We start from the raw sequence: 49,680 nt of genomic DNA, 5'->3' as shown, positions 1-49,680 counted from the left end.
TCTCCTTAGTCGGTAAGGCAGATTGTCTCGCACACTGCCGTGTGCGGCAGTACCTTAGACTGCTTTGCACAGCGCCCTATCTGGGCGCACCTCCACATTCTGTGTGATACCGGTAAGGGTCGCGCCGTATTTGCGGAAGCGCTTCCAGCACTTGTAGAGAAATTCGCCGCTGTAATTGTTGATGCTGCGTCCGCTGCCGCTCCCGTTGGCGAAAAACAGATAGATCTCGTCGATGTAGACATGGGTGTATTTCCCCGCCTTGCGGTTTTGAATGACGCGGTTATAGATAGCGTCCAGCATCACCAGCAGACCCACTGATTTCAGATTTTCGCCCAAATCCTGAATGTCAAAGCAGAGGATACGGCTTTTTGTATTGATATTGGTCTGGTGGGAAAAAACATTCAGACTGCCCACCGTGAACAGCTCCAGCGCCAGCGCGATCCGGTGCGCCTCCGGGTTGACCTGCTTCATCAGGTCGTCATAGAGGTCCTTCAGCGTGGGCGGCTCACCTTGATAGTTTTTCAGATATTCCCGGTAGATGTTGCCTACGCTGCGGTCAATGATGGACTTCTCCTGCGGCTCGATCTTATCCGAGCCCATGAGCTGCTCATACAGCGACATGATAAACTCGGACTTCATTACCAACGGCTCCCTGCCGTCGCCATACCCCTCGGACAAGTCCAGCGCGTTGATGTGGCAGCCATTTGGGTCAGAGGCGGAGATGGTAATGACCTCGCCGCCCAATGCCCTCACCAACTCGCCATATTCACGCTCCGGGTCCACGATGATAATATCATGGTCGGTGGAGAGCGCCAGCGCGGAGACCTCCTGCTTGGCCGCCATCGACTTGCCTGAGCCGGACACACCGGTAATAAAGCCGTTGCCGTTGAGCAGGTTTCCGCGGTTGCAGATGATAAGGTTGTGGGAAACAGCATTGACACCGTAGTAGATGCCGCCAGCGTCTTGAATTTCCTGTGATTTGAACGGCATGAGAACGGCGGTACATTCCGTGGTCAGGGTGCGGGTGGCATCAATGCGCTTGAGGCCGAGGGGCAGCACCGTGTTCAGCGCGTCCTCCTGCTGGTAGCGCAGAATGTTAAACTGACAGCCCCGCGCCCGCCCGATGGCTTGCAGAGCCTCGGTGTCCTGATCGAGCTGTTCGAGGTTATCTGCCAGGTGCGTCAGCGTCACCAAAGCCAGCATCATACGCTGGTCGCGGCTCATGAGGTCGTCCATGAATTCCTTCGTTTCGCTCCGCATCTGTTCCAAGTCATAGGGGATATTGGCGGTGAAATTGTTACTCTGATTTTGCCGCTGCTGCCATCTGGTAATATCCGATTCCACCGACATGATCCGCTTGCGGATGTCGCTCACTGCTACATCCATTGCCACAGGAATAATGTCGATGGAGAGCATCATGTTTCGGGGATAGTCCGTCAGTTCGGTGATCATGCTGTCAGAAATAAAGCTGGCGTATTCCCGCAAAAATAGGGTGCGGCCAACATGGTTGCCCAGCTCATAGTGATTTTTCTGAAAGGAGATACAGTCCGGGGCAATACTGTCCCGAAAGTCATGACACTTTCGCATGGCATCCTCCAAGTCGAAGCGGAAAAACCGCTCTTCGCCGGGGCGGTAAAAATCGTGCAGAAGCCGCAGCCGGTCATTGACCGTAATCTCGCGGACGCTCGACGCCATGCGGGACAGGCCGGTGGTGAGATCGGTACTGACTCGAGAGAAGAATGTCCGCGCCTCTTCAATATTTTTCTTCTCTACGGAAATTGTGATGTACTTCTCTTGGATCAAGTTGTTGCTCTCCGCCGCCTTATCCAGCAGCAAATCATTGTACTCGCCCCGGTACTGATCCTGCCCATCGCCCTTCATAGGCATGAGCAGCGTCCGCCCAAAGTCCTTTTGATTGAGCTGTCGGTTGAACAGCGTGATCTTCGCTGTAGCTCCAATGGGGAGCGAATTGAGAAAGGAGCAGTAGGTCATAAAGAGTTCCCGTTGTTTTTCCGGAGACGCCACAGCATAATTGACATCAAAAAAGCGCCAAGTCTTGGAAAACTTGCCGCTCACTTGAAATATACCGTCTTTGTAAATACGCTTAATGGGAATAGATTTTTGTACGCTGCGGGGAACGGAAAAGGCATCCCGCTCCGCGCTGCGCTGATGCTTGAAAAAGATCAATGTTTCTTCACCTCGCGTTTCATCGCTTCTTCATAGTAGTTTTCTGACTTCCAAACGCGCTTGCCCGCCATGATGACCTCGGATTTCAGCCACGCCCATAAAAACCGTTCTAGCGTGAGGCCGTTATACTGAAAGAATCCGGCGGCAGCCACAGGAGCCGCGCCGACGATGCACACCCAGCTCACCGTTTCACGATCCAGCACTCGGCTCAAGCTGAAATACAGCGTCACAGCAACGCCCACCGCCAAAACGGAACATACAAACTGCCGCATGGACAGTCCGAAAAAGAGCGTCTCGCGGTAGGCTCGAATTTCTTTGTTGATTTTGATTTCCATTGAATTCCTCCGTGTTGTTTTGTTATGTACGATGTGGTACGATAAAGAAAAAATGAAAGGAAACTTCTTCCCTATGGCATATAGTGAACAGCTATGGCAGGATGCAAAAAAGAAGTGTCGTCTGACTGATGAAGATATTGCCCGCGCCAAGCGGCTGGGTCTGAATCCTCGCAGCCTGATTAAGAACATTCCCAGCAAGAGCGAACCGTGGAAAGCACCGGTCAGCGAATGGCTGCGGGAAATGGAAGAAAAGCGGGAACGGAAGTCCGCCCAACGGCAGGCCCGGAAAGCAAGAGATCACTCATAACCCCAGCATTTCCTTGGCGATATGGTCGGCAGACTTTACCAAGCTCACCAGTACCAGCAGGTTGAATATGACTTCGCCCAAATAGCTCCACACCTGTGTCACCACGGACGCGCTGCTATCCACCACCGGCGTACCGCTGGAGGAAAAAGCCGAAAAGATGATGCAGGCCAGAACGATTACCGCCCCTTCCATGCACACGCCTACATAGCTCCGCAGAAACGCCTTGCCGAAATGGGAAGTCCCCTCTCCGGCAAAGGATGCCAGTGCCACCGGGGACAGCGCGGCGTACATATAGATCTTAAAAAAGCGCCCATAGACGGTGAGGATCATAATGAAGGCCAGCACCGTAATAAATAGACTTCCCAGTAGCGTCACCAGCCAAAGGAGGATGCTCGCCAAAAAGCCCACATATCCAATGGCGTCCGCAATCTCCTGCGGCAACGCCACGGATGCGCCAGTCAAGCCGCCGATGCTGCCCGCCGCCGTTGCCACAATGCCGCTGCACACATCAAATACATCTACCAGCAAATCCATGCCGTAGGTGATACCCAGCTTTGCCAGCACAAAGTAGATAAAGTGCCGCAGCAAATGCTCCGGCCTTTGAAAGTCCCGAAAGCCGGAGGCACTGCGAAAGATACCGATGGCAAAGAACAGCACCAGCAGCCCGTAGCCGATGGCCTGCATCCCGCCGTTGATGGTCACAATGGTCTGCCAGATGGTGCCGCCCTTGAAGGTCTGGGGCGATTCCGTCAGCAGCGACCACATTTCCGTCATTTTACTATTCCAAACGCCAAAGGCGTTGGTCAGATTTTCTACGATCCAGTTGTTATCCAAGTCTCACCACCTCCATAATTGTAATGACATTGTATTGACATTTCTTCTTTTCAGTATATACTAAGGTTGAGGTGAATGCTATGAACACGATCAATGTCACATCTGCACCCAAGACCGCAACCTTTCAAATGCGGATCAATCCCGAGGTGAAGCAGCGCGTGGAGGACATCTATGCCCGTCAGGGCCTTTCCTTTACCGACGCAGTCAACATCTTCATTCAGCAGTCCCTGAACATGGAGGGCCTGCCGTTTCTGGCTTCGCCTGAGAACGCGGAATATATGAAGGCAAAAGCCTTGCGCCGCCTGCTGGATGAAGCGGAAAAAGGCTGGGCGTCTGCGGAAAAGGATGGCTGGGTCTCCGAGGAAGATGCTTACCGCACCCTTGGGGTGACGTAATGAAGCTAAGATATACGCCGGAGGCGCTACGCGACATCCAGGAGATCAAACGGTATATCAAAAGCGAGCTTCATAACCCCACCGCTGCAAACCGGATCACAAAAGCCATCCTCGACGGCTGCGCCCAACTCAAGCAGTTTCCTGAAATGGGCGTTTCCATTGGGGCAAAGACCGGCTATGAAACCGATCTGCGGATGCTGGTGGTGGAAAGCTATATCGCCCTCTACCGCATTGAAACGGAAGTCGTTTCTGTTGGCCGTATCATCAACGCCTGCCAGGACTATATCCGCATTTTGTTGGGAGAAGTCACACCATAACGAATGAAACCGCACCCTCTGTTTTCCATAGACAGAGGGTGCGGTTTTTCTATCAGATCGCGCCGATGGCGGTCAGAATTTCCTTTGCAAAGGCGATCATTAAGCCACCAAACAGGCAGAGGAAGCCCTGCGTTCTCTGGCTGGCATCGTGGGACTGGATCGACATACCCACCTGCACGATGCCCCAGCCGAGAATGATCACGCCCAGCGCCTTGATGATGCTAAAAATAAAATCGGAAAGGTTATTCACAATATCCAGCGGATCGCTGCCCGCCGCCATCGCGGGCGTGACGCAGCAAAGGCAGAGGGCAGCAGCCCCAGCCGCCGTCCAATAGCATTTTTTCACCTTACTCAGTCTTGTCGGGTTTGAAATCTTTTTCTTTCTCAGATAATTCATGTTCAGGTTCCTCCATATCAATAAATTCGTAATCGTCCAAAGACCGGAACGCATAGGGCAGGTCAGGCAGCGCATAATCCGGCGCGCCCTGCGGCTTGTGGATATAAGGCTTTGCCTTACCGTCTGTTGTCAGCTTAATGTTTGGGTGGCGCTTGATGTTGTACTTTTTGTCCAGTACAGGATCTTCCCCTCGTATAAACAAGATCGCTTTATGGGTGTCCAATTTTCGTACCTCGTCAATGGTCATCAGGTCGCGTCCCGTCTGTTGGAAGTTGGTAGAGCTGGAGCCGCTGCGTCCCTTCGTCTGCCCTCGTGTGCGTGTGGCGATGGTCTCCTTGCCCAGCAGCTTTACGATAAACTCCAACGAGGTCGGCTCGTTGCCGCCGCCGAGGAACAGCAGCGTGTCGCAGTTGCCGATGATGCTCTCCCATTCCTTTTCGTACAGCGCCTTGATCTGCTGAATGTTCTGCACGATGATGTTCAGCCCGATATTGTAGCTGCGGCAGGTAGTCAGAATCTTCGGATAGCTCTCCGGCTGGGCCACATTCGCCCATTCGTCCTGAATGACACGCACCGGCACAGGCAGACGCCCGTTGTGCTTCTCGTCCGCCCTGCGGTAAAGTGCCTGAAAGCATTGGGTGTAGAGCATTCCCACAAGGTAGTTCATGCTGCTGTCATCAACAGGGATCACACAGAAGATGGCTTTTTTCTTCTCGCCCAAACTGCCAAAGTCCATCTCATCCACCATTGTCATTCTGGCATACTGCGGGATATTGAAGGTGGCCAGCCGCACGGCGGCGCTTACCAAAATGGATTTTGCAGTCTTGCCCGCCGCCTGCTTGAAAGCCTTATATTGCTTCACCGCCACATGATTGGGCTGTTCTTCTTCCAATGCCCGAAAGAGCATATCCAGCGGGCTGCGGTATTGATCGTCCTCCTCCCGCACCTCGGCAAAGTTCATCATGTAGATCAGCATTTCAAAATTCTGTTCCTCCGGGGGCGCTTCGCTGACGAGGTAGAGCATAAGGGCTGAGTCCAGCGCGATCTCCGCCTTCTCCCAGAAGGGATCGTTGCTGGAAGCGTTGCGGGGCGTGGTATTTTTGATGAGGTTATCAATGAGGGTCAGCACATCCTTTTCACTGTGAATATACGAAAAGGGGTTGTATCCGTCAGACTGGCTAGGGTCGATTAGGTTGAACACCCGGACTTCATAGCCCTGCGCTGCCAACAAAGTGCCTGCCGCGCGCAGCAGCTCGCCCTTGGGATCTGTGATAAGATAGGAGCAATTTGCACTATAAATATTAGGTTTGCAGAAAAAGCGGGTCTTGCCGGAACCGGAACCGCCCACTACCAGAACATTCATGTTGCGCTGGGTGATATAGCCGTCCATGCCCAGCCGGACGCGCTGGGTCAGAATGATGTTGGCGTCCTTATGCCGGTGATCCATATACTTCCGGTTCAGTTCCTTGGGGCTGCCCCATTTAGCGCTGCCGTATTCCTCGCCCGGTCGTCGGTTCTCCCGGCTGGAGTAGTAAAGTGCAATGCCGCAGCCGTAGAACAACAGGCTCCCCAGCATACATTTCAGTGTGTAGGGCGTCCAGCCTATGGAAAAGGGGCGCTCCAGCACTTGGCTGAAACGCCCTATCCATTGAAAGAGGTTCATACCGTCCTCGTAGGCATAGGCGGCGATTGCCGCCAGCCAGAGGACCAACGGGGAAAGCGCCGCCCACACAGGGGCAGCGCTGCGAAAGTCATTCTGCCGCAAGGCTTAGTACCCCGTCTTGGGCAGCTTCACCGTTGTTTTGGTGTAGACGGTAGTGAGCCAGCGGGACACCGCCTGAATCCACTGCCCATTGTAAAGGCCACCCACATCCGCCACATTCACAACGCTGGCATTGTTGGCAAGACCGCTGCGGGCAGTGGCGTAGATATAAGGCGTTTCTACCTGTGCAAAGCCCGCCTTTACATTTCCGAACACGAACATGACTCCGGTAACACGCTCATTGGCGGCAAGGCCGAGGACAGCGGGGCGGGCGTCCAATACGTAAACCTTGCTTGTACTTAGGTTGTCCGCCAAAGCGCGGTAGTCCCCGGAGAGGTTGGTCTTATAGACCACCTTGTAGGAAAGCGGCTGATTGTAGCTGCCGGTAACGATTTTGCTCAGCGTCACCTGCGCGGGAAGCTGATCGCGCCAATAGAAGGAGTCGAGGGCAACGTTGGAGCTGTTCTTGATCTGTGAGAACACGTAGCGGATCGGCTGACCGGGGACAGCCTGCACAGGGCCGGTTTTCTTAATGGATACGCCGGTGGAAACGCTGGTATTCTGCACTTCAAAGGTGACGATCTGTCCGTTGAATTCCAGATAGGCGGTCATCACTGTGGGGTTAATGGAGTAATTCGCAGGCGCTTTGATCTCGCGGACGGTATAGCGGGACAACGGCAGCGTCTTGGAAACGGCGCGTCCGTTGCGGTCGGACTTGATGGTGTCCACCACATTACCCGCCTTGTCGTAGATCTCAAACACCGCGCCCTCCAGCAGTGTACCGGCAGGCAGGCCATTGGTCGCGTTATCGTCTGCGGATTTCTTGATGATCTGGATCTGGCCGCACTCCGCAGTATTGCTCCACTCGATTTCTGTGGTGGAGCCGTAACGGACATAGATCGTTTTCAGTTCAGGATCAAGCACATAGCCGGGGGCGGCTTTGATCTCACGCAGATAATAGCGGCCATCGGCCAGTCCCTCGTCGGCGTAGATATAGCCATCCTGATCGGTCGCATACTCCCCGATGGGATTGTGATTGCTGTCGTAAAGCAGAAACACCGCGCCGTAAATCCCCTTGCCCGTGGCCTTATCCACCTTGTGGAGCAGGATTCTGGAAGACTTGTGATTGGTAATCTCCAATGTGGCCGTCTGACCGTCCTTGACCTCAATACGGTGGGGCGTGGTATCCAGCAGGTAGCCGGACGCAGCTTCCAGCTCCGTCACAGTGTACCAGCCGCTTTCGGCTTTGGGGAGATAGATGACACCGTCGCTGTCCGTTGTGTAGGTGCCGATGATCTCACCATTCATCTTGCGGATCTCGAACTTGACACCAGAAATACGCTTGCCACTGTCTTTGTCGCTCTTGATGATCTGCAACCCGCCTACAGGCGTGTTGTAAAAATAAAGCGTCTGCGTGTCGTTGGGATTGACCACGACAGTCTGCGTGCGGCTGTTCTCGTCAATGGTGTAACCGGGGATCGTTTCAATCTCTGTGACCACCACGGTGCCGGAAATACCGGAAATGGTGATTTTACCCGCCTTATCCGTCCGGTACAGGCCGGTGGAGGACAGCGTGCCGCCCTCGGCATCTACATACGAGCCATCTGCGTAGGTGATCTTAAACTCGACACCTTCCAGCGGCTCCTTTGTAACGGAGTCCTGCTTTACGATGATGAGATTGCCCTTGGGGGCGTTGCAGAACTCCACCGTGACAACTTCATTGGACTTGACCTTGACTGTCTGAGGCGTATCATCCAACAAATAGCCGTCCTTTGCGCGAGTCTCCTTAATAATGAGTGTTGTGCCGGGAGCAATGTCCGTAATGGTGAACGTGCCTGCGCTGTCCGTCACGAACTTGCCGTTGGCGTTGCCGATGAGATTGCCGTCGGAATCCGTGACAAGGAACTCTACATCAGAGATGGGAGCGTTCGTCACAGCATCGACCTTTTTCACCAAAACACCGCCCTTGGGCTGGTTGCGGAACTCCAGCGTCATCACGGAATTGCGCTTGATTTTAATACTCTGCGGGGTATCGTCGAGGATGTAGCCATCCTTGGCACGCACTTCTTTTGCGATGACCGTCATGCCGGGTGTCAGGCCATCAATACGGATAGTACCTGCGCTGTCGGTCACGTAGCGGCCATTCGTCGTACCGATCACACTTCCGTCCGAGTCAGTCACAAGGAACTCAACATCGGAGATGGGTGCACCGGTCACGGCGTCCTTTTTGACGATGAGGAGGGAACCCATCTTATCATTGCCGAAGGTTACGGTGATCACGTCCTGATCCTTGCCGGAGAGATAAACGGTTTCCGTGGCGTCGGTGATCACATACCCATCCGGCGCGGAGATCTCCTCGCAGACATAAGTGCCTGCCTTGAGGCCGGTTGCAACGATGGTGCCATTGCTGGATGTTTTGTACTCGCCAACCACAGTGCCGCCTGTACCGGAGGTGCCGCCGAGGTAGCGGATGCGGAACCATGCACCCTCCAACGGCTGACCACTCTCGCTGTCCACCTTGCGGATGATGATTGCGGAAAGAGGCGTGTTCTCAAAGGTTAGGATTTTGCTCTCACCACCGGAGATGAAGCATTCCTGCGTGGCAGCCTCCTTGATGGCATACCCGGACGCCGGTTCCAATTCAGTTACTTTGTACCAGCCATCCTTGATCTCAGGGAGAATGATTTTTCCGCTTGCGTCAGAAAAGTAGGTGCCGAGGTCATTGAGCTCGCCGGTGTCGGTATGGTTGCTGGCATACCAGATCTGGAACTTGGCTCCCTTGACGGAATCGCCGGTAACGCTGTCTACCTTGCGGATCTCCAGACTGGGCTTGAGCGCGTTAAAGAAGGTGACGGTAGAGGTTTCGCCGGGCTTCAATGCCACTTCCTGCGGGATGGGGCAGAGAATGACATGGTTGGGAACATTGATCTCCGTTACTTTGAATGTGCCAACAGGAACAGAGTCGAGAAAAATCCGCCCGTGGTTATCGGTCGTGGCGCTGGTGGAAAAGCTGCCGTCGATCTGCTCGATGCGGTAGGTCACGCCCTCGATGGGCTCACCATTGGCGATGTTCTTCTTGACAATTTCAAGACCGGGCTTTTCATAGTCAACGAAAGTGACCTCGGAGGTTTTGCCGGGGCGCAGCGCCACGGTCTGCTCGGTATTGGTTACGATGTACGGCTCGGGAACGGATTCCTCACGCACAACATAGACACCGGCAGGAATGGCCAAGAGCGTTGCGGAACCGTCCGTCCCAGTCGTAACGGAGGTGGAATAGCTGCCGGTAACGGACTTAATGGAAAACACCGTGCCGGCAATCGGTTTGCCGCTCATGGCGTCGCGCTTGGTGATCTTCATATCGGGCTTTTCGTAGTTGATCGCCGCAACGGTGTATTCGCGGTCACCCTCAGTTACATCTACGTACACGCTCTTCGGCGTAGGATCGACGCAATAGCCGTCCGGTGCGGAGGTCTCGACAAAGCTCCAAAGGCCGGTGGCGGCATCCTCAACATAGATCTCACCCTGCACATTGGTGATGTCGCTGCCGACGATCTGGCCGTTAAAGTAGATGCTAAAGCGTGCTCCAGCGAGACCGGTTGTGGTTCCACCGGCAGTCTTTTTCAGCACGATCTTGCCTGTGCCACCCGTAGGCTGCTCGGGCTGGTCGGGCGCAGGCTCGCCCGTTACGAGCTTGCGCGGGCCGTAGTAGTTAAAAAACGACTGATTTTTGCGGTTGCTGGAGATCGCGTACACCGCTCATCTTACGTTCTCATCCTCCACGATGGTTGCGGCAATGCCCTGCGCAGCGTACTCCTCAATCTGACGATGGAACTCGGCATCCTCAGCTGCTTTTTTTGCAAGAAGAGAGTCGATAAGACTCAGATACAGCTCGTAGGTGTCGGCGTTGGCGTAGCCGCCCGCATCGCCGTCTCCGCCGGGCTCGCCTTTATAGCTTTGATTCTCCCAAACGTAGGTCTGTACCGCCATAAAAAGCTGGCCGACGTTGGATTCCTTGCAGTCGTTGAGGTAGGTCATCATCCACTTGACATTCTCAACGGTCGCGGCGTCCATTTCACTGAGGCCGCTGTTCGTGACAGCCGACTGCAATACGGCATCTGCGTCCGCGCCGGTACCGGACGTCCAGGTGAAGGAATTCAGGTACGAAGGCGTTGCGTAATGATAGCCGAGGCCGCTATCCATGCAGTACACGAGCTTACCGTCCACAAGCGGAGGACGGTAGCTGTACGGGGTCCCGTTGGCGAGCAGGCGCGTGCTCCAATATGCCTGATTGGTGGTAATTTTGAGGCCGGAACCCGTGTTCGACGCAGCGAAAGCCGCAGTCGGCAGCAAGCTCAAGATCGTCACCAACGTCAAAAGCAGTGACAACAGGCGTTTTTTCATAGGTTTCATAGGGTTCTCCTTTCTAAACAATGTGTAACAAAAAGAGCAGACCTTACCGATCTGCTCTTGCGTGAGAGTTGATGATTTACTTACTTGCGGGCGTATCCACCCAAGTGACTTCACAGCCGTCCAGCAGGAAGACCTGCACGCAGTACCAGCAGTCAAGGCCGTTTTGGTTAATGCCCCGCGCCAGTCCGACGCCGATCTCGCCGTAGCGGGAGCTTGTCATGTTGTCCGCGTGAGACTTGGAATTGGACCACAGATTGACCACCGCTTCGGAGAGCGTTTTACGCTGTTGCTCGAGGTACAACTCCGATATACTGTGAATATTTTCTCCAGTGTATTTGCTGTCGGTGACGGTGTTGCTCTTGCGCCCATCCGGACGGGCGTGAGAGTAGACGCCGCTCGCGGCGATCTCATCCGCGCGGACCTGTGCCGCCTGCATGAGCTTGTCGTTGACACGCAGCACAGCAACGCCATTTTCGCACCGCAGCGCATTGGTGCGGTCGATGATGTCCTGCTTTGCAGCGGCAACATCTGTCTGCGCAGGCTGCTCCACGGGCTTTGCCTCCGCAGACGTTACCGGCGCTTCGCCGGTGTACGGCTTTTTCGATTCGACCTGTACACATTTGGTGTTGCTGTCCCAGCAGACATTGAAGCCGACCTGTTCGCCAATGTCCCGCAGCTTCACATAGTTGTTTCCTTTGATACGATAGGCTTCCATCTGTACTTCCCGTCCATCGACAAATATACGGTGGGTGCTGCGCTCTGCCATGATCCCGGCGGCATAGGCCGTGGTGGTGACGCCAGCCAACAGCAGGCAGGTGAGAAAACCAGCTGCAAAACTTCCTCGCTTCATGGTGTGTACCTCCAAATCCTTTGATGGGTTCATGGTATCGCGGAAGCTGCCGTGTGTCAAAAAATCCGCCCTGATTTTTCAGAGCGGATTTTTAGTTACACTTCGCTGAGCAAAAAGTCCAGCGCCTTTACGATCTTGATACCGTCCACGTCGCTGATAAGGTCGCAGTCCATGGCAATCACGATCTTCTCGTAATTGTCCTGCACAGCTTGCAGCGGTGCAAGCTCCCGTGCGCGGGTTTCGGGGGCGTTCATGTTGTCGGTGACTTGGATATATCTTTTCTCGTTCATCTTCGTTGCGATGAAGTCGATCTCCTTTTCACCAACCTTGCCGATGGCCACCTCATAACCGCGCCGCAGCAGTTCAAAATAAACGATGTTTTCCAGAATGTGTCCCACATCGCCGCCCCGGTTTCCTAACAGATAGGTGCGGAGGCCGGGATCGACGATATAGTATTTGCCCAGCGTCCGCAGATAGTCCTTTCCCTTGATGTCAAACCGCTTGACCTCATAAAAGATATAGGACTCCAACAGTGCATCAATGTAGGCAGAGATGGTCTGCACCGCAGGCTTGGTCTTTCTGCCATCGTCCAACAGGCCCTCGCTGACAAGGGTGCGCCCAATGGATGCAGCCGAGGTGTTGTTGCCGATGTTGTCAGCCAGAAACAGGATAATTTTGCGGAGCAGCAGCGCGTCGGTGACGGCCCGCTGTTCTTTCCGCTTGCCGCGTTCCAGAATATCTCGCACAACAACAGCGGAATAAATGCCGTCCAGCAGCATATTGGCGCGCTCTTGATCCAGCTCCGCCTCGGCCAGTGCGGGCATACCGCCAAACTGTGCGTAGGCTTCAAACAGGTCTCGCAGCTCATACGCTTCGCCGTCTTTTCCCTTGGCGCGCTGTTTCATAGTGCCGTTGGGGGCTTTGTACTCCTCCAGCAAATAGCCGTGGAAGTCCAAAAACTCGCGGAATGACAGCGGCAGCATTTTGATCTCCACATAGCGTCCGGACAGATACGTGGACAGTTCGGAGGAAAGCAGGTAGGCGTTGGAGCCGGTCACATAAATGTCGCAATCCAGATCCACACGGAAGGAATTCACGGCATCCTGCCAGTCCCGAACCTTCTGCACCTCATCTAAAAACAGGTAGAGCCGCTTTTCCTTGGGTGCACGCTCCATCACATACTGATAAAGGCTCTTACTGTCCATGTCTGCAAACTGCATGGACTCAAAGTTCATCGAGAGTATTTGTTCCTCCATGACGCCCTGTTCCCGCAGATGTGCCATCATCAATTTCAGCAGGCTGGATTTGCCGCAGCGCCGGATTCCGGTCACGACCTTGATGACCTCCATATCCTGAACGGAAATGAGCTTATCAAGGTACTGCGATCTGTTTTTTAACTCCATGATTCTGTCACCGCCTTTTGAAGCCATTATATCACCCCCTTTGCGTCAAGTAAAGTTTTTAACATCAATGTGAATAACTTTTTTCTTGTCGGAATTATTCACATCAATACTACTTCTGTCGAGCCTGCACGCACCAGCGGTAATCCGGCTGATTCATCACGCAGGTGACAAGGGTGATGATGTTCTCCGTGCTGTCACTCAGGATACTGGTATCATCCACGCCGATCTTACTGACAGAATATACCTCATAGTTGCGTGTGCCGAGCTGGGTAGTCAGCTTGATGGTGTCGCCAATGTCAAGGGTGTGAATTTTGCCAAAGTGATTGTTGACGCCCCGATTATGGCCCGCAATCGCCACATTGCCTTCCCAAATGGAGGTACTGGCAAAATGTCCTGCGCCCTTGCGGAGCGCGTCTGCATCCGTCCCCTGATACACATTGACAGACAGGCCGAGGGTGGGGATTTTCAGTGTACCGAGGTAGCCGCCGCTGTAATAGAGGTCTTTTGTGACTGCCGTGTACTTAGACTGCGTGTAGGAGCCGGTATTTCCACCATCGGTGCTACCGGAAGTGGAGGGCGGCAGGACGGTCACGCCGCCTGTTCCGCTGATCGTTCCCGTGACTGAACCGCTCACAAGGTTTGGCGTCAGCAGATCCCCAGCGTTCAGCGTATAAGAGGTAGGCGAACCAAAAGCAGGTGGGATATAGGCAGCGTTTTTGCTGCGGTCGGTATTCGCAGGCTTGTCCATCGTGACATAAATGGTATCGTCCGAGGTGGGGCGTCCGAACAGTCCTGCGTCCGGGCCGTCAAAGTGATACTCCAATGCCGATGCAGGCATGGAAAAAGCCGCCAGCATACAGCAGGCGGCCAGCAGCGTGGTCAGATATTTTTTCATGCGGCGTACCCTCTTTTCTTATTGATGTAGTGGCGATAGCCCTTATAACCAGCGTAACCGCAGCCGCCCAGCACCGCAGCGCCCACGGGGATCAGCAGCCACAGCCAGTTAAAATCAACTCCGCTCTTTGCCGATGCCGCAGCGCTGACACTGGAAAAAACGGCAGTATAGACCACCGTATCACAGCTTGTGCGGGTGACGTCACCCTTATAATCCGCCGTGACGGTGTAGCCGGTGGCGTACTTGCTGGTGGCGGTGCCGGTGTAGCTTGCCACAGCGGTGTAGCGAATGGGAATGTCATAGCCGTCCGTGGGATCGACTGCCGCCTCCTGCCAGCTTACATCGGCAAGAGTCAGGGTGCGGCCATTTTCGTTCACAGACTTAGGAACAAGGGACACATCCGCGTCTGAGAGGTTGGGATAGGTGCGCTCCGCCGTCACCGTGCGGCTGCTGGTCCCGTAGCCCGCGGCCTCCACTTGAATGGTAGTGTGGTCAAGGGACAGGACGCCCTCATAGCCGTCCTCGGTCTTGACCTCCAGCTTCGGCTCCAGCATTTTCAGAATTTCTACCATGTCCTTGGTCTTGCTTTCCAGCGTGACCACCTCGATATGCTCCCGCGTGTCCGTTTCTGTCTGGTCATTTTCCAGCAAATCAAGGAGCGTATAGGTACGCCCTTCGCGCTCAAAGTCAGCGGTGGGGATCGTGGCGGGATCGTCCTTTGCGGTCAGGTAGTAGACCTTTTCTAATCGGTACACCCCGTTTTCCTCGCTGGCTCTGACCTCGGCGGGATAGGCGGAAATGCCGGGGAGTGTATCTGCGGCAGAGATCATTGTGGATACCGTATCGGCTTCTGTCATGGGCTCTGCGGCCATCGCCGCGACGCTCATGCTGCACAGCATCAGCGCCGCGCAGAAAGCAAATGCAAGTTTCTTTTTCACATTATACCTCTCTTTCTTAACGAACGGGCCGATTCTGTTCCGGCTGCTTGCGCTCCTGCGGAGAGATCTCACGCTGAATATCATTTTGCAGCTTACGAAAATACTTTTGCAGGCTGTCCACCACGCCGCGGCGATCCTGCACCTCCATACCGTCAAACACCTGCCCCACGCGGCTCACATCGGGCTGCGGGGCCTCCACGCCGAAATTGCGGCAGAGCATATAGCTGACGCTCTCGGCATCCATGGCGCAGTCCTCACGGGTATAGTAAGGATAGCGCCCGTGGTCGTGGATACCGGCGTGGACGATCTCGCGGGAGAGCGCCGCAAAGATCTTGCTGTCGATCAGGCGGCTGGATACCGTAATGCTCTGCGTTTTAGGATCATAAACGGCGTCCTGGTACATGGTGCTGCTGGTGACCACGGGAACGGGGGAGCTGTCCAGCAATCGGCGCAGGGCGGCGTCCATTTCCGGCGTATTGTCTTTCAGGCTCAGCGCCGGAACGCCGGCCTTGCCGTGGGTCTGGGAAATATCGAACACGCGCCCGATCTTATAGCCGTGATACTCTCTTCCGTCCTTCATATAGGTGTCCGACACGCGGATCTTCATGCCGTTCTCGTCACGGTTGACGCTGCGCCCCAGCCGATTCCACACCTCCAGACTGTTGATGTAGGTGATCTCCGGGTTCTGCGCCATCGCCAGCATCACGTTGGATGCGCTGTATCGCGGGTTGATGGCCTGCGTATCCAGATAATGCAGATATGCGCCTGGTTCGCTGGTGACGTGCATGACCGCATCGTCGGAAAGCTGCCCCAATTCCTCGCGCTCCGCTGTTTTCTTTGCCTTCCAGTCCTCGTCCCTCTGCTGCTTCTGCTGGATCAAATCGTCTAACTTTGCCATGTTCGTTTCTCCTTCTCAAAATCAATTTATTCCCGCGTGGGCATAGCCTTTTGAATGGCTTCCCGCACGGTGTCCTTGGTGGGGGCCGTGCCATCCCGTTCTGCCGCGGCTTGCAGTGCCATCAGGCGGCTGCGGACAGAGGGGCGGGCATCAGCTTTCTCCGCAGCCGGTTCCGTAGACACTCTCGCACCAGTCCCGCGCTTGATTGAGCTGTTCTCGGACGGAGCGCGGGCGTTCTCTTTTTTTGCGGCAGTATCCTCCTTCACCGGGGCAGGATAGCCCATGCGTTCAAAAATGCGGTTGATCTGCTTGGCATCCCTTGCCTTCGCCATGATCTCCACCGTACCGGTCTTTTCCACCTTATTGACGATGGGGTAAAACAGGACGCCGTAGCGTAGGTATCTCCGCCGATATGCACCAACTCTTGCGGTTCAAATCGCCGCAGGTAGGTCATCAAATCCATCTCGCGGGCAGCGGCGATCTGGTCTTTTGATAAGTAAGGCGTAATGTTCACCTCCTGGGGACATGAAAAAAGCGCAAGCATTTCTGCCTGCGCTTCCAATATGATTTATTTTTGAATGATTACGCTCTCTGCAAGTAAAACTCACTTTCCGCCACACGGATTACGAAATCATATTCCAGTCTGGTTGCCTTGGACATATTGATGTTGTACCGTTTACAGACTTGACGCAAGTGGGCAAAGTACTCTTTGTCCTCTTTTGTCAGTGGAGCTACCCAGCCGGTTTCAGCAGCGTGCTCCTCAATACGCTGGAGATATTCAAATCTTTTCTGATCCATCATCTACGCCCCCTTCAAGATAATCTGCAATAATGTCTGCTGCGGCATCCTCCCATATTACCAAACGAAACGGGTCATAAGACGCGACCTGCCTCGCTCCAAATGCTTCCGTATAATAAGCCAGAAGTTCACTTGTTTTTGCTTTGAATATCAGAACGCCGTCATAACCTGCGTTCAAGGAGATCTGTACCGCATAAGCAAACAAGGCCCTTGCAATTCCAATATATTTCTTTACCTTCTTTTCGGCATGAAGAAGATTTGCATTGCTGTGACTGGCATTCTCCAGATAGATAATTTCAACGGCCAAGCCATCCTCATCCATTTCGTATGACATCAGCCCCAACAGTTCATCATTGTCCGAACGGTGCAGAGAGACCTTATTGGGAAGCTGGCTCGCATAAGGCGTCGTCCAGTCGGTTTGCCAGCCTTTGGTTGTTGCCATATCCTGTTCAGTTGCAGCCTTTACGATTGCCGGAATCTTACCTCTTGAGGCGGCATCTAAAACGAACAAACTCAGCATGGTCATCCCACCTTTCACAATGTAGATTATCATAATCGAGCACAAAAAACAAGCACACCGCGTCAGTTTGTCGCAGATTGGCTTTCGCCATACGCCATCACAGCATTGACCAGCCGTTTAAATCTATCCTGATATTCAGGAGCAAAAAAAGGCCGTCAAAGATTTCCACGTGGGAATAGTAATACTTGCTGACTGCTTCAGTAACACCCTGCATATCCTGAATAGCTTCATTGGCAAAGGCTTTGATGTTGCGAATGTCCGCGGTACTCTCCCGCAGGCAGTCCAGCACATACTCGATGTGGGAGGAATCAAGCTTCAAAAAACGCTCCTTCACCAACGCCGTATAAAGCTGCTTTCCGCCGATGCGCATGAAGCTGCCCTGTGTGCAGAGAACCTCCAGCATGAGGTCCGCGATCTCGTCGATGTCGTCATAGGGATGCTGCCGGCGCAGGTGGTCATACTCGATATTCTCCCGAATCTCTTTTCGGTATCTCTCGATCAACTCCTCCGGCTGCGCGCCCGGATGGATAGATGGATCAGTATTACTCAACTCAGTATTATTCTTATCAGTCTTATTACACTCGGTTTTTCCGAGGTCTTGACTTCTGATTTTCCGAGATCCAGACTTCGGTTTTTCAGAACTCTTGACTTCGGTTTTTCCGAAGTCTAGATTTCGACAGATCGGAGGCTTTGGTTCCGGTGTATCCTCGCCTGATTCGTCCTCCATGCCCATGAAGCGGAGAACGTAGATCTTGGCCGGTCTGCCAAGCCCCCGCTTGACCCGCCTAATGAGTCCAACGCCTTTGGCGCCGTCCAGTTCCGCGAACAGCTTGACCGCCTTATCCATCTTGCAGCAGAGCTGTTCGCACGCCTCCTCCAGCGTAAAATAGATATACACATGGCCGTCATCGTCCATCCAGCCGTTTCTCATGGACAGGCTCATGCGGTCCAGCATGAGGCCGTACAGCAGCTTCGCGTCGGTGGAGAGCCGTCGAAAGTACGGCTCGGTGATCAGGAGCTTGGGGATGCGGAAAAAGGCGTATTGCTCGGCGTCCATGCCGAGATGGTATGCAAAGATTGCCTGCGGCATATCTGACACCTCCGTTCAGCCACAGATTTTTATATCTCAACGGCGATCCGCAGCACAGGAAAAGGGAACATTGATGCGTAATGCTCCCTTTTCGTTATCGGACCTGCCGGTGGATTCTTATTCAGTTTGACTTAACACATCACTGTCAGCCGTTTGTCAGATAATTGTGTTTCCCGCACGGGGCTTTCCCTTGATTTTGCCCTTATCAGCTCACGCGGTCAAGGGTAACAGCGTGTAAAGGAAGATAATTTTGGGCGGTTTTGATTTCTCAATAAATCCAGTGATTTCAATGCTTTGCGCCGATTTTGACAGTTGTTTATAACCGCTAATAACGGGTGAAATATTTGGGCGGTGCGAATTTAAGTTTGCTCACACCTTTTAGATGTTTTAAGGTCGCCGTAAAAGGCGACCTTTTTGTAATATTGGCAGCTTTTTTGATTGATGAAATGAGCGATGCTGTGGTATAATATCATAAAAGAGTTTTGATGCGAGGAACACCATGAAGAATAAAAAGCCTCCTTTTGAAATTACTAATGCGATTATCGGTTATGTTGCTGAGATTGCGGAATTGACAGGAAAGCTGTCATCCACTAACAAGCTTTCTGCCAACCCTACTTTGCGGCGCACCAATCGCATCCGAACAATTCATGGCTCACTATCCATCGAGCAGAACACGCTGACTTTGGAGCAGGTTACCGCTGTTCTCAACGGCAAGCAGGTTCTGGCTCCGCCTAAAGATATTGCAGAGGTCAAAAACGCTTATGAGATCTATGAGCGATTGGAGGAGCTTGATCCCTACTCTGTGGATGATCTGCTGACCGCCCATAGCATCATGACACGGGGTCTGGTGGATGAGTCTGGTGTGTTCCGTTCCAAGCCCGTTGGCGTTGTAGATCAGGAAGGGCATGTCTTGCATTTTGGCACTCTGCCGCAGTATGTCCCCGATTTGGTCATGGAGCTGCTGGACTGGGTTAAGAACAGCGATGTGCATATGCTGATCCGCAGCTGTGTGTTCCATTATGAGTTTGAACTGATCCATCCCTTTGCCGATGGTAATGGCCGTGTGGGCCGTCTGTGGCATACGCTGTTGCTTTCCAAATGGAACCCTGCCTTCGCATGGTTGCCAGTGGAATCGATGATTCATGCCCGCCAGCCGGAATACTATGCGGCAATCAACGCATCTAACGATGCCGGAGAGTCTACGGAATTTATTGAGTTCATGCTCTCATCCATCAAAGCATCGCTCATTGATGCGATCAATGCGAGTGATGAAATGAGCGATGGGCCGATGGATAAAGCAGCAATGCGCTGGAAGCAGATTGAGAAATTCCTGGAAACACATGAGTTTATTATGAACGCGGATGTGAGAAACCTGTGTGGCGTGTCAGCCGCAACGGCAAATCGCATTCTTGCGGGGTTGGTTACAAAGAGTAAACTTGTCAAATATCACATAAGTGGTCATTGGAGATATAAATTAGCGCCCTAAAAACTCCCTATATAAAACAACCTTTAAAGCGAGGATAGTATTATGGCAGATAAAGTTGGTGGCTTTATTTCAAAACTTCAATTCAATAATGGAGAAACTGTTGATATCAGCAAAAATGATATTGTTGTCTTTGTTGGCCCTAATAATGCTGGCAAAAGTCAATCTCTAAAAGATATTTATGCTTTAGCCCAAGGACCTGTACAAGGGACGGTAATTACGAGCATTGAGATAACGAAAAATACGCCAGAACTTATACCGCTTCTTGATACATTAGATACACCTAAATCCGAAAGTGATTACAAAGAATGCTTTATTAAGTCAGTTGGAGGTCATGGCCCTGATTGGGTAAATACCGTACTTGAAAAGTACCCCGATTTAGATGATCCAGTATATGCCGAAATAAAGGAGTTTGTCAGTAGTATGGGGATATAAGATTGACCTGATGAATGGCCGCTTACGTTAATTTTCTGCCCCGCTTACAATAACCACAGCGCTACCCTAACATGCTCGATGCCCGGAAAACCCTTGATTTTCAAGGCTTTCCGGGCATCGCTTACATTAGTTCCGGCGGGATACATAGCTCCTCGAGATGCCGAGCTTTTTGGCGACCTCGCGCTGTGTGCGGGGCATTCGGCCGCCGAGGCCGTAGCGCGAAGTGATGACCTCTTCCTCCCGCTCGGTCAGGCACTCATGCACGAGCTTTCGCACGCGCAGGCAGTCGTCGCGGTCCTGAATGTCCAAGTACATCGTGTCCTCGACGCCGACGACGTCCATGAGGTAGAGCGACTCGCCGTCGGCGGCGGAATCGAGCGAATCGTTGAGCGACACCTCGCCCTGTAACTTCTTCCGGCTGCGAAAGTACATCAAAATTTCATTCGCTATCCTCTCCCAACGGATACATAGATTGGTCAACAGGCGGCAAATCCGCCTCTCCATCCTCCGCAAAGAGGTACACATAGGCATTTTTGCCGTCCCAGACCACCTTTTTGACGATGGTGCGCAGCAGGCGGCGTTTTTCCTCCAGCGTGGCAGAATCCACCGCGCTGGCGAAGGATTCGATCATTTCCTGATGGAAAGCGAACTCCTGATGGAGCATCCGGCTCTGCTCGGTGAGGGCTTCCAGCTCGGAAAGTCTTGCCTGCTGAGTCTCGCTCTCCCGATGCAGTTCGTCGATCTGCTCCATGACGTACTTAGCAGAGGTGTCGCTGGCAACGGACAGGGACTCCACCAGCCGCTTGATGCGGTCTTCCGTTTCGGTGTGCTTTTCCCGGAGCAGCGCCAGCTCTGCGTCGTAGCCCTCCTTGCTGCCGCTGATGACCTTCTTTGTCTGCGCCAGCAGCCGGGTAAGGGTCTCCTTGTCGGCGTACAGCTTGCGGATCTCCTCGATGATCTTGGCGTCCAGCGTGTTGCCGTTGCAGTTTTTCATAGAGCAGACCGTGCCGTGGCTGCGCTCCTTGGTGGAGCACATGTAGGTGTAGATCAGCTCGCCCTCCGCATTCTTGCGGTTGGTCAGCTTCGGGCGCATATAGTCGCCGCATTCGCCGCAACGCAAAAGGCCGGACAAAAGCGCCACATTACTGCGCGGTTTGCGGTAACTCTTGGATTTGTTCACGTCCAGCATAGACTGTACTCGTACCCAGTTTGCGCCGGAGATAATGCCGGGATGCTTCCCCACTGCCACAATCCAATCTTCCATCGGGCGGATCTGAGTAGCCTTGCCAGGGCGTTGGAGCGTGCGGTTGTAGGCCATAATACCGTGCTCACCGTCAAACTCCCATTGCTCGGCAAAAAGGTCAACGTGGTTCTCCTTGAGATACTGATAAGCCGTATCGTCAGCAATCATATAAACCGGGTTTGTCAGAATACCCCGGATAGCAAAGCGTGTAAATTGCTTGCCTCGCTTTGTGACACAGCGGTGCTCCAACAAGTACTGGTCAGTTTTACTGAGGGAGCCACTTTCCGTGAACACAGAAAAAATTGTCTTGACCAGCTGAATCTCCTCCGGAATAGGTTTGAGCTTACAAGCTTTCTTAACCTTGCCATCTACTGTTACGCTGGACAAGCTTTCCGAAGCGTAGCCAGTTGGTGTCGTGCCGCCCAGCCAGCGTCCGGTCTTGGACAGCTCATGCATGTTGTCGCGGATACGCTCAGCTATGGTTTCTCGCTCCAGTTGGGAGAATACTGACGCGATATACATCATTGCACGCCCCATGGGAGAGGACGTGTCGAACTGTTCCCGGATGGAAATGAAGTCAATGTGGCGATCGCCCAGATCCTCGATGAGCTTCGCAAAGTCTCCAATATTGCGGCTAATCCGGTCGAGGCGATAGACGACAATGGCAGCGAACTCAATCTTCTGGGAATCCCTCATCATCTGCTTAAACTGCGGACGCTCCAGATTGCCGCCGGAAAAACCCTCATCCTCATATACAAGCGCATGCTCTGCCTCGTCTTCGCCAAAGTGCATTGCAATATACTGGCGGCACAGCTCAATCTGGTTCTCAATGCTTTCACCTTTCCCTGTAAATTTGGATTTGCGGGAATAGATGACGTATTGCTTCACCTGCGGCTTATCTGTTGTTTTCATAGCAACACCTCGATTACATTGTTAGGTTGTTAGATATATTGTAACGGATTGGAATCCATTTGAAAAGGTGTAAATGAGAAATTTTGGAAAGTTCTCTAAAGAACGTTATACCCCTTTATACCCTTTTGAAAAGGGTATAAAGGGGTATAACGCATTCTCACTGCCAGTTTCGTTTCAGGACTTCACTTTTGAGATACAGCGTGCTCTTCTCCGATGTTTTGATTGGATGCAGCTTCCCGCGTTTCGTCAGGTCAATGATATTCTGCCGGGAGCAGCCCAATATCTCCGCCGCCTCCGCTGCATTGATAACTCTGTGCGTGGCAAAGTTCCGGAAATCCTCAATAGTCAGCGGAACGCTTTTGCCGACCCGGTAGAGCATCGCATCCGAGACGGTCATGTTCACATCCCATGCAACGCCATATCCGCCTGTCTGCATCTGCACATGCTGAAAATAGTCCGGCTTCTTGAGAAGAATCTGAAATGCTCTTGTCTTTTCAAAATGCTTCTGCAAATCGCATTTCTTCACTACGCCATCTCGGAAAAATACCAGTAGACAATGATTCTCTAGTGGCAGTACATCTTCAATTCTCTTGGAGAAGCGCTTCGTAATTTCCTCTGGCAGTTCCTTGTCATCAATGGGAACAAGGTAGTAATCATCCTGTGCACATCGCCCCATTGCCAGCATCAGAAGCTCATACTCATCATATTCCTTCAGATGATTGTCGCGCAGAATCTCACCGATGTTCTGGCGGTCGATCGGAACGATCCGCTACTGAACCCAGATCTTGCTCCAATAGGAATCGACTGTGGTTTCCCCACGCTTCACAAAGGAGTCCAGCAACAGCGGCGTTTCCCATGCATCCGCATTTTCAGGCAGCTCAATATAGAACTGCTTTTCCTGCCCGTAATACAGGAGGTATGCCAGATCCTTCTGCTCCTGCACCAATTCATCTCGAATTGCATAAATCTTCATATACAAAGATCTGCTCGGTAGCTGCAACTACGGCGTGGATCGCAGCCGTATCACACTCGAGCAGGCTGGAATCGATGTCAGTCGGCAAACGGTTTATCATGTCATGAAGGAGAACGGCTAGCTCTATAAAAGGCACTTCTGCACCGTCTTACCAGGACTGCAGCAGAAGCTCAGGAATAAGAAAGCCTTTTGAAGCGAAGCTTCGGCCAGAGCATCCGATGGTGAATTTCCTTGCTACGCTCTAAAAGGAGAAGATCCGCCGAATCGCGGTGTACAAGCTGCCGTGATCTTAGGTCAAGACTATCATTTTTCTCTACGTTTTTGCCTATTGCAACCATATCAAAATCTATACGCGCAATCCACCGGGACTGCCGCCCATGCGGTTCCAAGAGCGAGCGGAGGCGCATCGGCCCGATGCCACTTAGCCAATTCTCACCGTCAGTAGTTCAGATTTTGGACGTTTCCCAACTGCACATTTCTTATTCTTATACTTTCTGCGCCATCCACTTCTTATGATAAAAGCGGTGGCAGGATATGGCGGCGCGCACAGCCCAATCCGCAATCGCAGCCCCCCAGACAGCAGCAAGTCCCCAGTCAAATAAATGAATTAGAGTGTATGCCAGCGGCAAGCGAACCACCCACATGCCAAGCAGAGAAATGACAAATGGCCAGCGGGTGTCACCAGCTCCGCGCAGCACTCCACCAAGAACAACGCCAATCGCCAGCAGTGGCTCTGCAAATGCCTCAATGCGCAACATCTGCGCCGCTAGCAGAATTGTTTCTGTGTCATCTGTAAAAAGATCAATAATCGGCACTGCAAACAAAAACATTGCTGTACTGGTGACAAGCATCACGATAATACCTAAACGATTACACCAACGTCCGTAGTGCAGGGCAAGGTCTTTTTCCTCCGCGCCCAGCGACTGTGCCACCAGCGTTGTTCCTGCCGTTGCAAAGCCATAGACTGGCAGATAACAAATCTTTTCCCCCGTATCCGCTAAAAGATTTGCCGACAGTGCCATTGTTCCGAGTCCGGTAATCATCGAGGTCGCTGCAATTTGGCCAAACGATATTGTCATGCGCTCCATTGCAGTCGGTACAGCCAGGCGAATTGCCCGCCGAATAATAAAACTGTCCGGAGAAAAGTCTTCCTTTAGGCTGATCTGATAAGGTGTTTGCCGTAAGAAAAGAATCAGAAGAAGGCCTATACCGGAGAACGCTATAGACATTGAAGTTGCCGCTGCAGCACCGCTGACACCCAGTCCGGCACGCTGCAGCAAAAAATTTTTGCCAAATAATTGTATTTCCTTTGAGGGATAAATCAGCAGGTAATTTCCACCCACATTGATAATATTTGTTAAAATATTGAATTTCATCGGTGTCTTGGTATCCCCGGCACAGCGCAGCAAGTTTGAACAGACGATGAGAGAAATATTAAACAGATATCCCATGCCGATAATACGCAAGTAACTTCTAGCAAGCGGCACAACTTCCTTTTCCGCATGCATCCAGACAGGAAGATTCGGCGCAATGAAAAGGGTGACAATCAACGTCAAAAAAATACCAGCCACGCCGATCGCCAGAATGGATTGGCGGATGATAACTTTTGCCTGCTCATAGTTTCCCTCTCCGATGGAATGTGCTGCCAGCACAGAGTATCCAATGCCGACTGCATTCATAAAGCCATTGATGAGCCAAATTGTCGACATAGTTATACTGACTGCTGCTGTTGCATTTACTCCGATGCTTCCAACCATAGCAGTATCCACGTAGTTAACAGCTGTCTGCAGCAGAAGCTCCACAATGGTCGGCCAGGATAGAAAAAGGACCTGCTTCCAGGCAGGAATGTTTCTGTCAAAGAAATTTTGCTGTTTCAGCATGCTGCTTTCCTTTCGCTATATAATAATGCAAAGGCTCACCGCTGACGTCTGCACGCGGTAAGCCTTGCATAACATTCATATCACTATTTTTTCATTTTGTCAACGCTTGAAAATGCGGCGAACCCGGTGGTTGATAAGGCTGAAGAAGTAGGTGCCGGAGTGCTTGGAATTGGCAAGCAGCTCTGTCAGCTCGACCTCCTCGCCGCCATCCTGACCAATCAGAAGCATCTGATCATTGACGCAGACATCGGGGATATCCGTTATATCGACAAAACCCTGGTCCATATTGAGTGACAGAATCGGTGCTTTTTGTCCCTTTATCATGACGAAGCCACCATTGCCAGGCAAATCATCCGGATAACCGTCTGAATAACCAAAGCTAGTCACAGCCACTTTCATATCACGGGATGCTGTGAGTGCAAGTCCGTAGTCAAAGCGTTCACCGGCCTTGACTTCATTAATCTGGGCAACAAAGCCGCGCCAGTACAGAACCTTCTCCAGCCCAAGCCGATTAAATTGATCCACTGACCAGTCATATCCAACCAGAAGAAGCAGGCTGCGTACCATGTTGTAATGATACTGTGGGAAGCGGACGGTTGCCGGAGTGTTCGCTGCGTGACAGTATTTCAGCGTAATGCCTGCCGCTTTGATCTGTGCAAGGCCGCTGTCAAATGTAGCCGCCTCCTGTTCGATGATGGCGGTGTCGATTTTTGCTGAATTAGAAAAATGAGTGTAGGCACCCTCAATATCAATCCCCGGCAGCCCATTGATGTCATTCAGCAAAGCCGCCAGTTCGTCACCCGGTTTCGCACCCATACGGCCTAGCCCGCTGTTGATCTTGATGTGTACTTTCGCCGTTGTTCCACGCTTTACTGCCTCTGCGGAAAGAGCGCGCGCATAGTCCGCATTGGAAAGCGTGGTGGTAATTTTATTTTCAACCACATAAGGGATATTGTTAAACGGGGTTCCGCCGAGCACTAGAATGTCACAGTTCACTCCGAAATTACGAATGCGTTCCGCCTCAATGGTATGCCCTACACAGAGCATATCAAACTGGCATTCACTTACCAAAAACTCTGCAATCTCTTCGAGTCCGTGCCCGCAGGTAGCTCCCTTGAGCACAGGCAGGAACTTAACATTTTCTCCTATGTGCGCACGTATTTTCTCCACATTGCGTTTGATTTTTTGAAGATCAACCACAACATAGGAATTGCCGGTGATGCCAGTCAGGTCTTCCATTACATAAACACTCCTTTATGGTTTCATTCATCTGTTAGTAGATAGAGGGGGAAAGGAAATCTTTCCCCCTCTCAGTCTGTCGAGGAACCCGGTCTGTACTCAGGAGCAGACTGGGTCTCGAACATATATGAGCGAAAAAACAGCAAAACGAAACGAGGACAACAGATTTCTCCATTTCCATGTGGCCAATTTTTTCAAGTTCATGGCAACAAACTTAAGCTTCACCCAGTTCGTCACCTGAGCCAAGCCTCTGTATTGCGTATAACGCATCGCGTGTTTTTCCTTGGCGTCCGCGAAGACCCGTTCAATGATTTCCTTTCGGCACTTGTAGAGCTGCGCGTACGCAGGCGTATATCTGGCATCGTCCGCCAATTCCTCATAGTCCTTCCAGATATGCCGCTGCACCGTTTTAACACAGTTCTTGGAATGCGTACACCGTTCTCTGGTCGGACAGGCGGCGCAGATATTCGGATCACTCTTGTATTCCCTATATCCATCACGGTTCGTCGTGCTGTATTTCAGCGGCTGGTATTCGGGACAGAGCATGCAGTCGTAGAATTCATCATAGACATACTTCCACCACTCATGTCCATTCTTCATGGTCTGCGGGAGCTTGTAGGCTGTGGAAAGGACTCTGCCATCGCCGAACACTTTCTTGCAAATATGAGGCGTTTTGTATGCGGCATCGGCCACAACGGCCTCTACCTGTGGGAAATTTTCCGTTACTTTGTCGTAAACTTCATCAAAGGCCACGCTGTCATGGACATTGCCGGGTGTCACGACTGTTTCCAGCACGAAACCGTTCTTGTCGCAGGCGGTATGCGCCTCATAGGCGAACTGTCGCTTATGCTCGCCCTTTACGAATAAGCCGCAGTCCGGATCTGTCGTGCTTTTGGTTACAGTACGAAAGCCTTGCTTCTTCCTACGGGCCAGCTTCTTCTTAGAGGTGTTGTCTTTGTGCTTCCTGGGAGAGGCCGGAGGATCGTTGTCATCATCAAAGGGCTTCTTGCCATGCGCTTCTCTATCCGCATTGACCTCTCCCATCAATTCTTTTGCATAGTGCCTAGCAGCTGCTGGGATCTGTTCCTTCATCTGCTTCTTCGTGTTGGCGTTGGCCTTGATGTGAGTACCGTCAATGAAGACGGCCTTGGGCGACAGATAGCCTGCCTTGGCTACCTCATCCAAAATCCACGCAAATACCCGATCCACGGTCTCTTCGGTGAACCGATGCCGGAAGTTATAGCTCACCGTGGAAAAATGCGGCGTTTCCACCTGCAAGGGATAACCGAGAAACCAGCGATAGCAATTGTTTGCGCTGACTTCTTCCGCTGTCCGCCGCAGCGAGGGAAGGCCGTACAGATGCTGGATCAGCACCATCTTGAACAACACCACCGGATCGATGCTGGGGCGCCCATTATCCTCACAATAGAGCGGCTCCACCATTTCATACAGACGTGTGAAGTCCACCGCTGCATCTATCTTTCGCAGCAAATGCTCCTTCGGCACCAGTTGGTCTATGACTACGAACTCTACCAGATCTCGATCCATTTTCCCGCGTTCCAGCATCTTTCATCACTCTTGCCCACTCTACCATATCTATCAGAAAAAGCCCAGCTCCAGCCGCTCTTTTTTGACAGACTGAGAGGGGGAAAGGAAATCTTTCCCCCTCTGTTTTTCAGCGCTTATCTTCCGTAAAACTCACAGTTGGGTACGCCATGATTCTCAACAACCGATTTCAGCCCAATTTTGCTGTCTTCTGTTGCGAATACAATTTCGGCCGCCTTTAGCTCAAATGCGCGCGCTTCTTCAATGTTATTCTGTGTCGCTTTCCTGACGCAGTCCTTATAATATTTTACCGCAATTGGTGCGGCCTTGGACATCTTCTTTGCGGTTGCAAGGCCTACAACCTCAACGAGTTCATCTGCTACAACCTTGCTTGCAAGCCCCAGTTCGTAACACTGCCGGCCAGTAAAGTCCTCATTTAAGAACATATAGTCCAGAACCTTGTTCCGCCCGATCCACATAGGCAGGCGCAGAGAGCTCATGCCCCAAGAGCCGACCGTACCATAGTAGATATCGCCATCGTGCATCCGAAAGCCTTCTCCAACAATACGGATATCAAAGGCGTTGAACATCGCCGTGGAGCCGCCGATGCACCGTCCCTTTGCCGCAACGAGCGTCGGTTTAGGGCAGCAGTCGATACGCTCAACCAAGCGGTTGCCAAGAACGGAAAAGCTTTCCGAAATCTCCTCTGCTTCGCCGTTAATGCCCTTTTTTACATCGCCGCCGTCCGCTCCATAGGAAAAATCAGGCCCATTCGCTTTTACCATGATAGCGCGAACAACATCATTCTGTTCAAATTCGTCCAAAGCGCGCATCATTTCAACCATCATGCGTTTGCTGACCGAGTTGAGCGGCGGGTGATCCAGCGTGATCACTCCCACGCGCTCTACGATCTCGGTTTTGATTGTCAAATAATCCATATCTGTCCTTTCTGTGGCTCTGCCGGCTCATTCCGCCAGAGCCGCCGCTTTATTTTTTGTTTCACTGAACAGCTTTTTCGTCAGTTTGCAGCGTTATTGCTCTTTTCGCTGGCGGAAGCCATGACAACGTCTGCCACCTTTGCAGTGTTTTCAGTCGGCGCATGCTTGGTGCAGAGGCTCACAACGATATATGTCACTGCGCCGGGGAGCACGGGGAAAATGCTGGAGAACGGAACTGTGATCACGCCGAAGATACTCAGCAAAGCTGTGATCATACCAACTGCCGCAGAAGCTGCCGCGCCCTTTGTCGTGCCGCGTTTCCAGATGATGCCGCCCAGCAGCGGGACCAGCGTACCGGAGAGCATAATGGTATAGCCGACCGAAAGAAGATCAATAACATTTGTAAACGCAAGCGCGCATACAACGGCTGCCACCGAAACAACAATATTGACGATGAGATTCAGGCGCTTCTGCTGCTTTTCCGTTGCATTCTTATTAATAAAGCCGCAGTACAGGTCATGAACAACAAGCGCATCCGTCGCCACCAGCGCACCACTGGCAGTCGACATGATCGCCGCCAAGATCGCACAAATCATTACAGCACAAACGATCGGGGAAACCTTGTTCATCAGCATGACAATGAACGCATTTCCGCCAGCATCAGGGAACTCTGCGCCGCTCCACATGCCGATATAGACCATCAGCCACCCAAAAAGGAACAGAGGAATGCAACTGAGCAGATGTCCCCAAAATGCCGTTGCTTCCGTCTTTGCGGACGCCGCGCGCTGAACAGAGGTCTGGTCGACCAGCACGGAAAGAACCATCGGGCCAACAAACATCATCCAGAGTTCCGGAGAAATGTTGAAGAGGTCAAACTTCTCCGCCGGATAGAACGCATGGATCTCCGCAATGCCGCCCTGTGTGAACATTGAGATACCTACGACCAGAACGCCGACAATGATTACGCCGACCTGAAATACCGCCGTTGCGTAGGAACCCCAAAGGCCTGCAAACATCGTGTAGACCAGCATAACTGCCGCTGTAATAACAAGTCCGATCGTCGGGTCAATGCCGAACGCCTGGAAAATGGCCTTTGCGGCAACCAGCTGACCGCCCATGGAAGCAGCGCAAGCAAAGGGGCCGATGCCGCTGTAAAGCAGGATGATGAAGTTGCTGTCATATCTTCTCTTAAAATAATCCGAAAAAGAAACCAGCTTATTGCGGTAAATAAAGCGGGTCATTACAAACGCGTGGACAAGGCAGGCAAGGCCGCACGCGATCGCATACCATGCACCGGCAACGCCCAGCTTTACCGCGTACTGCGTCGTGCCAATAACGACACCGGAGCCAATGCTGGCGCCTACCGCCGATGCGATAATAAACCAGATGCCGGACTGTCCGGATGCCGTGAGGAAGTCCTTCGTCGTACTGGCGTGCTTGCGCCCGCGCAGTCCGATGATTACGTTGATCGCCATAAAAACGATAAAGGTGACGATAATCAATGTGTACAAGCTCATCTCGATGTGATCCTCCTAATTTACAAAATATGTTTTCCTACACTCCTAACGGGGAATGCGCTCGAAATTCTTTGGTTCATCCCTCCCTTTCTGCGCTCTGTAAAAGCTTCTCTTTAAAGCTGCTCATAAAATGTTTTAGCGTTATTGTAGAGGATGTGTTCCTTCGCATCATCGCTGAACGGAAGCGCTTCGACCTGAGCAATCAGCTTCTCTACCGGCATGCTCTGCGTACCCCAATTGGAAGCAAAGCAAATGCGCTCTTTCAAAGATGTTTCTCCATAGTAGAGATATGGTTCATAACCGGAACCACGCATTGCGATCTTTTCAGGAGCATGCGTTTCAAAATTCAGATAAACATTTTCGTGGCGGATAGCAAGGCACAGGAAGTCCAGCACCCACGGCCAACCGCTGACGCCCGCCATAATTTTTAGTTCTGGGAAATCCCTTGCCACCTGATCGATATAACGGGGGTGTCCGATATCATACGGCACCGCCTTGGAAAGATTCAGGCTGGAATAGATATGGACCGGAATTCCCAACTCGCACGCCTTGCTGTAGAGCGGATAATTTTTCCTGTCCGCCGCATTGAGCTTTGTGCGGAACGCCGTTAAATACAGCGCATGCAGGCCGTATTCTTTCACGCACACCTCAAGCTCTCGAACAGCCTCCTCCCCCCTGTTGGGATCTACAAAAATAAAACCCTTGAATTTTTTGGGAAAAGCCTGTACGATCTCAGCCGTCTTGCGGTTGTCGTGATCGCCGTCGCAGGTGATTCCCCATTCCACGCCGACCTCGTCAAGATGCCGGACAAATTCCGCAGGTTTAACCGCGTGCTTCTCCGCCGCCTCGCGGATGATCCGCAAAAAACCGTCGCGGCCCTCGGACTCATAAATCGCATCAATTTCCTCCACCGTGAGTCCTACCTGTGCAGCAACTCCCGCCCCGTAGGTCTTTTTGTAGCCCCTGTAAAGCGGGTCCAAACACATGGCTCCCAGCATATTGGTCAGCGCTTCCGCCCCCATGGGCATATCCAGACACAAATCAATGACTTTTCTCATGTAAGCAACATCTCCTGCCTTTTCAAATTTTGTTGCAATTCAATATTGACTAATGTCAAAATACACGTTTTTTTGACATTAGTCAATATTCTATTATGACAAAATAATCATTTATCTTTTGTATAATCAGGAAAAAATTAAGGGCTGAAACGGTAATTTTATACCGTTTCGGCCCTTAATAGATCTTTTTACAATCCCAAATCCTCATTGATCAGGACAACTTCCATCTCCATCCGAAACATTTTCCCCAGTAAAACACTGACTCCGCGGCAAATACGTTCCGGACTGCTGCAATCATGGCAGCGGCCAGTCACAGCACATGGCGTTTTCATGTGCAGCCTTTTCGCATTTTGGGGTGCCGCAATATTCCGCGCCCTCCAAACAGCCTTTTCAAAATTTTCTGCAATCTTATTGCGTCCAATTACCAAATATACTTTTTTATGCCCGTACATCATTGACGCCACTCTGTTGCCAATGCCGTCAATACTGATCATTTCTCCCGTTTCTGCGAGGGCATTAACCGATGTGAGAAATACATCTGTGGACATCGCTTTGACCGGATCCACTTCACCCAACACATCGTCGTACATCTGCGATGGAAGGCACAGCGTATTATGCAATGCCAGGAGCTTTGGTAGATTCATTTCCGAAAGCGTTAATGAACCGCCAAACGATACACTCATCCCATTTATCTGTTGGTCCAGATAGTCTGCGGCGTCTTTTGCTGCTTCGAAAGATGATACCGCATAGCCTCGCTTCTTAAGCGCAGCTTTAACTCGATCAAAATTCATCATTCCGCCTCCTTTTTTGATTTCATCATAAATCCAATATTGACCCTTGTCAATATTGGATTTGCCCTTACGTCAAAAATCAAGGGCGTCCCGTCATTCAGCGGGACGCCCTTGTACCATCGGTTTTGCTGCCGGTTTTGCTGGGTATGTTATTTTAAGAGTTCTTTCAACAAATGCACATTCTGCAAACTAACGTTATACCTTTGCACCCTCAGCCAACTCAAATGAACGGTCAACGATGGCCGCAAACTGTTCCTTTGTCAAATCAAACGTCGGCATAATCGCCCGTTCGCCAAAATATGTCATATATTCTCGATCACTCAGCTCGATCATCCCGTAGAATGAGCCAACGATTAGTCCACGTGCAATGCTTTCAACCATGAGTGCGTGAATGTAAAACTCGTTCCCGTCAGTTGGCTTACCGAAATGCTCAAAAGCATCTTTACTGTCACCATAATACAAAGCGATTTGGTCTTTGGAATAGTCCTTACCGCGTGAAGCATATTCCGGAGCTGTAGCAATATACTCTGCAAACAATGGATCGCAGATTATATTCCTGCGGTACAGCAAATATTTCAGCATCAAACGAACCAGCGGCTCTTCACCGCGCGGCAGAACCTTTTCCGCAAGCTGCTCCGTCATAGAAAATCGTTCGTAATACAGCACGTGCATGATATCATCTTTGTTTTTGAAGTAGTAATAAATCAGCGAACGCGGGATATTCAAATACTCGGAAATATCTCTGATATTCGTCTTTTCATATCCGTTCTTTCTGACAAGAAGCGCCATCGTTTCTACGATACTCTTCCGCATTTCTGCGCTCTTTTTATAAACAGCCATCAACTACACCTATTTGTTGCAATATTTTTGTTATTATACCACTCTTTTTCCCCTGCGTCAACCAAAGCAATATTGACGCGAGTCAATATCTATGCTACTGTTAATTAACGGAAATCAATTTTTCTGTGTTTTGAGAGAAATGCCATTTTGGTAAATACATAAAATAAGGAGCGAATAATCATGGAAAAGAACGAAAAAGCATTTGAATCATTTCTTCAGGTATGTACGGTAGTCAAAGATGCAAAGAAAGCCGCAGAAACATGGGAAAAAGTATACGGAATCGGTCCATGGGAAATTGTTCACGCAACCGAGGAAAATTGTCGTGGACGTAAATTTCATGGCGTTTCAATTCCAGATGATGAACCGCACGACGCAATTGTTGCGATGAGCGAACTCGGTAATCTTTATCTAGAGATTATTCAGCCGATTTCAGGGAGCAGCCCCTATGCTGAGTTTCTACAGGAGCACGGCGAAGGAATTCACCATCTGGCGATCCGGCAGAACGACCGATTTGTACCTTTGATGCAGGAGCGAGGGAACGAAGAGATTTTTAGCGTTTGGATCGGGGATAAGTTTTACGCATATTATGATACACGCAAAGACTTGGGCTTTATCACGGAAACATTCTAATCATACTCTCACATAAGATGACGATACCGTCACACTGAATTGTTTCAGTGTGACGGTATTTTTTCGTAACAATTCAAAAAGGCTTGATAAATGCCAAATTTCGTGAAGACATTTATCTTTTCGCTCAAGGCCGCATCTTGGCTGTAGACGGCTCGGTTCTGCAAATTTCTACAAAACCAAATGATGCAGAAACCTTTTATCCCAATGTCATTAAGTCAAGGCACTGGTCTCTGACACCGGCATTTGTTGGTTCGAATCCAACCACCCCAGCCATACTTGGAGAGTGAACCCAGAAGGTCTGGGGACCGCCCGCTAAGCGGATCGCACCGCATGGTGTCAGATTCGAGTTCTGCGCTCTCCGCCACATGGGTCAGTACGCGTAGTTGGCTAGCGCAGCGGTCTGTAAAACCGTGACATGAGAAACATCGTTGGTTCAATTCCAACCTGGCCCACCAACAAGAAGAGGGATACCCTTAAAAAGGTATCCCTCTTGTCATTTATGGTCGCATTGGAGTCAGGACATTCTTTGCATTTACATTTCTGAATCGCTCCTGCAGCTTCTTGATGACGTCAGGTTTGTTTAGATTCATATTGGTAAGTCCTCCTTTCAAGTTGAGCCGAAAAGAAAAGCCGGGAACTCGGGCAGTACGACCTGAGTTCCTGGCTTCACATGAAAAATGCCTCCCGATAAAAGGAGGCTGTCCATCAATGAATCTTTTCGACGCTATCATCTTACCATTAAGGGGATACAGATGCAATTATTGCGACCTACTTCGTTTCGGATTCTGTATCAGAAGATGTGCGGGTCAGATATTATGAAACGCATCAACACCTCCAAGACAACCGAACCGGTTATGAGGATTTAAGGAACATAAAGGAGGCCCTTTTCTTTTTGGCTCCCCTATTTCATGGGAGTATCCAGTTTGAAAAGGATATTTGGTCAGTCATTGCAAAGACGCAGCAATTATTAAAAGAGTGTAGCCTGGTTGCAGAGTAAAATGCAACTGGGCTGTCTCTTTTTCCCCCCTATTTTCCTGCATAGTCAATCGTTAGAATAATTTCATCCCGTTGGGGTGGTCAAAAGGGCCTCTTTTTCTACATTTATTCTGAAGAGCTCTTTAGTTTATGTAGAAGGAGGTCTACATGCTGAATTCGAAGTCTGGGAATATTCAGACACGGCATATGCAATGGAAAACGCACATAGAGTTAAGCATCAAACGCTCGGGGAAGGAGGGCAACAATGGAAGTATTTCTTATCTATCCCAAGTCAGAGCAAGCACAAAAGGAACTTGCCCATGAACTAGCAAAATTTCAGGCAGAGCAGGCACTGAAGAACATCTTGAAGTTGCCCTGTTCCACGGAGCAAAAATTGGAGCTGGTAGATGCAGTAGTGAAGCATTTGAAAGAACAAGCATAATAAATCCACAGGGTTCTCATGAACGCTGACCTGATAGAAAACCGAGCAGACTGATTATCAAGACCAGTCTGCTCGGTTATTCTGTATACGACAGTCACGCAGTACATTCTCATCGCAGTTAAGAGCATTTACCCTCTATTTGAAGTACTTCTCCCATGTGGATTTGAAAAGTTGTTTTCTGTTCTGCTCCCATTGTTTGAGGTTGCAAAGGCTGATGCCTAGCCTATCAGCATACTCTTTTTGCGTTAGGCCAAGCTTCATTCGAATTGCCTTGATCTGCTTACCCTGGCCGTTTCTCAGAAAGAGATTATAGTCATCCAGAAGTCTTTCAACTGGGACCTCGAAAAGCTGTGCAATTCTCCCCATGTGCTCCGGGGGTAAAAGTCCTTTCCATATTCTTCGTAGTGAATATAAGTACTTCGGTATATGCCGGCGTAGTCAGCTACATCTCTCTGCCGCAGGCCTTTCTGGTATCGAAGCCAGCGGAGCTTGTCCGCTGTTTCGGTGATTTTTGAGAAGTCCGAGAACTGCAGATTGAACTTTTCTGCATCCTGAAACTTGTGCGGCAGTATCACCGGAAATTGAAGAATTTGCAGCGGGGCTACTTTTACTGAACCTGATATATTGCAAATCAGAATGTAGCAGCGGACTTCCACTTGCACCAGCAGACGCCATTTTGCATCAAAAGGTGCCTGTTTTGCTACTTCAACCATCGATTGTTCTGTTGTGTTAGGATAGCATTCTCCACGCATTTAGCAGCGTAGGTCGCGAGCCTTGTACCCTTTTCCGGACGGTAGCTCGAAACGCCTTTGATAAGGCCGATAGTGCCGATGGAAATGAGATCATCCTGCTCATCGGACTGGGTATAGTATTTTTTGGCGATGTGCGCCACGAGGCGCAGATTGTGCTCAACGAGCACGTTGCGCGCCTCAATGTCGCCCGCAAGCATGCGCTCGACGTATTTCTTTTCCTCCTGTGCCGAGAGCGGGCGCGGGAACGAGCCGCCCGACAGGTGGAGCGAGAGCAGCATGGCGTGCGTAAGCAAATAAAGTGCAATCGACAGCATAAAAACGCCTCCTCTTTTTCTCCATCCTATGGCCGCACGGGAAGTCCCTATGCAGTGCTTCTTTCCATGGCATGAAGGAACCATTAGGATTCATTATGTCTTTTTAACAATGTCGAAAAGTGGGTATTTCCGTTTTTTGTGTACTCGTCCAATCTTGCATAATCAGTCGCTTTTCCCCCTTGCAGGGTGAAAAAATGTGTGTTAAGATGCGTTCATCTTTAGGAAAGGAGAAACGTCTGATGACTCAGTTCTTTGCCAATGCAGCTGCATCTCACTTCGCACAGGCCGCCTGTGCCGCTTTCTCCTGTTCTGATATGAACAGCATGATTATTCTGGACGCCAGCCTTATTCTGCTGGCGTCCTTTATTATTCTGCCTCTGGCAGTACTGGTAAGAAACAAAACTGAACAGCCCGTCCGAATCGCGACGCAACTTCGACTTCTCTCCCGATTCTCCGCACGAGATAGAGACTGATATCACGAAAGAGGCTCCGTCGATTCGACGGAGCCTCTTCCTCTTAGCTTTTTCACTTTTTCTCGTTCGGCCGGCGAAAAAAGCGGAAATAGATCCCCCCATTCCACATTTTTCAGAAAGAGAGATCCCTCCAATGGACTTTTTAAACTTCCTCATGGCGCTCAGCCCAATTGTCGTCGTGCTTGTCGGCATCCTGGGCTTCAAAAAATCCGCAAAAACCGTCTCGCCCATCGCCCTTGCCTGGACGCTTATCCTTGCCTTTACCTATTTTAACCTTGACGGCCTCACGTTTGCTGAAAACATCAAGGTGCTCGACCCTCTGGTCTGGAAAGGCATCAAGGAAGGCCTCAAGATCGTGCTGATGGTCTTCGGCGCGTTCACCATTTTGAACCTGCTGCGCGAGACCGGCGCCATCGAGGATGTGAAAGCCACCATTGCGCAGATCAGTGATGACCGCCGCGTGCAGGTCGTCATCATCGGCATGATGCTGCCGATCTTCCTTGAGGGTGCAGCGGGCGCGGGCGCTCCCGCCGCCATCGCCGCCCCGTTCCTCGTGGCCCTCGGCTTTAACCCCACCACCTCCATCGCCATCGCGCTGCTCGGCGACGCGACGCCCGCCTCGTTCGGCGGTGCGGGCCTGACGACCATCAACGGCGGTGCGGCCCTCGTTGACGCGGGCCTTGCCACCGTCGCGCAGAACGCCGCGATGGCCGGCCGCTTCCACATGTTCGGCGTGCTCGTCATCCCGTTCATCATGGTCGGCATGGCGTTCGGCAAAAAGGGCTACAAGGGCATCCTCCCTTACCTCACCTTCGCGGGCGTGAGCACGTGCCTGACGATGTTCGTTCTTTCCAACTTCGTCGGCGCAGAGGTCACCTCCATGGGCACGGGCCTCATCTCCATCCTTCTCTCCGTTGCGTATGTCAAGCTCGTCGGCGTGAAGACTCCGGACGAATTCCGCAATGAAAGCGCCAACCATCAGCGCAAGTACAGCTCGTTCAAGGCCATGTCGCCTTACGTCTACATGCTCGTGCTGCTCCCGCTCATCCGCTACGGCTTCCCCGCCGTCGTTGAAAACGGCTTTGCCATCATGTGCACATTCGGCTACATCTTCTGGGTCGACCTTGTCATCCTCGTGTGCGGCATCCTCGGCGCGCTCACGCTGGGCGTGGACTTCAAGACCTATAAAGCCGTCTGCAAGCGCACCGCGAGCGGCGTGCTGCCGGTCCTCATCACGATGGGCAGCCTCCTTATCGTCGCCTACATCATGCAGTCCTCCTCCACGGGCATGATGAACCTCCTCGCCTCTGACATCGCCGCCGTCGTCGGCCGCTTCTATCCCGCGGCAGCCGTCCTCATCGGTTCGAGCGGCGCGTTCATCACCGGCACGGGCCTTGGCTCCAACATCATGTTTGCTCAGATGCACATCGACGCCGCGGCGTCGCTCGGCATGAACCCCATCACGATCTTCGCCGGTCAGAACGCGGGCGCTTCGCTCGGCAACCTGATCTGCCCGAACAACACGGTCGCCGCCTGCGCGACGGTCGACCAGGTGGGCAACGAAAGCGACGTCATGAAGAAGACCTTCAAGGCCTTCGCCATCATCCTTGTTTTGTACATGGTTCTCGCCATGCTTTATACCCGCGTGCTCTTCCCCAACTTCGGCATGTAAGGGCCGCACAAACGATCAGTTAACTACACGGGCACACCGTTTTTGAGAAAGGAAGTATTCTTATGGCAAAGAAAAGAGTTCTCGGCGTGGTCGGCATGGGTCATGTCGGCGCACATGTGGCTTACGCTCTGGCGATCCAGGGCATCGCGGACGAGCTGGTGCTCGTCGACCAGAACGAGCAGAAGCTCGCAAGCGAAGTGCAGGATCTGCGCGACGCAGTCGCGTACATGCCCCACCGCGTGACGGTGCGCGGCGGCGACTTCTCCGACCTTGGCGTGTGCGACGTCATCGTCAACAGCGTCGGCAAGATCGACCTGCTGCGCGGCACGCATGACCGCGTGACCGAGATGGACTTCACCATCCCCGCTGTGCGCGGCTACGCGGAAAAGATCAAGGCCAGCGGCTTTGACGGCGTGCTCATCAACATCACCAACCCCTGCGACATCGTCACGCGCGAGCTGGCACTGCATCTGGGCCTGCCCCGCGGCCGTGTGTTCGGCACCGGCACGGGCCTCGACACCTCCCGTCTTCTGAGCGCGCTGGCGCGCCAGACCGGCCTTGACCACAAGTCCATCACCTGCTACATGATGGGCGAGCACGGCAACCAGCAGTTCGCGCCCTGGTCCTGCGTCAGCTTCCGCGGCGTGCCGCTGGATGAGTGGGCCAAGACCGACGAGCGCTTCCGCTTCGACCGCGACGCGCTGCAGAAGGAGTCCATTGGCGGCGGCTGGGTCACCTTCTCCGGCAAGTTCTGCACCGAGTATGGCATCGCCACCACCGCCGCGCGCATGGCCTACGCCGTGCTGCACGACGAGAAGGTCATCCTGCCCGCCAGCACGGAACTGTGCGGCGAGTACGGCGAAGAGGGCCTGTTCGCGGGTGTTCCCTGCGTCATCGGTGAAAACGGCGTCGAGCAGGTCGTCGAGCTGCCGCTGACCGCCGACGAGAAGGCCACCTTCCACGCCTGCTGCGAGGGCATCCGCCACAACATGGAGCATCTTAAGGAAATCTAAAGAGCAAACAAATTTCGACAGGAGGTCATCCTTATGAATATCACGATCACTAAGACTACCCATCCCGGCACGCTGCCCCCGTCCGACCAGCTCGGCTTCGGCACCGTGTTCACCGATCATATGTTCCTGATGGACTACAGCGCCGACAAGGGTTGGCATGACGCGCGCGTCGTGCCCTACGGCCCCATCACGATGTCCCCGGCCGCGAGCGTCCTGCACTACGGCACCGAGGTCTTCGAGGGCATGAAGGCTTACCGCCGTCCCGACGGCGGCGTGCAGCTCTTCCGCCCCTGCGAGAACGTCGCCCGTCTGAACCGCTCCTGCGAGCGTCTGGGCCTGCCCCAGCTTGATCCCGACGATGCGCTGCAGGCCATCAAGACCGTCGTCAAGGTCGACGAGAACTGTGTCCCGAGCGATCCCGGCACGTCCCTCTACATCCGTCCGTTCCTGTACGGCACTGACCCGACGCTTGCCCTGCACGGCGTGCATGAGGCCACGTTTGCCATCATTCTCTCCCCCTCCGGCAGCTACTTCAAAAACGGCTTACAGCCTGTTCCCATCATGGTCGAGACCGAGGACGTCCGCGCGGTGCGCGGCGGCACGGGCGAGGCCAAGTGCGGCGGCAACTACGGCGCGGCCAACCGCGCGGGCGACCGCGCCATCGAAAAGGGCTTCTCTCAAGTCCTGTGGCTCGACGGCGTGGAGCGCAAGTACGTCGAAGAAGGCGGCGGCATGAACGTCATGTTCAAGATCAATGGCACCGTCGTCACCCCCGCGCTGACTGGCTCCATCCTGCGCGGCGTGACGCGCAAGTCCGCCATCGAGCTCTTAAAGAGCTGGGGCGTGCCCGTCGAGGAGCGTCTGCTGAGCGTGGACGAGCTCTTTGACGCCGCAGCGTCCGGCACGCTGGAGGAGGCGTGGTGCATCGGCACCGCCGCCGTCATCTCCCCGATCGGCGAGCTGAGCTGGGGCGACAGAGACTACAAGGTCAACGACAACAAGATCGGTGCGCTGTCTCAGAAGCTCTACGACGAGCTGACTGGCATCCAGTGGGGCACAAAGCCCGACCCGTTTGGCTGGGTCTGCCCGATCGACTAATTTTGCTATTCTCTCATCTCTCTCATATAGGGAAAAGGCGGTGCGCTTGCACCGTCTTTTCCCTATTTTATCGTTTTGTTATCGTTTTAATTCATGCAAATTGTAAAATAGTGCTCAGCTTATTTTGACATATTTTAAGATTTTGCCTCGTTTTCTATGTCTGACTATTGATTTTTTAAAATTAAATGATATACTAACCTCATCAATCAAAATAAAAAGGAGGAGCTTTCCATGCCTACGCAAAAAAGCACCGCACGGCTGTCGAAAAAGCCGCCGCTGTCGCCCGAGGAGCTCAAACAGATCGACGCTTACTGGCGCGCAGCAAACTATCTGACCGCCTGCCAGCTCTATCTTCTCGATAATCCTCTGCTCGAGCGCCCGCTGTGCGAGAGCGACTTAAAGCAGACCATCGTCGGCCATTGGGGCACCTGCCCGGGCCAGAACTTCATCTACACGCACTTAGACCGCGTCATCAAGCGCGATGACCTCGATATGATCTACCTTTCCGGCCCCGGTCACGGCGGCAACGCCATGGTCGCGCAGGACTGGCTGGACGGCAGCTATACGGAGGTCTACCCCAACATCACGCGCGATAAGGAGGGCATGCAGAAGCTCTTCAAGCGCTTCTCCTTCCCCGGCGGCATCCCGAGCCATGTCGCGCCCGAAACGCCGGGCTCTATCCACGAGGGCGGCGAGCTGGGCTATTCCCTCTCCCACGCCTTCGGCGCGGTGGCGGATAACCCCGACCTGATCGCGGCCTGCGTCGTCGGCGACGGCGAGGCCGAGACCGGCCCGCTCGCAACGTCCTGGCACGGCAACAAGTTCATGAACCCGATCACCGACGGCGCAGTCCTGCCGATCCTGCACTTAAACGGCTTCAAGATCGCAAATCCGACCATCTTCTCCCGCATGAGCCACGAGGAGGTCGAGTGCTTCTTCCGCGGCTGCGGCTGGGAGCCGCGCTTTGTCGAGGGTGACGAGCCCGAGACGATGCACCAGCAGATGGCCGCCGCGGTCGACTGGGCCATCCGCGAGATCAAGCGCATCCAGCGCACCGCGCGAGAGAGCGGCAAGGCGAGCCGCCCCCGCTGGCCGATGCTCGTGCTGCGCACCCCGAAGGGCTGGACCGGTCCGAAGGAGGTCGACGGCAACGCAATCGAAGGCAGCTGGCGCGCCCATCAGGTGCCCATCTCCATGGGCGCGGATGAAAGCAAGCACCTGCCGCTGCTCGAACAATGGCTGCGCTCCTACAAACCCGAAGAGCTCTTCAACGAGGACGGTACGCCGGTCGAGCTGATCGCGTCCTTCCCGCCCAAGGGCGAGCACCGCATGGGCGCAAACCCGCACGCCAACGGTGGTCTTCTCCTGCGCGACCTGCGCACGCCCGACTTCCGCGACTACGCGGTCGATATCCCCGCCCCCGGCGAGGTCGAGGCGCAGGACATGTACGTCCTTGGCACCTATGTCCGCGATGTGATGAAGCTCAACATGGAGTCGCGCAACTTCCGCATCTTCGCGCCCGACGAGACGGCGTCCAACCGTTTGCAGGCCGTGTTTGACGTCACGGGCCGCCGCTTCCTCGACAAGCAGATCGATGGCATCGACGAGCACCTTGACCCCGACGGCCGCGTGATGGACTCCATGCTCTCCGAGCACTTCTGCGAGGGCTTCCTCGAAGGTTACCTGCTGACGGGCCGCCACGGCTTCTTTGACAGCTACGAGGCCTTCATCCGCATTGTCGACTCGATGTTTTCCCAGCACGCCAAGTGGCTCAAGATGTGCAATGAGCTCCCCTGGCGCCACGATATCGCCTCTCTCAACTATATCCTCGCCTCCAACGTCTGGCAGCAGGACCACAACGGCTTCACGCATCAGGACCCCGGCTTCCTCGACCACGTCGCCAACAAGAAGGCCGACGTCGTGCGCATGTATCTGCCGCCCGATGCCAACTGCCTGCTCTCCTGCTTCGACCACTGCATCAAGAGCCGTAACTATGTGAACGTCATCGTCGCGAGCAAACACCCGCGCCAGCAATGGCTGACGATGGAGCAGGCCGTCAAGCACTGCACGCAGGGCATCGGCATCTGGGAGTGGGCCTCGAACGATCAGGGCCAGGAGCCCGACGTCGTCATGGCCTGCTGCGGCGACACGCCGACGCTTGAGACTCTCGCCGCTGTGACGATCCTGCGCCGCGAGCTGCCGGAGCTCAAGATCCGTGTCGTGAACGTCGTCGACCTGATGAAGCTCCAGCCGCACACCGAGCATCCCCACGGCCTGACCGACGCAGAGTACGACACGCTCTTTACCAAGGACAAGCCCATCATCTTTGCCTACCACGGCTATCCCACGCTGATCCACGAGCTGACCTACCGCCGCCACAACCGCAACCTGCACGTGCGCGGCTATAAGGAGGAAGGCACGATCACGACCCCGTTCGACATGCGCGTGCTCAACGATATCGACCGCTTCGATCTCGTCATCGACACGGTGCAGCGCCTGCCGCAGCTCGGCAACCGCGGTGCTTACCTCATCCAGAAGATGAACGACAAGCTCGTTGAGCACCGCCAGTATATCAAGGACAACGGCGTGGATCTGCCCGAGGTCCGCGCGTGGAAGTGGAACGACGGCAAGGGCGTTGAGGTGTAAAAGGAGGAAAGCAATGCGTATTGCGATCCCTGTTGTGAGCGGGGAGGTTTTCTCCCCGCTCGCCAATGCCGAAGCCTTCCATTTTTATGAGGACGACCACGGAAAGATCGTGCGCGAGTTCCTCGAACCGATGGAAGAAAGCGGCACCGACGCTGCCGTCGGCCTTTTGGAGCGTTACGGCATCGACGCGCTGCTCTGCGGCACGATCGACGACACCGAGCGCACCGCTGTCGGCATGGCGGGCATCATGCTCTTCCCCGGCTATTCCGGCAAGGCAGACGACGCCGCGCTGCGCTTTCTGAGCGGCAGCGTCGTGTCCGACCCGAACAACCACTGCAACGCCTGCGGCTTCAAAGGAGCGTGCTCCCTGAAGGATAAAGGCGGCTGCGGCGGCAACTGAACAGCAAAAAGGAGCAAGCTTTCGGCTTGCTCCTTTTTTGCTTGATATTGTTACGATGCGGGGCGCGTGGTGGAGAGGAAGTTCGAGTTGATCCAGCCAAACTTACCGTCCACGCTGACGAACGTCCACCCATCCTGCTTGGCCGCAGCCTGTACCTCACTGCCGAGCGACACGGTCGTGACCTTGTCATAGCTCGTGCCCGGGCCGCTCCGCAGATTCACGCCGCCGGTCGTGTAGTAGATGTAGTACTTGTCATAAACCGAGCTCGGCTTGACGGAGATCTCGTCATGGCCCGTGAGATCGAGCCAGTCGATCGTGTCGCTGCCCGTCTGATTATCGCCGGTCGTGTTATCGCCCTGCGTGGGGTCGCTCACATTGTTCTCGTCGTTGAGCGAGCCGTCTTCGCCGTTCGTGATCTGGCCGTCCTCGCCCGTCTGCGAGCCGCCGCGCAGCTGCTCGATTTTCGTCTGCGCCGCGGCAAGATCGCTGCGCGCGCTCTTGAGCTTGAAGCCCAGCACGACCACCGTAATCAGGAGCACCAGCGAAAGCGCCAGCAGTCCCATAAAAAGCACATAAAGCGGATTGCGCCGCGGTTTGCGGCGGCTGACCCGACGTCCTTCCATAATGATTCCCCCTTATCGGTTTGTTCGCCTTTATTGTACATAATTTTCACAAGTTATGTCAAGTGCCTTTCCTCTTTAGACGCGCAAATTCACAAAAAGTTCCCACCCGGTGCAAAAAAAGGAGATGATCAAGGCCATCTCCTTTCAGCGGATTCACTTTTTGTTTGCGCGCTCCTTGCGGCGCTCGAGGAATTCCTTGGGCTCAGCCTCGGCGAGCTTGCGCTCGCGGCGCTCGAGGACTTCCCTGGGCTTTTCGGTGATCGCGCCGGCGGCCTTGAGAGATTCCTTTGTCGCCAGCGGGCCGACCAGCTCGTAAATCAGCACAGAGAAGAGGATGATGTTGCGGATCAGCTTGCCATCCGCGCCGAGCGCCTGCGCGCTCACGCACATACCGAGCGCCACACCCTCCTGCGGCAGCAGCATGATGCCAAGGTACTTCTGCACCGTGTGGTCGCAGCCCACCGCCTTGGCCGACCAGCGCGCGCCGCAATACTTACCGGCCGAGCGCGCGATGATGTACACAACGCCGATGAGCACGAGCACACCCTGAGAAAAGACGCTCAAGCGCAGGTTTGCGCCGCTCACGACAAAGAACACCGCCAACATCGGCGTGCTCCACTTGTCCGCGCGGTTCATCAAATCGTCCGACAGCGGGCAGATGTTGCAGAACACCGTGCCGAGCATCATGCACACGAGTAGCGGCGAAAAGCCGCAGTCCACGCCCGCGACGGTGAAGTCCACTGCGGACAGGCCGACCATCAGAAAGATGAACGCGATGCTCAGCGACAGGCGGTTCGAGTTCGAGCGGAACATCGTCTCAAGCTTCGTGAGTACGAAGCCCGCGATCGCACCGAGCAGCAGCGAGCCGACGATCTCAATGAGCGGGGAGAGCAAAATGCTTGCGAGGCTGAACTGTGCGCTGTCCATCGCGCGGGCAATACCGAAAGATACGGCAAATGCGATGAGGCCCACCGCGTCGTCGAGCGCGACGATCGGCAGCAGCAGATCCGTGAGCTCACCCTTGGCCTTGTACTGGCGCACGACCATCAGCGTCGTCGCAGGTGCGGTGGCCGTGGCGATCGCACCGAGCGTGATGGCCGCAGGGACGGACAGCACATCGGGGCGCAGGAAGTGGAAGATTACGAGCGCAATATCGACAAAGGCCAGCGCGGCCAGCGCCTGCAAGACGCCGATAATCATCGCCTGCTTGCCAGTCTTTTTGAGCTGGCTCAGGCGGAATTCATTGCCGATGGAAAAGGCGATGAAGCCCATCGCCACATCGGAGATCATGCTCAGCGCCTCGACCTGGTCGTAGCTTGCAAAGCCGAGGCCCGGAATGCCGAGGCGGCCCAGCACGAACGGCCCGATCAGAACGCCCGTCACAAGAAACGCCGTGACATCGGGCAGGTGCCAGCGGTTGAAAATACGGGTCATCAAAAGCCCTGCGAGCAGCGCAATGGCCAGATTCAAAATCGCAGTCATGGTTACACCTTCACAACAGAAAAAGTACGGGCGAACAGAGCCGCCCAAGGCCCATATTGTAGTCTGTTTGTTCGCAAAAAGCAAGCACTATTTTGCAAGTTTCCTGTCAAAGTAAGAAAAAATGGCAGCTTTTTGGGCAAAAGCTGCCATTTTGTTTCGTTTCACACAATTCAGTCTGTGTTCGCGCGCACACCGGCGAAGTAGCTGTTGCCAAAGCCGTCGGTGTAGACGCCGCGCAGCGTGTCGCGCAGCATGTGCGCTGTGCCGTCAAAATACACGGGCGAAAGCGCCGTCTCACCGAGCAGCATCGTCTCCGCATCGTGCAGGAACGCTGTGCGCGCCACAGGATTTTCCGACGCTCTGGCGACGCCCATCAGCACGTCGTAGGTGCCGTTTTCATAGCCGATCAGGTTCTGCTCATCCTCGCTGCACCAGCGGTCGAGGAAGCCCATCGCGTCGTCGTAGAGCGCGGTGACCTTTTGCAGCGCGAGCTCGTAGTTCCCCGCTTCCATGCGCGCGTTGTACTCCGACTGCGTCACGCCGCGCAGCATCACGTTCACGCCGAGCGTCGTGCTCCACATGCTTTGCAGCGCGCTCGCCACAGTGTCGTTTTCCGTGCCGGTCACATACAGAAGCTCGACCGGCGGGAACATGCTCGTGCTGTAATAGCCCGCGTAGGTCAGCTCCTCCTGCGCTTGCGTTGCCCGCGCGCTCATACCCTTTTCATCGATGGCGCAGAGCTCGCCGCCCGTCGTGCGGAAATCGTCCTCCGTCTCGCCGGAATCCGGAATGCCGTAGGGAACAAGGCCCGTCGCGGGGCTGTTTTCCGCGCCGCCCGTCGCCGTCGCGGCCGCGCGGTCGATGGCAAGGTCAAAGGCCTTGCGGATGTGCTCGTTCGAGAATGTGTCGCTCTCGTTGTTGTAAAGGACGCTCGCCGTCGCGTACACCGCCGTCGGCTTCCAGCTCTCGTCCTGCGAGAGCTCGGCAATCACGCTGTCGGGTAGGTGGGCGATGTAGTCGATCTCGCCCGCTTCGTAGAGCTGCCACGCCTCGTCCGCGTTGGCGGTGAAGATAAAGTTCAGCTCGTCGGGCCCGACGAGACGTGCCTCGTAATACTCGTCGTTGCGCGCCGCCGTCAGCTCACTGCTCTTCGTCCACGCGCTCACATGGTACGCGCCGTTGCTCACAAGGTCCGGCGTGTCAAAGCCTCCGCCGTTCTCTGTCAGATCGCGGCGCAGCGGCATCGTGGCGACCGCTGTGCAGACGCCCTCGATAAAATAGGCGCACGGCGCGCTCAGCGTGACGACGAACGTGGATTCATCCTTGGCCGAGACCTGGAGCTTCGTCTTGTCGCCCGTCTCGCGCACGTCGTCATAGCCCGCCACCACGCTCATCAGCGCGTGGTTCGGCGAATCCGTCGCGGGGTCGGCAAGTCTCTGCCAGGCATAGACGAAGTCATCCGCCGTCACCTTTTCCCCGTCCGACCAGCGCGCGGTGGAGCGCAGCGTGAAGCGGTAGGTCACGCTGCCGTCGTAGTTCGTCTCCTCAGTGTACTCCTTGGCCATGCCGTTCGTCAGCGTCACCTCGCCGCTGCCGTCATCGCTCTCGCGCATCAGATTTTCATAGAGCGCGTAAAACACGCTGTCGGCGTCCGTGTCGGTGTTCATCGCGGGGTCGAGCGAGTCGATCACGTTGCAGACACTCGCGTTCAGTACAAATTTCTCGTCCCCCTGCTTCTTCTCCCCGCAGCCGGAGAGAAGGCCCAACAGCATCAGCGCACAGAGCGCCAGAGCTGTGATCCTCTTTATTGCTTTCATCATGCCTCCCATTGGCAAAACGCAGCGAAGGCTGCTTGGTTTTTTGTAATACGGAGATATTATAGCGAAAATCGTTCGCCTTGTAAAGGTGAGGAAAAAAAGTTACAGTTTGTTACCATTTTCATTTTCCCGAAAGGAGAAATACCGCTTTTTGCGCCCACAGGGCGCAGGGGGAAAAGCAGCGCCGGAGGCGCTGCACGGGAAACGGGGGATATTCTCTCACGTGAGAGAATATCCCCCTTGAACCCCCAAGAGAACGCGAGGGGAGGTCCCCTCGACCCCCGACATTGGCAGTTTGCAGCTTGAAGAACTGCAAACGCTGCGCAATGTAAGTGCGGTGTACATGGCTTCGCCATGAATCCCTGCGAATCTTGACCGTTTTGCAACCGCGCCTTACTATCGTGAGGCGCGAGTGACGTTTGCTTGGCGGCGGACTGCGTGCGAAATAGCGGCATTGCTTCGCTCGCCGCATTGTGGAGACTGGCGGTAGACGGGAATTACTGCGCACTTCTACAAGATGGGCAGAGCGGCACCCGCAAGGGGTGTACCGCATCCGTAAGGCGGCAAAGCTGCCAACGGCTGCGCAACAGCGGATAGTAGGAGCAGAGGCAAATCGTATAGCAACGCTAAACGCGGCTCCGCCGCGCGCAGGCATTTTCATTCCGGAGGCATAAAGATTGTTCGAGCTCCAGACTGCCAATCTAATCCCTTTCTCTCGGGGGTCAAAGGGGGATATTCCCTTTCCTCGGAAAGAGAATATCCCCCTTAACCGCGTCCCCTGCACGGTGCAGGGGCATAAAGCTCTATTAGTCTTCGACTAACTTCCCCTCCGCATCCAGATGTGCCTTTTTCACTTCATTGCCGGTGAACTTGGCGATTCCATCCAGCCGCATGCCGGAGGGATAATCCGACACCAGTGTGTACGCCACGCCGCGGCGCTTGGCGCGGCCCGTGCGGCCGATGCGGTGGACGTAATACTCGTTTTCAAGCGGCACATCGTAGTTGAACACCGCGTCCACATCGTCGACGTCGATGCCGCGGGCGGCCACATCGGTCGCGACGAAGATCGGCAGCTCGCCGCGGCGGAAGCGCGCCATGACGGCCTCGCGCTTTTTCTGCGGGATATCGCCGTGGATGCAGTCGGCCTCGAGGCCTTCCATCATCAAAAACGCCTTGAGCCGCTCGGTCATGCCCTTCGTGTTGCAGAACGCCATCACGCGCTCGTGGCCCTCGGCGCGGATGATCTGCGCCATGACATGCGCCTTGTCGTTCTGGCCCACGTCGATGCGGTACTGCGCGATATCAGGCTTATTCTCCTCCTTCGCCTGCACGGTGATCTCCTCGGGGTCGCGCTGGTACATCCAGCTGATGTCCATGACCTCGCGCGAGATCGTCGCGGAGAACATGCCGAGATTGCGGCGGGAAGCCAGCTTGTCCAGAATGCGTGTCACATCGTGGATAAAGGCCATGTCGAGCATGCGGTCAGCCTCGTCGAGCACGACGGTCTTGACGTTGTCGAGCTTGACGGTGCGGCGCTTCATGTGGTCGCTTAGGCGGCCCGGCGTCGCGACGACGATCTGCGGGTGCTTTTTGAGCGCGTCGATCTGCTTGCCGATGGGCGCGCCGCCGTACAGGCACACGATGCGCACGCCCGGAAGATAGACGCAAAGGTCGCGCAGCTCCGCCGTGATCTGCATGGCGAGCTCGCGCGTGGGCGCTAAGATGACAGCCTCGGTCTCCTCGCTGCCGGGCTCGATGTGCTCAATGATGGGGATGCCGAAGGCAAAGGTCTTGCCCGTGCCGGTAGGCGCCTTGGCGATGACGTCCTTCCACTCGCGCATCGGCGGGATGCAGCCCGCCTGCACGGGGGTACTCTCTTCAATATTTTTCTTTTTCAGTGCGCGCTGGACCTCTTCGGTCAGCCCGAGAGAGTCAAAGCGCACGCCCTGTGTGAATTCCATAGCGTTTTCCTCTGTTTTCTCATATTTTCAGTCGTGTATGATTATATCATGGCTGTCAACCTGTTTTCCTCGCCCCAGATGCAAAGCTGGTCAAGGACCTTCATCAACGACTTTCCGCGCTCCGACAGCGAATACTCCACCTTCGGCGGAATCTGCGGATACTCCTTTCGCACGATGAGGCGATCAGCCTCC

Annotated in this window: 49 protein-coding genes and 1 tRNA gene (1 of these 50 only partly in view); 14 read left to right on the top strand and 36 right to left on the bottom strand. The window is 53.7% G+C overall.

The window, feature by feature from the left end; all coding sequences use genetic code 11:
- Positions 1-54 precede the first annotated feature (54 nt).
- Both NI20_RS0100720 and NI20_RS0100715 read right to left on the bottom strand, forming a co-directional pair.
- Positions 55-2,187 carry a VirB4-like conjugal transfer ATPase, CD1110 family gene (locus tag NI20_RS0100720; RefSeq protein WP_052084328.1) on the bottom strand — a complete coding sequence of 711 codons (2,133 nt, stop codon included), beginning with the start codon at positions 2,185-2,187 and terminating at the stop codon, positions 55-57.
- Positions 2,184-2,522, bottom strand: coding sequence for a PrgI family protein (locus NI20_RS0100715; protein WP_033119532.1), 339 nt, complete (start codon positions 2,520-2,522; stop codon positions 2,184-2,186). The genes NI20_RS0100720 and NI20_RS0100715 overlap by 4 nt, the downstream gene beginning before the upstream one ends.
- A 73-nt stretch (positions 2,523-2,595) precedes the next feature.
- Here NI20_RS0100715 and NI20_RS0100710 point away from each other — a divergent pair, with 73 nt between their 5' ends.
- A complete protein-coding gene (locus NI20_RS0100710) occupies positions 2,596-2,829 on the top strand; it encodes a hypothetical protein (protein WP_033119531.1) in 234 nt (77 codons plus the stop codon).
- Here the strand turns inward: NI20_RS0100710 and NI20_RS0100705 are convergent.
- Positions 2,824-3,663 carry a hypothetical protein gene (locus tag NI20_RS0100705; protein WP_033119530.1) on the bottom strand — a complete coding sequence of 280 codons (840 nt, stop codon included), beginning with the start codon at positions 3,661-3,663 and terminating at the stop codon, positions 2,824-2,826. The genes NI20_RS0100710 and NI20_RS0100705 overlap by 6 nt on opposite strands.
- A gap of 80 nt (positions 3,664-3,743) precedes the next feature.
- Here NI20_RS0100705 and NI20_RS0100700 point away from each other — a divergent pair, with 80 nt between their 5' ends.
- Both NI20_RS0100700 and NI20_RS0100695 read left to right on the top strand, forming a co-directional pair.
- Positions 3,744-4,058 (top strand): type II toxin-antitoxin system RelB/DinJ family antitoxin, encoded by a 315-nt coding sequence (locus NI20_RS0100700; protein ID WP_033119529.1) that lies wholly within the window; start codon positions 3,744-3,746, stop codon positions 4,056-4,058.
- The gene (locus NI20_RS0100695) at positions 4,058-4,375 is read left to right on the top strand and encodes a type II toxin-antitoxin system RelE/ParE family toxin (RefSeq protein WP_033119528.1); all 318 of its coding nucleotides are present in this window, start codon (positions 4,058-4,060) and stop codon (positions 4,373-4,375) included. Before NI20_RS0100700 ends, NI20_RS0100695 begins: the two co-directional genes overlap by 1 nt.
- 52 nt (positions 4,376-4,427) lie before the next feature.
- On the opposite strand, the gene NI20_RS0100690 is transcribed toward NI20_RS0100695, so the two are convergent.
- The 13 genes from NI20_RS0100690 to NI20_RS0100630 all read right to left on the bottom strand — a co-directional run bounded on the left by NI20_RS0100690 (position 4,428) and on the right by NI20_RS0100630 (position 18,336).
- Positions 4,428-4,772, bottom strand: a complete 345-nt coding sequence (locus tag NI20_RS0100690) for a TrbC/VirB2 family protein (RefSeq protein ID WP_033119527.1) — start codon at positions 4,770-4,772, stop codon at positions 4,428-4,430.
- Entirely contained in the window at positions 4,723-6,537 is a 1,815-nt protein-coding gene (locus NI20_RS0100685; protein WP_156108520.1) for a VirD4-like conjugal transfer protein, CD1115 family, read from the bottom strand. The genes NI20_RS0100690 and NI20_RS0100685 overlap by 50 nt, the downstream gene beginning before the upstream one ends.
- Positions 6,538-6,540: 3 nt before the next feature.
- A complete protein-coding gene (locus tag NI20_RS0100680; RefSeq protein ID WP_052084327.1) occupies positions 6,541-10,287 on the bottom strand; it encodes a SpaA isopeptide-forming pilin-related protein in 3,747 nt (1,248 codons plus the stop codon).
- A 3-nt stretch (positions 10,288-10,290) separates the two neighbouring features.
- Complete coding sequence (locus tag NI20_RS0100675) at positions 10,291-10,944, bottom strand: hypothetical protein (RefSeq protein ID WP_156108519.1); 654 nt, start codon at positions 10,942-10,944, stop codon at positions 10,291-10,293.
- 76 nt (positions 10,945-11,020) lie between these two features.
- The gene (locus NI20_RS0100670) at positions 11,021-11,794 is read right to left on the bottom strand and encodes a CAP domain-containing protein (protein WP_156108518.1); all 774 of its coding nucleotides are present in this window, start codon (positions 11,792-11,794) and stop codon (positions 11,021-11,023) included.
- Between the two features lie 95 nt (positions 11,795-11,889).
- A complete protein-coding gene (locus NI20_RS0100665) occupies positions 11,890-13,197 on the bottom strand; it encodes an ATP-binding protein (protein WP_033119524.1) in 1,308 nt (435 codons plus the stop codon).
- 109 nt (positions 13,198-13,306) lie between these two features.
- Positions 13,307-14,092 carry a class D sortase gene (locus tag NI20_RS0100660; RefSeq protein WP_033119523.1) on the bottom strand — a complete coding sequence of 262 codons (786 nt, stop codon included), beginning with the start codon at positions 14,090-14,092 and terminating at the stop codon, positions 13,307-13,309.
- Positions 14,089-15,030 (bottom strand): hypothetical protein, encoded by a 942-nt coding sequence (locus NI20_RS0100655; protein WP_052084326.1) that lies wholly within the window; start codon positions 15,028-15,030, stop codon positions 14,089-14,091. The genes NI20_RS0100660 and NI20_RS0100655 overlap by 4 nt, the downstream gene beginning before the upstream one ends.
- A gap of 16 nt (positions 15,031-15,046) precedes the next feature.
- Entirely contained in the window at positions 15,047-15,928 is an 882-nt protein-coding gene (locus NI20_RS0100650; protein WP_033119522.1) for a hypothetical protein, read from the bottom strand.
- Between the two features lie 26 nt (positions 15,929-15,954).
- Complete coding sequence (locus NI20_RS0100645) at positions 15,955-16,269, bottom strand: DUF3801 domain-containing protein (RefSeq protein ID WP_242842886.1); 315 nt, start codon at positions 16,267-16,269, stop codon at positions 15,955-15,957.
- Positions 16,270-16,510: 241 nt separating this feature from the next.
- The gene (locus NI20_RS0100640) at positions 16,511-16,729 is read right to left on the bottom strand and encodes a hypothetical protein (RefSeq protein WP_156108516.1); all 219 of its coding nucleotides are present in this window, start codon (positions 16,727-16,729) and stop codon (positions 16,511-16,513) included.
- Positions 16,707-17,246: a hypothetical protein gene (locus tag NI20_RS0100635; RefSeq protein ID WP_033119519.1), complete on the bottom strand. Its 540-nt coding sequence runs from the start codon at positions 17,244-17,246 to the stop codon at positions 16,707-16,709. The genes NI20_RS0100640 and NI20_RS0100635 overlap by 23 nt, the downstream gene beginning before the upstream one ends.
- A 97-nt stretch (positions 17,247-17,343) precedes the next feature.
- Positions 17,344-18,336 (bottom strand): DUF6017 domain-containing protein, encoded by a 993-nt coding sequence (locus NI20_RS0100630; protein WP_052084325.1) that lies wholly within the window; start codon positions 18,334-18,336, stop codon positions 17,344-17,346.
- Positions 18,337-18,835: 499 nt separating this feature from the next.
- On the opposite strand from NI20_RS0100630, the gene NI20_RS0100625 reads away from it, so the two are divergent.
- The gene (locus NI20_RS0100625; protein ID WP_033119518.1) at positions 18,836-19,822 is read left to right on the top strand and encodes a Fic family protein; all 987 of its coding nucleotides are present in this window, start codon (positions 18,836-18,838) and stop codon (positions 19,820-19,822) included.
- 42 nt (positions 19,823-19,864) lie between these two features.
- Entirely contained in the window at positions 19,865-20,254 is a 390-nt protein-coding gene (locus NI20_RS0100620; RefSeq protein WP_033119517.1) for an ABC transporter ATP-binding protein, read from the top strand.
- Positions 20,255-20,380: 126 nt separating this feature from the next.
- On the opposite strand, the gene NI20_RS0100615 is transcribed toward NI20_RS0100620, so the two are convergent.
- The 12 genes from NI20_RS0100615 to NI20_RS13920 all read right to left on the bottom strand — a co-directional run bounded on the left by NI20_RS0100615 (position 20,381) and on the right by NI20_RS13920 (position 33,190).
- Positions 20,381-20,686, bottom strand: a complete 306-nt coding sequence (locus tag NI20_RS0100615; protein ID WP_052084324.1) for a sigma factor-like helix-turn-helix DNA-binding protein — start codon at positions 20,684-20,686, stop codon at positions 20,381-20,383.
- Positions 20,687-20,693: 7 nt separating this feature from the next.
- Positions 20,694-22,409, bottom strand: coding sequence for a recombinase family protein (locus NI20_RS0100610; RefSeq protein ID WP_033119516.1), 1,716 nt, complete (start codon positions 22,407-22,409; stop codon positions 20,694-20,696).
- A gap of 157 nt (positions 22,410-22,566) precedes the next feature.
- On the bottom strand, positions 22,567-23,094 hold the full coding sequence (locus NI20_RS13925; protein ID WP_052084323.1) for a helix-turn-helix domain-containing protein: 528 nt from the start codon (positions 23,092-23,094) through the stop codon (positions 22,567-22,569).
- An 84-nt stretch (positions 23,095-23,178) separates the two neighbouring features.
- Positions 23,179-23,382, bottom strand: coding sequence for a hypothetical protein (locus NI20_RS0100600; protein WP_033119515.1), 204 nt, complete (start codon positions 23,380-23,382; stop codon positions 23,179-23,181).
- Between the two features lie 485 nt (positions 23,383-23,867).
- Positions 23,868-25,262, bottom strand: a complete 1,395-nt coding sequence (locus tag NI20_RS0100595; RefSeq protein WP_033119514.1) for an MATE family efflux transporter — start codon at positions 25,260-25,262, stop codon at positions 23,868-23,870.
- Between the two features lie 99 nt (positions 25,263-25,361).
- Complete coding sequence (gene alr / locus NI20_RS0100590) at positions 25,362-26,501, bottom strand: alanine racemase (protein ID WP_033119513.1); 1,140 nt, start codon at positions 26,499-26,501, stop codon at positions 25,362-25,364.
- A gap of 99 nt (positions 26,502-26,600) precedes the next feature.
- Positions 26,601-28,067, bottom strand: coding sequence for an IS1182 family transposase (locus tag NI20_RS0100585; RefSeq protein WP_033119512.1), 1,467 nt, complete (start codon positions 28,065-28,067; stop codon positions 26,601-26,603).
- 116 nt (positions 28,068-28,183) lie between these two features.
- Entirely contained in the window at positions 28,184-28,984 is an 801-nt protein-coding gene (locus NI20_RS0100580) for an enoyl-CoA hydratase/isomerase family protein (RefSeq protein WP_033119511.1), read from the bottom strand.
- An 80-nt stretch (positions 28,985-29,064) separates the two neighbouring features.
- Positions 29,065-30,501: a sodium:solute symporter gene (locus NI20_RS0100575; protein ID WP_033119510.1), complete on the bottom strand. Its 1,437-nt coding sequence runs from the start codon at positions 30,499-30,501 to the stop codon at positions 29,065-29,067.
- A gap of 113 nt (positions 30,502-30,614) precedes the next feature.
- Positions 30,615-31,559: an amidohydrolase family protein gene (locus NI20_RS0100570; protein ID WP_052084322.1), complete on the bottom strand. Its 945-nt coding sequence runs from the start codon at positions 31,557-31,559 to the stop codon at positions 30,615-30,617.
- A 188-nt stretch (positions 31,560-31,747) separates the two neighbouring features.
- Positions 31,748-32,353 (bottom strand): lactate utilization protein, encoded by a 606-nt coding sequence (locus NI20_RS0100565; protein ID WP_369699379.1) that lies wholly within the window; start codon positions 32,351-32,353, stop codon positions 31,748-31,750.
- A 192-nt stretch (positions 32,354-32,545) separates the two neighbouring features.
- Positions 32,546-33,190, bottom strand: a complete 645-nt coding sequence (locus tag NI20_RS13920) for a TetR/AcrR family transcriptional regulator (RefSeq protein WP_052084321.1) — start codon at positions 33,188-33,190, stop codon at positions 32,546-32,548.
- A gap of 180 nt (positions 33,191-33,370) precedes the next feature.
- Between NI20_RS13920 and NI20_RS0100555 the strand changes: the two genes are divergently transcribed.
- The 3 genes from NI20_RS0100555 to NI20_RS14880 all read left to right on the top strand — a co-directional run bounded on the left by NI20_RS0100555 (position 33,371) and on the right by NI20_RS14880 (position 35,237).
- Positions 33,371-33,820, top strand: a complete 450-nt coding sequence (locus NI20_RS0100555; protein WP_033119508.1) for a VOC family protein — start codon at positions 33,371-33,373, stop codon at positions 33,818-33,820.
- A 367-nt stretch (positions 33,821-34,187) separates the two neighbouring features.
- A tRNA-Tyr gene (locus tag NI20_RS0100550) sits at positions 34,188-34,275 on the top strand.
- A 785-nt stretch (positions 34,276-35,060) separates the two neighbouring features.
- Positions 35,061-35,237, top strand: a complete 177-nt coding sequence (locus NI20_RS14880; RefSeq protein WP_156108515.1) for a hypothetical protein — start codon at positions 35,061-35,063, stop codon at positions 35,235-35,237.
- A 135-nt stretch (positions 35,238-35,372) separates the two neighbouring features.
- Here the strand turns inward: NI20_RS14880 and NI20_RS15915 are convergent, their stop codons facing one another.
- Genes NI20_RS15915 through NI20_RS0100540 form a run of 3 tightly spaced genes read right to left on the bottom strand, consistent with a single transcriptional unit; the run spans position 35,373 to position 36,303 of the window.
- Positions 35,373-35,603, bottom strand: coding sequence for a helix-turn-helix domain-containing protein (locus NI20_RS15915; RefSeq protein ID WP_156108514.1), 231 nt, complete (start codon positions 35,601-35,603; stop codon positions 35,373-35,375).
- The gene (locus NI20_RS15290) at positions 35,534-35,950 is read right to left on the bottom strand and encodes a helix-turn-helix domain-containing protein (protein WP_033119507.1); all 417 of its coding nucleotides are present in this window, start codon (positions 35,948-35,950) and stop codon (positions 35,534-35,536) included. Before NI20_RS15290 ends, NI20_RS15915 begins: the two co-directional genes overlap by 70 nt.
- Positions 35,938-36,303: a sigma-70 family RNA polymerase sigma factor gene (locus NI20_RS0100540; RefSeq protein WP_052084320.1), complete on the bottom strand. Its 366-nt coding sequence runs from the start codon at positions 36,301-36,303 to the stop codon at positions 35,938-35,940. The genes NI20_RS15290 and NI20_RS0100540 overlap by 13 nt, the downstream gene beginning before the upstream one ends.
- Before the next feature lie 239 nt (positions 36,304-36,542).
- On the opposite strand from NI20_RS0100540, the gene NI20_RS0100535 reads away from it, so the two are divergent.
- The 6 genes from NI20_RS0100535 to NI20_RS0100510 all read left to right on the top strand — a co-directional run bounded on the left by NI20_RS0100535 (position 36,543) and on the right by NI20_RS0100510 (position 43,605).
- Entirely contained in the window at positions 36,543-36,776 is a 234-nt protein-coding gene (locus tag NI20_RS0100535; RefSeq protein WP_033119506.1) for a hypothetical protein, read from the top strand.
- 133 nt (positions 36,777-36,909) lie between these two features.
- Complete coding sequence (locus tag NI20_RS0100530; protein ID WP_033119505.1) at positions 36,910-38,448, top strand: L-lactate permease; 1,539 nt, start codon at positions 36,910-36,912, stop codon at positions 38,446-38,448.
- Positions 38,449-38,510: 62 nt separating this feature from the next.
- Complete coding sequence (locus NI20_RS0100525; protein ID WP_033119504.1) at positions 38,511-39,461, top strand: L-lactate dehydrogenase; 951 nt, start codon at positions 38,511-38,513, stop codon at positions 39,459-39,461.
- Positions 39,462-39,494: 33 nt separating this feature from the next.
- The gene (locus NI20_RS0100520) at positions 39,495-40,559 is read left to right on the top strand and encodes a branched-chain amino acid aminotransferase (protein ID WP_033119503.1); all 1,065 of its coding nucleotides are present in this window, start codon (positions 39,495-39,497) and stop codon (positions 40,557-40,559) included.
- A gap of 231 nt (positions 40,560-40,790) precedes the next feature.
- Positions 40,791-43,205 (top strand): phosphoketolase, encoded by a 2,415-nt coding sequence (locus NI20_RS0100515; protein WP_033119502.1) that lies wholly within the window; start codon positions 40,791-40,793, stop codon positions 43,203-43,205.
- Positions 43,206-43,218: 13 nt separating this feature from the next.
- Positions 43,219-43,605 (top strand): NifB/NifX family molybdenum-iron cluster-binding protein, encoded by a 387-nt coding sequence (locus NI20_RS0100510; RefSeq protein ID WP_052084319.1) that lies wholly within the window; start codon positions 43,219-43,221, stop codon positions 43,603-43,605.
- A 50-nt stretch (positions 43,606-43,655) separates the two neighbouring features.
- Here the strand turns inward: NI20_RS0100510 and NI20_RS0100505 are convergent, their stop codons facing one another.
- The 5 genes from NI20_RS0100505 to NI20_RS0100485 form a co-directional block, all read right to left on the bottom strand.
- Positions 43,656-44,228, bottom strand: coding sequence for an SH3 domain-containing protein (locus NI20_RS0100505; RefSeq protein WP_033119501.1), 573 nt, complete (start codon positions 44,226-44,228; stop codon positions 43,656-43,658).
- A gap of 153 nt (positions 44,229-44,381) precedes the next feature.
- On the bottom strand, positions 44,382-45,710 hold the full coding sequence (locus NI20_RS0100500) for a cation:proton antiporter (RefSeq protein ID WP_052084318.1): 1,329 nt from the start codon (positions 45,708-45,710) through the stop codon (positions 44,382-44,384).
- A 170-nt stretch (positions 45,711-45,880) separates the two neighbouring features.
- A complete protein-coding gene (locus tag NI20_RS0100495; RefSeq protein ID WP_197055327.1) occupies positions 45,881-47,530 on the bottom strand; it encodes a peptide ABC transporter substrate-binding protein in 1,650 nt (549 codons plus the stop codon).
- A gap of 803 nt (positions 47,531-48,333) precedes the next feature.
- Entirely contained in the window at positions 48,334-49,488 is a 1,155-nt protein-coding gene (locus NI20_RS0100490; protein WP_033119499.1) for a DEAD/DEAH box helicase, read from the bottom strand.
- A 41-nt stretch (positions 49,489-49,529) separates the two neighbouring features.
- Positions 49,530-49,680, bottom strand: the 3' portion of a protein-coding gene (locus NI20_RS0100485; RefSeq protein WP_033119542.1) for a helix-turn-helix domain-containing protein. Its footprint extends 191 nt past the window's final position; the window shows 151 of its 342 coding nt (coding positions 192-342); its start codon lies beyond the right edge, outside the window — the gene reads right to left on this strand; the stop codon is at positions 49,530-49,532.

Origin of the sequence: Oscillibacter sp. ER4, from assembly GCF_000765235.1 — a bacterium.
Lineage (GTDB): Bacteria > Bacillota > Clostridia > Oscillospirales > Oscillospiraceae > Hominicoprocola > Hominicoprocola fusiformis.
The sequence above is the reverse complement of the archived record's forward strand: the minus strand, read 5'-3'. Positions and strand labels throughout refer to the sequence as shown.

Excerpts from the sequence above, each read along its gene's own strand:
- NI20_RS0100715 (WP_033119532.1), bottom strand. The coding sequence starts at position 2,522 with ATGGAAATCAAAATCAACAAAGAAATTCGAGCCTACCGCGAGACGCTC.
- NI20_RS0100710 (WP_033119531.1), top strand. The coding sequence starts at position 2,596 with ATGGCATATAGTGAACAGCTATGGCAGGATGCAAAAAAGAAGTGTCGT.
- NI20_RS0100700 (WP_033119529.1), top strand. The coding sequence starts at position 3,744 with ATGAACACGATCAATGTCACATCTGCACCCAAGACCGCAACCTTTCAA.
- NI20_RS0100695 (WP_033119528.1), top strand. The coding sequence starts at position 4,058 with ATGAAGCTAAGATATACGCCGGAGGCGCTACGCGACATCCAGGAGATC.
- NI20_RS0100690 (WP_033119527.1), bottom strand. The coding sequence starts at position 4,772 with ATGAATTATCTGAGAAAGAAAAAGATTTCAAACCCGACAAGACTGAGT.
- NI20_RS0100675 (WP_156108519.1), bottom strand. The coding sequence starts at position 10,944 with ATGAAACCTATGAAAAAACGCCTGTTGTCACTGCTTTTGACGTTGGTG.
- NI20_RS0100670 (WP_156108518.1), bottom strand. The coding sequence starts at position 11,794 with ATGAAGCGAGGAAGTTTTGCAGCTGGTTTTCTCACCTGCCTGCTGTTG.
- NI20_RS0100665 (WP_033119524.1), bottom strand. The coding sequence starts at position 13,197 with ATGGAGTTAAAAAACAGATCGCAGTACCTTGATAAGCTCATTTCCGTT.
- NI20_RS0100660 (WP_033119523.1), bottom strand. The coding sequence starts at position 14,092 with ATGAAAAAATATCTGACCACGCTGCTGGCCGCCTGCTGTATGCTGGCG.
- NI20_RS0100650 (WP_033119522.1), bottom strand. The coding sequence starts at position 15,928 with ATGGCAAAGTTAGACGATTTGATCCAGCAGAAGCAGCAGAGGGACGAG.
- NI20_RS0100640 (WP_156108516.1), bottom strand. The coding sequence starts at position 16,729 with ATGATGGATCAGAAAAGATTTGAATATCTCCAGCGTATTGAGGAGCAC.
- NI20_RS0100635 (WP_033119519.1), bottom strand. The coding sequence starts at position 17,246 with ATGCTGAGTTTGTTCGTTTTAGATGCCGCCTCAAGAGGTAAGATTCCG.
- NI20_RS0100630 (WP_052084325.1), bottom strand. The coding sequence starts at position 18,336 with ATGCCGCAGGCAATCTTTGCATACCATCTCGGCATGGACGCCGAGCAA.
- NI20_RS0100625 (WP_033119518.1), top strand. The coding sequence starts at position 18,836 with ATGAAGAATAAAAAGCCTCCTTTTGAAATTACTAATGCGATTATCGGT.
- NI20_RS0100620 (WP_033119517.1), top strand. The coding sequence starts at position 19,865 with ATGGCAGATAAAGTTGGTGGCTTTATTTCAAAACTTCAATTCAATAAT.
- NI20_RS0100615 (WP_052084324.1), bottom strand. The coding sequence starts at position 20,686 with ATGTACTTTCGCAGCCGGAAGAAGTTACAGGGCGAGGTGTCGCTCAAC.
- NI20_RS0100610 (WP_033119516.1), bottom strand. The coding sequence starts at position 22,409 with ATGAAAACAACAGATAAGCCGCAGGTGAAGCAATACGTCATCTATTCC.
- NI20_RS13925 (WP_052084323.1), bottom strand. The coding sequence starts at position 23,094 with ATGCTGGCAATGGGGCGATGTGCACAGGATGATTACTACCTTGTTCCC.
- NI20_RS0100600 (WP_033119515.1), bottom strand. The coding sequence starts at position 23,382 with ATGAAGATTTATGCAATTCGAGATGAATTGGTGCAGGAGCAGAAGGAT.
- NI20_RS0100595 (WP_033119514.1), bottom strand. The coding sequence starts at position 25,262 with ATGCTGAAACAGCAAAATTTCTTTGACAGAAACATTCCTGCCTGGAAG.
- alr (WP_033119513.1), bottom strand. The coding sequence starts at position 26,501 with ATGGAAGACCTGACTGGCATCACCGGCAATTCCTATGTTGTGGTTGAT.
- NI20_RS0100585 (WP_033119512.1), bottom strand. The coding sequence starts at position 28,067 with ATGCTGGAACGCGGGAAAATGGATCGAGATCTGGTAGAGTTCGTAGTC.
- NI20_RS0100580 (WP_033119511.1), bottom strand. The coding sequence starts at position 28,984 with ATGGATTATTTGACAATCAAAACCGAGATCGTAGAGCGCGTGGGAGTG.
- NI20_RS0100575 (WP_033119510.1), bottom strand. The coding sequence starts at position 30,501 with ATGAGCTTGTACACATTGATTATCGTCACCTTTATCGTTTTTATGGCG.
- NI20_RS0100570 (WP_052084322.1), bottom strand. The coding sequence starts at position 31,559 with ATGAGAAAAGTCATTGATTTGTGTCTGGATATGCCCATGGGGGCGGAA.
- NI20_RS0100565 (WP_369699379.1), bottom strand. The coding sequence starts at position 32,353 with ATGATGAATTTTGATCGAGTTAAAGCTGCGCTTAAGAAGCGAGGCTAT.
- NI20_RS13920 (WP_052084321.1), bottom strand. The coding sequence starts at position 33,190 with ATGGCTGTTTATAAAAAGAGCGCAGAAATGCGGAAGAGTATCGTAGAA.
- NI20_RS0100555 (WP_033119508.1), top strand. The coding sequence starts at position 33,371 with ATGGAAAAGAACGAAAAAGCATTTGAATCATTTCTTCAGGTATGTACG.
- NI20_RS14880 (WP_156108515.1), top strand. The coding sequence starts at position 35,061 with ATGGAAGTATTTCTTATCTATCCCAAGTCAGAGCAAGCACAAAAGGAA.
- NI20_RS15915 (WP_156108514.1), bottom strand. The coding sequence starts at position 35,603 with ATGGGGAGAATTGCACAGCTTTTCGAGGTCCCAGTTGAAAGACTTCTG.
- NI20_RS15290 (WP_033119507.1), bottom strand. The coding sequence starts at position 35,950 with ATGGTTGAAGTAGCAAAACAGGCACCTTTTGATGCAAAATGGCGTCTG.
- NI20_RS0100540 (WP_052084320.1), bottom strand. The coding sequence starts at position 36,303 with ATGCTGTCGATTGCACTTTATTTGCTTACGCACGCCATGCTGCTCTCG.
- NI20_RS0100535 (WP_033119506.1), top strand. The coding sequence starts at position 36,543 with ATGACTCAGTTCTTTGCCAATGCAGCTGCATCTCACTTCGCACAGGCC.
- NI20_RS0100530 (WP_033119505.1), top strand. The coding sequence starts at position 36,910 with ATGGACTTTTTAAACTTCCTCATGGCGCTCAGCCCAATTGTCGTCGTG.
- NI20_RS0100525 (WP_033119504.1), top strand. The coding sequence starts at position 38,511 with ATGGCAAAGAAAAGAGTTCTCGGCGTGGTCGGCATGGGTCATGTCGGC.
- NI20_RS0100520 (WP_033119503.1), top strand. The coding sequence starts at position 39,495 with ATGAATATCACGATCACTAAGACTACCCATCCCGGCACGCTGCCCCCG.
- NI20_RS0100515 (WP_033119502.1), top strand. The coding sequence starts at position 40,791 with ATGCCTACGCAAAAAAGCACCGCACGGCTGTCGAAAAAGCCGCCGCTG.
- NI20_RS0100510 (WP_052084319.1), top strand. The coding sequence starts at position 43,219 with ATGCGTATTGCGATCCCTGTTGTGAGCGGGGAGGTTTTCTCCCCGCTC.
- NI20_RS0100505 (WP_033119501.1), bottom strand. The coding sequence starts at position 44,228 with ATGGAAGGACGTCGGGTCAGCCGCCGCAAACCGCGGCGCAATCCGCTT.
- NI20_RS0100500 (WP_052084318.1), bottom strand. The coding sequence starts at position 45,710 with ATGACTGCGATTTTGAATCTGGCCATTGCGCTGCTCGCAGGGCTTTTG.
- NI20_RS0100495 (WP_197055327.1), bottom strand. The coding sequence starts at position 47,530 with ATGATGAAAGCAATAAAGAGGATCACAGCTCTGGCGCTCTGTGCGCTG.
- NI20_RS0100490 (WP_033119499.1), bottom strand. The coding sequence starts at position 49,488 with ATGGAATTCACACAGGGCGTGCGCTTTGACTCTCTCGGGCTGACCGAA.